Here is a 57,671-nt window from a genome sequence, read left to right on the forward strand (position 1 = left end):
AGTCTTTAAAAGCTACATTTAAGTCTTGTTTTTTCACACCTCAAAATATCCATTTTGAGTTAAACAGGAAAGGCTAGCCGAGATATCAGCTAGCCTTTTAAACTATCTACTTTTGAGACAGCCTCTTCTTTTTTTAGAGTTTTTCGGTTTCTCATATTCCTTGAATAATAGATAAGCTATTTATTAATACTGCAACTATGTTGCAATATTAAATGAAGAGGCTATATTTGCGTCATATTAAATTTGCCACACTGTTGCGTTTTAAAAGAAGACAAAAGCTTTGTGGTTTAAACAATGATCATTGGTCCTGAAAATCAGGATGTTTTTTAGTAAAAAAAATACTGGCTCATGGATAGGGATAACAATTTTGAAGTAATCATCATAGGGGGAAGCTACGCTGGACTTTCCGCTGCAATGGCTTTAGGCCGCTCTCTTCGTAAAGTATTAATAATAGATAGTGGCATGCCCTGCAATAGGCAAACGCCACATTCCCATAATTTTATTACCCAAGATGGGGTAAAGCCAAGTGAAATTGCAGCAAAGGCCAAGTCACAGGTTTTGAAATATAATACAGTGCAGTTTTTAGAAGATACAGCTGTTAAAGGTGAGAAGATCGGGGAGAGTTTTCTTGTCAACACGGCAAGTGGAAAACAGTTTATAGCAAATAAAATAATATTCGGTACTGGAATTAAGGATATCATGCCGGATATAAAAGGCTTTTCCGATTGTTGGGGGATTTCAGTGGTTCATTGTCCTTATTGTCATGGATATGAAATACGCCATAAAAAAACCGGTATTTTGGCCAATGGTGACAAGGCTGTGCATCTGGCTTCTTTGGTCCATAACCTTACTGAAGAACTTAGTATTATATGTTCAGGAAAGGCCGATTTTACTTCTGATCAGTTGCTGAAATTTGAAAAGCATCAAATAACGCTTATTGAAAAAGAAGTTGCTGAGGTAGTGCATGATAAGGGGCAGATAAAAAAAGTAGTTTTTAAGGATAGAAGTGAGGAGGATTTTGAAGCCCTATACGCTGCCCTACCATTTAGTCAACACTCAGATATTCCAGCTTCACTAGGTTGTGAACTTGGTGAAGATGGCTTTATCAAAGTTGATGGTATGCAAAGAACTAATATTGATGGAGTGTATGCGTGCGGAGACAATAGTTCTGGAATGCGTTCTGTGGCCAATTCCGTGGCTAAAGGCAATGTGGCCGGTGCTGTGGTGAATATGGAACTTATCCTAGAAAAGTTTTAGTAAAATACTCATGCCTGTTCGGGGTATTATATCCCGAACAGCTTTTTATTTTTTTTCAATGTTCGTAAGGTGAATAGTGGGCTACTTTTGTGTATAAAATAAATGAATACAAGTGTAAAATACTCATTTTTGAGTATTTACATGAATTGGTTAATAACCTACTTTTGAGGCATAATAGTTTTTGTTGACTTAGGATTTGGAGATGCATATCAGGGAAATTGAGAATTATTAGGGTAAAGCCTTAATTTTTTCACCATCCAGAAAAACAAGAGTGGAGATGCCTTTTCAATATGGGAAATGCCAATGAATTTGTATCCTTTTAATTCCTACATGAAAACTGATTATGAAATGATTAGTCCCATTGAATAATTAATGATTCTGATTATCCGCTATGATGCCAGTAACCATAAATCCTTTGCTCAAGTGGTCGGAAGACTGAAGTCTGAAGGCAGAAGCAGTTGATACTTTCATCAAAAGGATCGATTCGCTTTTAATATTTACTGGCGCAATTGCGGATATACATATTAATGATTTTTAAATATTTCAAACTATGAGCATTCAAAAAAAATATCTGTATTGTTTGGCTTGTTTGCAGCTACTATTATTAAGTACCCTTTGCAGTTATGGCCAAGATTCTACCCAAGTCCAAATAGAGTACGTGCAAAATTTCCCAACTGATTTTAGGGGTAGTTATATAAGATTAGGGCTCAATAATGTAATGGACAGTGAATTAGACCCCTTAATGTCTCCATATGAAAATGTAAACAATGGAAAAATAGGTGCATCAAAGGGCTTTACATTTGAATGGGGGCGTAATTTCTATTTTAATAAGAGAAGCAATGGTGCCTTAAAGTACGGCTTGGACTGGACAATCATTAACCTTTCCTATACTGAACTGGACTGGACTGATTATGCAGAATCCAAAGCCGGACAATCCGAAGATTCTAACGTCTTCCATGGCGCTAGTTTGACAACAAAAGTTGGCCCTGTACTAAGCTATAATCCTGTGGAAGAATTAATAGTGGATTTTAGGGCACAATTAGGATTGTCCTATCACGGTATGTTGATTGATTATTATGATGAAACTGCCGATGATTATTTTACATTATTTTCTGGAGAAGATTTTGAAGGAGCAATGTCAGATATGTCCTTGTATCCAAGTTTTGGGATCACTGTCAGAAGAAAAACTTTTGGTCTGGCGATAGATTATTTTAAGCAAAAAGTAAATATGCCTTATGAATCTGAAAATAATGGTGCAGGAATGGTAGAGGTCCCAATTTCTACCATACAGTACAAGCTGATGTTTTCTTTCAGGTAAATCTTTTAAAATTGGGTCTCCCAATTGGAGGTTTTATACTCAATTAAATGCAAATGTTTATTAAAAATACCCCATGTGGGGTGTTTTTTTGTGTTAGGGTATTTTGTATGTTTAAGGCTTATCAATTGTAATAATTGATTGAAATTCAATAGTCAATAAGTTTTGATGATCTGTTTTTAAATATTATTTACCTAGAGAAATCAGTATGAAAAATCTTATAATATTTTTGATATTAATTGGATTTATAGCCTGTGAAAGCAGGGATGAGCAAAATGTCCAGTTTCTTCCTGAAGCAGTAGAATTGAACGATAGAGCTGTACAATTATTAAGTTTGTCCAAGGAGGATAGTGCCCTGATTTTATTTGATCAGGCAATTAAAATAGATGAAAATTACTTTATACCACATTTTAATAAAATAGGGGTTTATTTAGGAGAGGAAGATTTCGACAAAGCACTTTATGAAAGCGAAATGGTAATAAAGAAAATTGAGGATTCACCTGAAAGTTGGTTTTTGGCAGGCCTATTAAATGAACATCAGGGAAATGAGGAAAAAGCATTGATATATTATAAAACGAGTGTGCAGATATTTACTGATAGAATTGAGGATGGAGGAATAAAGGCAGATATCAATGCTGATAAGTTGAACCGCGCCCTGTCCAAAAAGTTCTTAGGGGATCAATCCTATGTGGAAGATTTTAATGAGCTGGAAAAGGTGGACAACTACAAGGGATTGGTAGAGCAATTCAAAGTTAAATCAAGGGAGGAAATCTTAAAAGATTTTTTCAACTGATGAAGAAGCTGTTTTTTTGAGTTCCGTTTAATAGCCGGTTATCCATCAAAGTTAATCTGAAGTCCTTGATTACCTGTGCTTCAAAACTTGTACCTAAAAATAAAGGTTGTTTGGGATCAAGAATCCCAAACAACCTTTATTTTTTTAGTAATGACTATAAAAGGCTCACCTAATTATAAATCACTTCTTTTTGGTTTTACTCCATTTCATAAGTAGTGCCAATTCGTCCTCTGACAATTTGCCTTCAGGCTTGTTATCCAAGAATTTTTTAGGAGGCATATTACCTTCGGCAAGCACATCATAGATTTTTCCCTTTGTTTCTGACTGTTCGGCCTTACTTAATGTTTGCAAAGCGTCCCAATCCAACTTAGATTTTGCTTTTTCACTCCTAGCATTGGCATTATGGCATCCGTAGCATTTTTGATCTACTACTGCCATTACTTTTTTTGGAAGTTTTTTTCCAGCTATCTCCAATTCTGGATTACTGCTAAGCTCAGTTTTTGGGGTTCCCTGAAAGAATAATAGGCCAATGATTGCGGCCATTGGAAGTAAGAATAATTTTTTCATAAGATGGTTAATGGTTTTAAAAAAGGAATATTAAATAATATTAGGCTATGTAGCAATAATAGAATATTTTACTCAGATTTATATCAATGTCAAATAAAATAAATAATTGGAGTAGTTATTATACATATTGTAAAGCGTATCCATACTTTCCAATTTAAAATCTATGATAAACAAAACTTAAATCATACAAGTAAAAACGGGCAGTCCCAAAATAGTGGAACTGCCCGTTTTTACTTACAGTTTTAAAGAAACTGCTGTTTTACTTTAATGGCTCAATTCTAAAGGAATAAGCTAGTTTTTCATTTTCAGGGATCATATATTGCTCGAGAGGAAGCGGCCCACAACTGGCATTCCCCAAACCTTGTTGGATCCTGTCCAAACTTAAAAAAGTATATGGCTTGGCGGTATCCTTCAACTCAAATCCATGTGAAGTCTTCCAAAGCGCTTCATCTGAATGATGCAAAGCGGTAAATGCCAGAATATCCTTGGAAACGATCTTTATCCCCTGTTCTTGATCATTCTTTAGGACCAGCCACCTTACATTTTCACGATTGCCCATACTCTGACCCTTGGCATAATTTTCAGCCTCTTCCAATTCGCTTACTGTGGCAGTATATTGTCCCAAAAATGCGGCCTCTTTTCTGTCCGAGTAATTTTCGAAAGGTCCTTTGCCATAATAGCTGACATTTTCCAAATCCTGCTCCAAGGTCATCCGCAATCCTAGACGCCTAATGATAGGTTGATTTTCAGGTTTTACGAAATCAGTATTTACATCTATCGTACCATTACTATAAACCACATACTGAATGTGATAATTGAATTGCATCTTCTTATCGGGCCTCTCTATCAACACCTCTTTTTCCAAATCAATTTTTACAGATTTTGCGGCAGGTTGCAACTCATAATCAACAAATACTGCTTTTTCAGACGTTGGGTAATAGCTTTGTTCAGTATATTTATCATTGGAAACACTTCTGTACCAGTTGAATTTAGGCCCCTCTTCATCATGGATCATTTCTTTACCATTATACTTAAGAGAAGTTATCACACCGGTTTTCTTATTGATTATACTGCTAAATTGCTTTCCTAAAAGGACCAATTCCCCTCCTTTATCTTCCACATAGATTTTATCCAGTTTCTCCAAATCTACCGGGGCAACTTCCACCCTATCGGTCAAACTAATTTGTGCAGAAGCCATTTCATGTCCTTGCGCTGCCCAAGTCTGCTCTTCAGCCAGTTGAAAGTAAATGTTCAACAAGTACTCATGCTGTGTGCTGTAGTTTCCTTTAAAAGGAATTTGAAGCTCTGATTCCTCACCTGGCGACACATTCACAGGCTTTAAACTGCCTTCTTCCACAACTACTCCATCTTCCAATACTTCCCATTTGATTTTGAAGTGATTCAGGTTCAAAAAGTCATAAGTATTCTTGATCTTAACCCTACCAGCTTGTGCCTCCTCAGGTTGGATTTTAATGTATTGATACACTTTTTTCACCTCGTGAAGTTTTGCTGTGGGTTTTCTATCAGAAGTCACTATCCCATTCATGCAAAAGTCATGGTCATTTGGACGATCACCAAAATCACTTCCATAATAATAATGCGCTTCATTTTCACCCTCTTTAACCAAGCCCTGGTCTACCCAGTCCCAAATACATCCACCGATCATCCGCTCAGATTCATTTTCAATATAGTCCCAATACTCCCTGAGATTCCCTATGCTATTGCCCATGGCGTGGCCGTATTCACAAAGAAAATAAGGTTTATTACTTCCATCCTTATCAAAAGACTCCATAAAGTCCAATGAAGGATACATATGCGAATCGATATCCGCGCTCTCATTTTTTCCCTGATAGTGGATAGGCCTGCTGCGGTCCATCGCCTTGGCCACTTTGTACATTTCACTAAAATTAGCACCATTGCCACCTTCATTTCCCAATGACCAGAAAATCACTGATGGGTGGTTCCTATCTCTTTGGATAGCCCTAATTATCCGGTCATTGAAAGCAGGAATCCAACTTGGTGTATCACTGATCTCTCCATTGCCATGATTCTCCAGATCTGCTTCATCCATGGTATACATACCATAATAATCCATCATTGCGTACATTTTTGGACTATTGGGATAATGACTGGTCCTAAGGGTGTTAATGTTGTTTTGCTTCATCAAGACTAGATCTTCAATCATAGATTCCACAGGGATTGCCTTACCCAACAGCGGATGGGTATCATGACGATTAACACCTTTAAAGAACACCTGTTGGTTGTTAATGAAGACACGGCCTTCTTTCACTGCAATATCTCTAAAGCCATATTTATTGGACATGGCCAAAATTTCATCTTGCTCCTCATTTTGAACAGAAATCACTACGGTATATAGATTCGGGATTTCAGCAGACCATAATTGAGGGTCATCTATTTCCTTATTGAAGGTAATTTCTTGAGCTTCTTTTTTCTTGATTTTCTCTATGTTCCTCTGTATTTCAAGCACCTGTTTTCCTGCAGGATCAAATAAACTCACTTTCACTAAAGCATTTCTCAGCTTCTTTTTATCATAATTTTTCAATCGGACATTTACTGAAAAATCTACTTTAGAAAGCTTTTTATCCTTAAAAGATCCAAGGATGACGAAATCCCGTATAGCCAGTTTTGGCATGGCATATATATACACATCCCTGTGAATTCCACTCAAGCGAAACATATCCTGATCTTCGATAAAACTTCCATCTGTCCATCGAAAGACTTGAGCTGAAACCGTATTTTTTCCGGCCTTTAAATACTCGGTAATATTAAACTCAGCATCATTATTAGAGCCTTGTGTATACCCGACTTTCTTTCCGTTGATCCATAAAAACATCCCACTGTATACACCGTCAAAGTGGACAAAGACTTCTTTTCCATCCCAGTTCTCTGGCAGCTCAAATTCACGGCGATATGACCCTACAGGATTAGGCTCACTTTCATTGGTATAGCCTTTCTGTGGTTCGATAAATGGAGGGTTATTTTTGAAAGGATAGGTAATATTGGTATAGATCGGGGTACCATAGCCTTCCATCTCCCAATTTGATGGTACGTTAATTTCTTCCCAGCTGGAAACATCATAGTTCTGCTTATAAAAGTCCTGAGGCCGCTCTGATGGCGATTTTACCCAATTGAATTTCCATTTACCATTCAAAGATTGATAAAACGAAGAGTTAGGCGTTAACCAGGGCTTATCATAAGTCCCGTCCTTCTTCAGGGATTCTGAATCCGGATAGGGATAAAAAGTCACATGGCCTTCTTCCTTATTAATAGCAAAAATGGTTTCATTTTCCCATTCATTTTCACTTCTTAACTTTCGCTTACTGATTTCAACCTTAATTTTGGTCGGAACTAATTTCCAGATTTGCGCTGAGTTGGGCATTTGAAAAGCACCTATTTTGCCTTCTTTTGCTTCCTTATAATCCATGGCCATTTGGCTACTTTTCTGGGTAATGATATAGTCACCGGTTCCTGTCTGGCTAATCTTCCATTGTTGGTTGTTATTGGATTTTTCAGTATTCCACTGAATAAGCTGATTTCCTTTTCCAGATTGGACTCCACCATTGTCAATACTTTTTCCAGAATAGGAGTTTTTAATGTTAAACAAACCATTTTCCAATGGAACAATTTGCCAGAGTTGGTCTTTTGCTTCGTCTTTCACCTCTTCGAGCCAGATCAAAGCATCATTATCCATATTCTCTGCCGTTGATAATACCAAACCACTAGGTGCTTGGATTTTATAATACCGGTTTTCTGATAAATCTTGAGCAATGCTCAAAATGGGTATAAAAAGAACAAAGATTAAACTTAAAATTCGAGAATTCATAAATTGTTATTAAAGGGCTTTCTATTGTTATTAAAAGGATTTAGCAAGTTATTTTTTTTCTTTCAAACAATCAAAAAATCAGCATACTTCTCTTCTAAGCCTATCAAAAAAACCATTGCCAAACTGAAGCTATTTTTAAAAATAAATAAGTACAAATTCCCTCTTTCTATACTTACTTTGATCCAATCTAGAGATTAAAACATAATCTTTAGAGGATCTATAGACACTCTTTTCTTTTCAATTAAAATGGCACCATTAATTCTTCATTGAGTTAGCTTCTTCAATGAATCAACCTCAAATGACAACAAAAATCCTGTCCTTAAAAATTTTAGTTATATAATTCAAAAAAGATTTGAAGTCGTAGTGGAAGCTTTGAGAACTTTGTGGTCCAAATACTTACAGTATCCTCTGCAGAGCTTTTAGATTAAAAAAGGTTCTAATTCACCCCAACCCCACTTTTCTGCTCCAATACTAAAGCGGCTCCATAAGCTGAACCCAGTGGAAAATCGGAGAATTCTAATTCACAATCAGGCAAGTAGTACCTCAGCAGTTCCATAAATACTTCGTTATGGACAAAACCGCCATCGATAAAGACCTTATTGATCTTGGAACTTCCCTTAGCTAATTTCAAAGATTCCACTTGCAATAAAGTCAAGCCCCAAATCAAATGGTGGTAAGCTTCTTCATAAGAGTCAAATTCTTCTGGCTTCCAATCATTGCCTTCAAAAAGTAATTTCACCAAGGGTGTTTCTGCAATATGCTTTGGGCAAAAAGTATTTATGATTGCTCCATCTTTAATAGGCTGAAGAATAGACCTGTCCACCACGATATTTTTGTAATATTTGTCTGGCTTATTAAAATGCTTGTTGATTCTATCAATCTGGTAATTAAACTCATAGCCCATAAAAAAGCGGGACGCTTTCACCGGGTTACCATCAATACTCAAAAAATTCAAGCAGTCGTTATCCAATTCCTCCTTGGTCAATGGATCTTGGGTAAAAGGATTCAAAGATATGCTCCATGTCCCCGTGGAAACCAACAAAAAAGGCTCTTTGATCCTTACCAAATAGGAAGCCAAAGCAGAAGAGCTGTCATGGATCCCTACACCTACTTGCACCTCATGGCCGCAAAGCTCACTGGGGTAAGTCTGGCTCGTAGGCACAATTTCAGGCAAGACCCTGTCTATCCCTTCTTGCTTTACCCAATCATGATATTCCCTCTTCTGAAAGTTCCAAAGACGCGTATGGCAGCCTATGGATGTCGGCTCACTGACTGCTTTTCCAGTAAAGAGGTAACTCAGGTATTGTGGAAAATGCAGTGAATATTTGATCTTAGAAAACAAATCTGGTTGGGTCTTTTTCAGCCAATAAAGTTGTAATCCAGAATTCAGCATTCCCAAGGATGGTGAGGCAGTTTCCAGATTATTGGTTTCTTCAGGATAACGTTGGTAAAACCCTTCTATAATCTCTTGAGGTATTTCTTTCAGATAATTATAAAGGGGAGTCAGCGGTTGACCATCTTTACCAATATGTACAAAAGAGGCTCCATAAGTAGAAAAATTCAACCCTTTTAACTTATAATCTGGAGAGTTACAGATACCATTGATAGTGGATTTTATCCATTTTGTCAGTGCCTCCAAATCATCACATTCAAAACCATCTTCATCCTTGGTCAAGGGGATTTTATAGTACTCCTGCTTGATTTCGTTCATATTCTCATCAAACAAAAAGAACTTCTTATTGGTCTTTCCTATATCAAATATGGCTATTACCTGTAATGGCATCATGGGTAATGTTAATGGTACTTTCCTTACGGAAAATAAGATACAAAACCGGCAATCCAACTCATCCCTTTGGAGATATTTTTCAAACCTATTAAACCCATAAATAGAGAGATGAATAGATTACCGGTAATAATTTAAATAGTCAGTAGTTTCTGGAAAATGTTCTCCTTTCATAAAAAGAAATGGCTTTCCACAATAATGATCTTTTACAATCCTGTAGATACAGTTTTGGCTCCTCGCTGGCTAATCAACTCTCTTCTTATATTAAGTCGTCTATAAGCCCCAATGGGGTCCAGTGCTCCATCAGCTTGCAACCTTGCCTCAGCCAACAAAGGGCGAACATCAGTTCTGTATGCATTTTGTAAAATCTCTTGCGCCAAGGAAGGATCATTGTTTTCCCTCGCCTCTTCCAAAGCAGCCCTATCCACCAGCAATGCCTGTGCGTAAGCCAGCTTAATGGCCTCCAACGACTGCAATAAATCCTCCAATGGATCCTTCAAGTTATGGCTGGCATCTATCATCCAAGCTGGGTAAGGATTATTGGAAGTCGGATCTTCCATTCCATCCACCAGTTCATTGAAGATCAAAAACAGTTGATATGGTTTCAATGAGCCTACCGTCAAATCATCATCACCGTATTTGGAATCATTAAAGTGAAAGCCACCCAATTTACCAACCATCATCAAAGTAGCTACAATCTGTTCAATATTCGTATTGGGCAGGTGATGGCCTAGATCTACCAAACTATAAGCCCTGTCACCTAACTTATCCGCCAACATATGTGAGGAACCCCAGTCTTGGATTACTGTGGAGTAGAAATTAGGCTCGTATGGTTTGTATTCCACAAACATCTTCCAGTCAGCTGGCATGCCCGCATAAATTTCCTGCAAAGACTCCAATGTCCTTTGAAAAGCTTTTTTAAAGTTCAGCTGGCCTGGAAAAGATGAGCCGTCAGCCAGCCAAACTGTCAAAGATTTTGAACCTAATGCCTCTCCATATTTGATCACTTCCAAGTTATGGTCAATGGCCTGTTGGCGTACTGACTTGTCCACGTGACAGAGTGATCCAAATTTATACGACAGTTCTTGTTCCTGTTGGTCCTGGAAGGTGTTTGAATTTACGGCATCAAACAATAAGCCGTAACTATCTGCCAATTGCTTGATAGCTTCTACATCTTTTGGAATATCCCAAGGAATGTGCAGGGAAATGGCACCTGCCGACTGACTTAGTTGATGGATCAATCCTACATCCGCAATCTTGTCTTCCAAGGTACCTGGCTCTCCTCCGCCAGAAAAACGAGCAAACCTGGTCCCTCCAGTCCCTAAGGCCCAACTGGGAATTGCCACTTGGAATTCCTTTAATTTCCCGACCAAAGCATTGGCATCAATACTTTTTCGAGCTAATACCTTGCTCAAATGTTCAAAACTCTCCCGGTGTTCCGAGAGAGCCTGATCATTCAGCTGATTTATTTTTTGCTGATCTATTCGCATAATTATCTCACAAAAGCGGCTGCTACACCACCATCTACATTTAGAATATTACCGGTACTTTTGCTCAAATCTCCACCTAGAAAGGCAAAAACCCCATTGGCAATGTCATCAACACCAATGATCTCATTCAAGATAGTTCTTTTGGCGTAAAATGCCGGTAATTCCTCCACTTTGATTCCATAGGCTTTTGCTCTTCCTGCTGCCCATTCTCCTTCCCAAATCTTGCTCCCCTCAATAACTGCATCAGGATTCACCACGTTCACTCGGATTTTATCTTTGCCCAGCTCTGCAGCAAGAAGTCTGCTCATATGGACCTGCGCAGCTTTAGCTGTTCCATAGCCAATATTGTTTGGACCTGAAACGAGTGCATTCTTGCTGGCTATATTGATGATATCACCACCTAACTTTTGCTCTCTCATGATTTCTACTGCGGCTTTGGAAACGGCAAACTGACCTTTTACCAAGATATCCTGTAGCAAATCCCAATCTTTCTCTGTCGTTTGCTCAATCGGCTTGGAAATGGCAAGCCCTGCGCAGTTGACAATTATATCAACACCTCCAAATTTCAAAACTGCAGCTTTCATGGCAGCAGCGATCTCTTCGCTTTTGGTCACATCCATCACCACACCAGTGCCTACATCCTTGGAATAAGTAGCTACTGCTTCATCCAAGCGGTCCTGATTGATATCAGTAATGAACACACAGGCCCCCTCACTGGCCAATTTATCAGCAATGGCCTTTCCAATACCACCAGCACCACCAGTCACCAATGCCACTTTCCTAGACAATGGCTGCTCTTTGGGCATTCTTTGAAGCTTGGCCTCTTCCAATAACCAATATTCAATATCAAAAGCTTCCTGCAAAGGTAGGGATACATATTCAGAGACCGCCTCAGCACCACGCATCACATTGATGGCATTGATATAAAATTCACTGGCTACGCGAGCGGTCTGCTTGTTCTTGGCATAGGAGAACATCCCCACTCCTGGCCAAAGGATGATCACAGGATTGGTATCACGAATGGCCGGACTGTTATCCCGCTTATGGTCTTCATAATATTTCGTATAGTAAGCCCTGTATTCTTCAAAATCCTTTTCCAACTTGGACTTTATTTCCTCCGCATTGCTCAAGTCAACATCCGCTGGAAAATCCAATACCAAAGGTCTGATCTTGGTTCTCAAAAAGTGATCAGGACAGCTGGTTCCCAACGGAGCCAATTTATCAAGATCATGGCTGTTGGCAAACTGCAATACACGCTCATCATCTGTAAAATGGCCGACCATTCTATTATAGCCAGAAGCCAAACCTCTCAATACCGGAGCAATCTTAGCAGCTTGTTCTAGCCTTGCTTCAGGAGCCAATGATTTTATTTTCTGGCCTCCGAAAACAGGACGGTCTTTGCCATAGTTTTCTTCCAGATAGATGGAAGCCTTATCGATCACTTCCAAGCTGTTGATATAGCATTCATAAGCCGTATCTCCCCAAGTAAACAATCCATGTCCACCCAGCATAATTCCACGGATCCCAGGATTGTCATTCAATGCTTTTTCGAGCTGAAGGGCCAAATCAAAACCTGGACGTTGCCAAGGCACCCAAGCTATCTGTCCCTCAAAAAGTTCTTGGGTGATTTTTTCTCCATCCTTTGCCGCTGCAATGGCGATCGCTGCATCAGGATGAAGGTGATCGATATGTTTAAAAGGTAAAAATGCATGTAATGGGGTATCAATGGAAGGTGCCTTTGAGTCCAAATCATAAATACAGTGGTTAAATAAACCTACCATCTCATCTTCAAACTCCAATCCTCGGTATACATTTTTCAAGGCATGCAATTTTTCCAAATATAGCCCTGCAAGACCACTCTTCTTTAAGGTGCCTATATCTCCTCCTGAACCTTTCACCCACATCACTTCGGTATCCTTCTTGGTCAATGGATCTTGCTCAATGGTCTTACAGCTGGTATTGCCACCGCCATAATTGGTGATCCTCAGATCTGCTCCCAAGATGTTTGATCTATAGATCAATAGGGCTACCTCATCTCCTTCCAGTTCCTGGGCTTTCTTATCATCCCACAGGTAATTCACATGCTTAAATGTACGTTCCAATGTGCTCATTATCTTTAGATTTTTTAATATCTTCTTTTAAATTTATGGTAGCGAATTTATTTTTTTCATTCAGCAATACTGTCCTGTTGTGTACTGATGAAAACACACAGAAGGGAGCTAATCTTCACTATTTATATCAAATAAAAGTGACTCTCCACTGGCCTTTTCTGAAGCTGCCCATAGGATTTTTTGTTCTTCATCATAATACCAACCTTCCTCCCCTGAAGTCACTGAATCTGCAGAAACCATCGCTAAATCCCCCCCCTTCAAAATCACCGAATTTGGTTTTTGATCCATATGTACTTTTAGTATATAAAACCGCTTCCCAGACTCATATTCGCCTTTTGCTTCCCCAATAGAAATAGACGTTTTGGCATTTGAACTTTCCAAAGCTATATGGGTCAAGCAATAAGCTCCATCCATATACTTCTCAGAAATCCCATCATCCTCAAAAAATTGATATTGATTACTTATGCCAGGAAAAATCTCTAGGGTGATGTTTCCATAAGGCTGCTTATCATCATATGTAACATTGTCTTGCATTGGAATTATAGCTCCTGCTTTCACAAAAACGGGCAGCTTTTCCAATGGAGTAACAATATTATAATATTGCTTTCCTTGGTATTCTCTACCGTTCCAGTAATCATACCAAGTACCTTCAGGTAAGTAAACTGTCCTTGTTTGAGCTTCTTTGGTAAGTACTGGGCACACCATCATCTGGTCTCCAAAGTAGTATTGGTCGTCTACGGAATAAGTGTTAAAGTCATCTTGATGCTCCAAGACCAAAGCCCTCATGATAGGTTTTCCGGTTTGATATTGTTGAAAGGCAGTACCATAGATATATGGGATCAAACGGTACCTTAAGCGATCATATTTTGTAAATATTTCTTCCGCCTTTTCACCATAATTCCAGGGTTCCTTATATCCTGGATGATCCATACCGAATACATGGGCCACAGGACTGAACATCCCAAACTGTACCCATCTGGCAAACAACTCAGGGTCAGCTTTGTGCTCAAACCCACCCATATTATGCGACCAATAGCCAACACCAGACATCCCTATATTAATCCCTGCTTTGATCACAGGGCCATAGTACTGCCACTCACTTGGCCAGTCGCCAGCCCAGATGAATGGGTAACGCTGTATCCCTGCATAGCCTTCCCGGGTATGGTTCATCCCACGCATGCCATTGTACTCTTTGAACTTTTCATAAGGAGCTTTGGCGTAAGCTACTGGAAAAACATTGTGTAATCTCACCGCTCTTTCTCCTGTAGGTCCAGTTTTGTCACTTTCATTGGCCTTTCTGCCAAAAGCACTCCCTTCGTCTGTTTTGAGAAACATAGCCCCTAATTCAGCTATGCGCATCACCCCATTCTCCCACCACCAGTCTACCGACTCCTGATCAAAGACATTGACAAACTCCCCAGGGTTATTATCCTCTGGGTAGACATATCCCTTTTCCCTAGCCTGATCTAATAGATTCAGGTAATTACCATTATCAAAACGTGGCCTTACATGAAGTCCTACCATATTCACATCCATAGCATAAAGGCTGTCAAACATGCTTTGGGGATCTTTAAAGGTTTCTCTCCACTCAAAGGAAGTAGCTCCACTGCCGCCATTCTTGCCAAACATCCTCCAAGTAGAATCCAAATGCAGTACATCAAACGGAATTCCCTTTTCCCTGTACTTTCTGGCAAGTTCCAAAACATAATGTGTTGAGGTCATCTCCTCATACCCCCATGTCCCTCCACTGTAAGTACCCACATGCAGTCCATGAGCGAATCTCGGCAATAAAGGAGATCTACCTGTTAAGGCTGTATAATGGTATAGTAATTTGGAAAAATCAGGTCCATACATAAAAAAATAATCCAACTCTCCACCTTCAGCTTCAAAACTCAAAGCATTGGAATGGCTAGAGCCCATGTCCCAATTTGTTGCATAGGAATTATGAAAAAAGATACCATAGCCCCTAGTACTCATAAAAAATGGAACTGGGGCATAATTTGCCTCCAAAATATTGTAGGCACCTATGATATGTGGCCTGCCAAGACCTCTTCCGACATTTAACTGTATCTTTTTTCCTCTCTGGTCTAGAAAGTCCATTCGCTCCCCAAAGCCAAAGAAATGCTCATCAGCAGCCAAGGTTTTAACCGTACCCACTTTTTCGCTGGCTTTATATGAGCCACCAGAAACGCCTTCTACTTCTTCTCCAGACAACAGCTTGCCGCTTACATCATAAACAGAAAGCTGAAGATTGCTTTTATCCACCCTCACGATTAAACTACCAGTCTCAAAAACAAACTCTTCAGTTAGTTCCGAGGATTCTACAGGTATAGGTTCAAACTTTTGCTGCTTTAGCATATAGGAGTATTCCTTCTCAAATTCTCCAGACCAAGTGCTACGAATCCTGAAAACCTGTGGAGAGAGAAAGTATAGTTGTAAGCTCTGCTTAGGAGTCGAGATAAGATAAGTATTTTGATTTTCCCTCAGCTTGACCAAGGTTTCCTGCGCATTCAAAAGGCTGAATTGGGTCAAGAAAAGGAAAAAAGCTGCAAAGAAATGTTTAATATTCATGAAGCTATAAATTGATTATATTGGTTTTATTAAGGTAACTTTATCCTTTGGTTGCCTATGCTCAAAAAGCAACTCAAGAATGGAAATTTAATCCTTAATTCCCTTTCAGGTGTACTTTACTTTCCTGTATGCCCCGGCATAGACAAAACAGTATGGTGCAGGATGAAGATGCGAATGAAGAAACATAAATTGGGAATTTGAAATAAAAAACTATGCGAGTAGGACTCTTTATACCTTGCTACGTCGACCAGTTTTACCCTGGCGTAGCAAAGGCTACCCTTGAATTATTGGAAAAACATGGTGTGGAAGTGGATTACCCGCTTTCTCAGACTTGTTGTGGACAGCCCATGGCCAATTCAGGCTATGAACGATATGGCCATGAATCGGCAGAACTTTTCATGAAAAACTTTGGCGGATTTGACTATATCGTAGCTCCATCAGGCAGCTGCACCCTTCATGTCAAAGACCATGTGCTTCCAAAAGAGAACAATGCACCCAAGATCTACGAGCTCTGCGAATTCTTGACTGATGTACTGAAGGTGAAAGATATTACCTCTTCCTTTCCCCATAAGGTAGGATTTCATTCTTCCTGCCACGGATTGAGAGGGCTAAGGTTGGCTAAATGTTCCGAGAGGATGGACCCAGAATTCAACAAGCCTCTTTCCTTGCTGAACCAAGTAAAGGATATAGAAATGATAGAACTGGACCGCAAGGATGAATGCTGTGGGTTTGGTGGCACCTTTGCCATTGCTGAAGAGGCAGTTTCTATCACTATGGGCAACGACCGTTTAGCTGATCATATTAGAAATGGGGTAGAGGTATTGACTGGTGCTGACATGTCCTGTCTTATGCACCTGCAAGGCTTGATCAAGCGCCAAAATAGTCCGATCAAAGTCATGCACATCGCTGAAATCCTCAATGGGAACCCTGTCGAATAAGCCATTATGAAAACTCAAAGCCATGCCCAAGCGGCAGCAGAATTTATAAAAGATGATGCCAGAACTCACTGGCATGATGAAACACTTTGGCATGTACGCCAAAAAAGAGACCTTTCCGCACAAGGCATTCCTGAATGGGAAAAACTCAGAGATACGGCCTCTGCCACTAAGGACTATGTGTTGTCCCATTTGGATGAACTTTTGGAACAGTTTGAAGCCAATGCTCTGGCAAATGGAGTGGAGGTGCTCTGGGCCAAAGACGCCCAGGAACATAATGAACATGTATACCGAATCCTTCAGGAAAACAAGGTTTCCAATATTGTTAAAAGTAAATCAATACTTACTGAAGAATGTGGACTAAACCATTACTTGGAGGACAAGGGCTATGATGTGGTAGATACTGACCTTGGAGAGCGTATCATTCAATTTGCCAAGCAAGCACCTAGCCATATTGTACTTCCAGCCATTCACCTGAAAAAACAGGATATTGGAGAAATTTTCCATGAGCACATTGGCACGGAAAAAGGAGCTAGCGACCCCAAATACCTTACTGAAGCCGCAAGACAGCACCTTAGAAAGAAATTTGTAGAAGCCAATGCTGCCATTACCGGAGTAAACTTTGGCATTGCTGAAACTGGTGGGTTTGTGGTCTGTACCAATGAGGGAAATGCCGATATGGGTACCCATTTGGCAGACATCCATATTGCTTGTATGGGGATAGAAAAGCTGATTCCAAGAGCTACGGATCTAGGGGTGTTCCTCAGGCTTTTGGCCAGGAGTGCTACAGGACAAAGTATCACTAACTATTCCTCCCATTTCCATAAACCTGCTCCAGGCAAAAAACTGTACATTATATTAGTGGATAATGGCCGTACAGAACAGTTGGGTCGTGAAGATTTCAAAAATTCCCTTAAATGTATCCGTTGCGGAGCATGTATGAATACCTGCCCTATTTATAGAAGAAGTGGTGGCTATAGTTATAATTCGACTGTTCCTGGACCAATAGGATCAATACTCTCTCCTGGTAAGGACCTGAAAAAATACAGCACTTTACCTTTCGCCTCCACGCTCTGTGGGTCCTGCTCCGATGTTTGTCCTGTGAAAATCAATATTCACGAACAGCTTTACAAATGGCGTCAGGTAATCACCGAAAACACAGATGTGGATGCCAGTAAAAAACTGGCCATGAAAGTCGCTGGTTTTACCTTTGGCAAGCCGGTGCTTTATGACCTTGCTGGAAAAATGGCCCGAACGGCCCTGAAAATAACACCAGACAGTTTGGTTTATAGCAGTATCAATGTTTGGGGAAAACACCGTGATTTGCCGGAAGTTCCTAAGGAGAGTTTTAAAGAATGGTACCAGAAAAACAGAAAATCATGAGCAGTAAAGCATCCATATTAGCGGCCATCCAGAAAAACAAACCAAAAGCAGGTTCTTTGCCTGCATTACTCGTCTTTCCCGATGAGCAGAATTTAGTGGAGAAATATGAAAAAGGATTAACTGGCAATGGAGGGAAACTAATCCAAGCAGCCAACCTTGAAGAAGTCCAAGCTTATATTGAAGCCAACTTCTCCGGTGAGCAACTCAAAGCCTCACTGGTTGAAGGTGTTGATGGCAATGTCAACGTCAATAATATCTCTGATCCCCATGATCTAGAACATGTTGAATTGGCTGTGCTAAATGGTGAGTTGGGTGTGGCAGAAAATGGTGCCATCTGGATGCCAGAAAAAAATGTAGTGCATAGGGTCCTGCCGTTTATCGCCCAGCATCTGATCATTCTACTTAAAAAGGATAGTTTATTGACCAATATGCACCAGGCATATGAAAAGGTAAAAGTAAATGAACATGGTTATGGAGTATTCATTGCGGGTCCATCCAAAACAGCTGATATTGAACAATCCCTGGTCATTGGCGCCCATGGTCCAAGGAGTTTGACCGTTTTTTTGGTTGATTAAAGACTTTTAACCAAAGTAAACCAAAAACGGCCAATCCAAATATTGATGGATTGGCCGTTTTATTTAATATGGGAATAGAGAGCATTAAACGCTGAATCATGAGAACATTATTTCAGCTTAATACTCATGGTAAAATTTTGTCTTTGCTCTTTATTCCTTGCTCTTTGATCTAATATTCTAGCATCTGATTCTTGATACCAACTACTAGCATCTTGATACTTAACACTTCCTATTCTTCATTCAAATCCAATATCTTCTGGATATCATTGATTTCTCCAAATAACACTAAAATATCATTATCCTCAATTACCGTTTGAGCACTGACCACCCCCATTACCTTCTGTCTTTCTTGCATATTGCCAAAAATATTGGGTCGGTTTCTCATCTTGATAATGGTCAAGATATTCACATTGAACCGATTTCTTACAGCTGTTTCCCCAATAGTCTGCCCCACAAACTCCTTTGGAGCTGTCACTTCCACAATATTATATCCATCAGAAATATCAAAGCTGTCAATCACTCCCTTCATCTCCAGTTTCTTGGAAAGGCGTTCTGCGGTTTCCTCCTCTGGATGAATAATTTCATCCACGCCAATGGCCCTGATTACTGTTTCATGAGTATGGGTAATGGCCCGGCTAATGATTCTTTTTGCCTTTAATTCCTTAAATACCGCCGTAGCCATAATAGAAGCCCCCATATCTTCCCCTATCGCTATCAACACCACATCAGCATCCGAAATAGGCAGATTCTTGACAACATTCTTATCCGTGGCATTGAGGCAAATGGTATGGGTAACACTTTCCTTGGAACTGTCCACCTTGGCCATATCACTATCTATTCCAATCACCTCATGGCCCTTATCTGTGAGCCTAGCGGCCAAATAGGCACCAAAATTACCCAAACCTACTATGATAAACTTCATATGATTAATATTTAAAATTCTTCTTTATTAAGTTATAAACACCGATTCTTCGGGATATCGATAACTCAGGGTTTTCACCCCTCTACTTATTCCAATCAAAAAGGTGAGTATACCAATTCTACCAACAAACATGGTTAGAATCAACACCATCTTACTTCCAAAGCTAAGTCCCGAGGTAATTCCCAAACTCAAACCTACTGTTGAAAAGGCTGAGAATGCTTCAAACACTACACTGGTCAAGGGCAAATCACGGTCAAAAAATTTCAGCAGAAATACTGCTGCACCCATCACCATTATTGAAAGAAAGGTCACTGCAAAAGCTTTTCTCAGGGTCGCATTGGAAATCTCTCTCCTGAAAACTTCCACCCGGTCCTTTCCTTTGGCAATACTAAAGGTACTCAATATGGCAACAGCAAAAGTACTGGTCTTTAATCCCCCACCCGTGGAGCCAGGAGAAGCACCAATCCACATCAGTAGCAAATACACTAATACTGTTGGGCCAGCCATGGATGTCATATCTACTGTATTAAACCCAGCAGTCCTAGGTGTAACAGCACCAAAGAATGCCGTAACTACCTTTCCATATCCCTCTATTCCCTTTAAGCTATGCTCTTCTTCAAAAATCCAAAACGTGATAAACCCTACCAATAATAATATTCCCGTCGTGATCATAACCAATCGGGTGCCTACATTCACAACCCGGGGCACATGTCTATAGCTTTCTCCAAAAACCATTTTTTTATAAAGCCCCTTGACCAGATGCTTTATGTATTGGTAATAACTCAAGACTACTGGAAAACCTATTCCTCCTAGCACAATAGATAGCGCAATGATCAGTTGCATATTATAGTTTTCCCTAAATCCTTCTTGGTAAAGTCCATCACTCAAAATGCTAAAGCCCGCATTACAGAAACCGGAAACACTGTGAAATACTGAAAAGAAAACCATATCCAATCTCCCTTCAAAAAGGCTCCGGTCGAGACTAAGATAAATTAGAACAGCTCCCACACCCTCAACCAAAAAGGTAAAAGTAATTACTTTCAAAAGGGTATTAAATACCTGCCCAAAGCGGTCTTCATTGATAAAGTCCTTTAAGAACAATTGATTTTGAAAGCTAAAATGTCCTTTAAAAAAGAAGCCAAAGAAACTGGTAAAGGTCATCATTCCCAAACCTCCTATCTGGAACAATATCATGATGATAAATTGACCGAAAAGGGTAAAGTCCTTGGCAGTATCCAGAACTATCAAGCCTGTGACACATACAGCACTGGTAGCCGTGAAAAGAGCATCCACCAGATGAATGGGCTCATAAGTGGCTTTGGGCAGCATTAATAAGAATGTCCCTACCCCAATCAAAGTCAAAAAACTCAATATAAATATCATTTGAGGGTTTAACGTCAGCCCACCAATGCCCAAGCTTAATTTTGACAATTCTATGAGGAAGACTACCGACACCAGTAAATCCACTAAAAACCGATCTGTAGTAATGGATGTCATTGCGTCCATTCCTTGAACCCTAAAATGTGAAAAAATAAAAAACAGTGCTAAGCTGATCATAATAATCAATATTATCTCTGCTACCTGTTTCTTAAAATTAAACTTGACCCATTTGGAGAGAAAAAACTGGGCAATATACCCTATCCAAATCATGGTCAAAATCACCTTCAAGACATAATGGGAATCCGGCAATGATAAAAATGGCTGCTTGAACCCTTCTTCATATATTACAAGGAAAAAACTTATTATGCTTAATACCAATACAGCCTTTTCGAGAATCTTTTTTATCAGCTTATTATTTGGGATCATAACTTACCGTTCTAAGATATAAAGATATACCATATTAAATCACTTGGCTAATAAATTATAGCCTCCCCCCACAATACTTACAGTGGTAGGCGTCATCATCATGACCTGTGGCGTGACAAATATGACAGGCTCGCTGCTCTGCGGCCAACTTATTTTTTGCATTAACTGCAGTAATTTCAGAGGAAACTATCCCTGTAGGCACAGCAATAATAGCATATCCAAGAAGCATAATCAACGAAGCCATAAACTGACCAAGTGGGGTCAATGGTGAAATATCCCCATAGCCTACAGTTGTTAAGGTAACTATGGCCCAGTACATTGACATGGGAATACTTGTAAATCCACTTTCTGGTCCCTCTATGAAAAACATTATTGTTCCCATGACCAAAACTATGGTCACCACTGACCCCAGAAATATCTGGATTTTCATCCTACTATTGTATAAGGCATCCGATAGCACCTGGGCTTCTCGCATATAGCGTCCCAACTTCAACACCCTTAACACCCTTAAAAAGCGTAGTGCCCTGACCACTGCCAAAAAGTGGCTATTCGCCACTACCAAACTGATATAAGTCGGCATTATCGCCAGTAAATCCACAATCCCATAGAAACTGAAAACATAGCCTGCAGTTCTTCTACTTAGCCAAACCCTCAATATATATTCAACGGTAAAAAGCAGTGTAAATGCCCATTCCAAAAAATAAAACACAGTGCCAAATCCATCATGCAGTGACTTAACTGAATCCAAAACAGCCACAGTTACACTACCAAGAATGGCAATCAACAATACCACATCAAATCGCTTTGATGCGATATCATCCGATTCGAATACAATATGCGCCAGCCTTTTTCTGGTCAACCTCATAAATCAATGATTAATAAACCTTAGAAAACGCTAATTTTCACTATTTTTCGCTATTATCCATACTGCATGAACTATCCCAGGAATAAACCCCAACAAAGTCAGTAGAATATTGATCCAAAATGACTTGCCCAAGCCAACAGTCAAAAACACCCCAATTGGAGGAAGGATAATTGCAAATAAAATTCTGATGATACTTTTCATAACACTTTTACTATTTCATAGTACTTTTCGGATTAAGCCTACTTTTCTTTTTTGTTCAGGCCATATTTTTCCCTTATAAACTCGTAACTATTGTGTTTAAGATGATCCTCATCCGGTTCCCCTATCAAAAAGCTGAAAGCTTGAGTAGCTTCGGTCATATCAAACACTATCTTGATCACTGCTACCATAGGAATGGCCAGGATCAAACCTGCCAAGCCAAATAGCATACCTCCCAAAATCAGGGAAAGGATTGCCACCAAAGGATTCAAGCTTACACTCCCTCCCACAATGTTCGGAGTTATGAAATTGCCTTCCAAAAACTGTACTACCTGGAACCAGCCTATCACCCCTAAAGCATACCAATAGCTGTCCATAGTTGCCAAGGCAAAAACTGCAGGAATAATGGACCCAATAGCTACGCCAATATAGGGCAATAAGATTAGAAAAGCGGCCAGAGTGCCAAAAAACCAAGCATGCTCAATGCCCATTATTAAGAGTCCTGCTGTATTTAAAACCGCAACAATCCCCATCACTATCAGCAATCCCAATAGATAGCTTTGGATCACATGGTAAACCCTTTCCATGGTTTCAATTACTTTTTCTGCAGGAGCGCCCTTAATGGCTTGAATAAGAAAATCCCTAAAGAAATCCCTATAATACAATAAGAAAAAAGAATACAAGGGAATTAAAATGCCATTGGCAAGTGTACCGCCCGCTGAACTAAATAAAGAAGTGATGTATTTCCCTATATTGGCAATGGAGTTTTCTGCCTCATCTTTCAACCTATTAGCCAATTCACCAAGCTGAAGGCCAAAAGTAGCTTCAAACCAAACCTGAATCTTGTTATAGATATTTCCAAAATTTGAAGCTATCTCACTGCCATCTTTTCCGATAATAATCACCTGATGGACTATAAAATAAATCATTCCTGAAAGTACCAAAGAGGCCAAAATCACAGAAATCAATGAAGCAGCTGCCCGAGGAACTTTCCACCTTTCAAACAAATTACACAATGGGTATAACATGATGGAAATTATCAAGGCAAACATCAAGGGTATCAAAACCCCTTTTAGGAAATAAGCCAATGCAACTGTCAGAAACAAAACAATCAACTTGGCTGCAAGTGTAATACTACTGGGATATTTTCTCTCCATAAAAATAATGGCTAATTAAAACAAATCAATCATTTAAGGTGAATCAAAAACCTCTGGACTTCATCCACATTACCTTTCAAATTCAAAAAGAACAGATTCACCTTGATATTAAATACATATACAAATATTACTTATTATTAATCAATATTCTCCCCAGGATGATTAAATATTAATCCCATTTTTTTTGCTCTCTCCTCCCATTTGTTTCTTGCCAACACCTGCATGTCCTTCTCCTCATCGCTTTCATCTTGAATTTCAAGCCCCAAAAGCGTCTCTAATATGTCCTCCAAAGTAACTATCCCAGACATACCTCCATACTTATCCACTACCAATGCGATGTGCTCTCTTTTATTCAACATCATTTCCAAAACACGGGGAATAGGATAATGTTCATACACCAGTGCTATTTCCCTGCTTAGCTCTTTTAATTTCATGGAAAATTGATCCTCAGCCATAGCAGCGAGTACATCATGCTTTAGAATATAACCTGTAATATTATCAATGGTATTATTATAAATTGGAAAACGGGAAAATCGTTTTGCATCTGGCATGGCATAAAAATCCTTGACCGTTTTATCTTCCTCCATCGCCACTGTTACTGTCCTTGGCGTCATCACACTGCTCACCAAAATCGATCTAAAGCGGATTAGGTTTTGAATAATTTTGGATTCCCCCTCGTGAAAGACTCCTTCTTTGGTGGCTATACTGGCCATGGCCGACAGTTCCTCTCTGCTCATGGTTTGCTGCTCTTCAGACTTAAAAGCCCTGGTAAGCAGTTCCGAGGCCCTCACCAGTGGATATAGTCCAAAGATCATCAGTTTCAAAATCCCTCCAATAAATGGCGCCAGCTGTTTCCAGTAATTTGCTCCAATGGATTTTGGGATAATTTCCGAAAAAATCAAAATAGCAAGGGTCAGTCCTGCCGAAATCCAGCCGAAATACTGCTGGCCAAAAACTTCCACCGCCTGGGCTCCAACTCCCGCTGCACCAACGGTATGCGCTATAGTATTGAAGGAAAGTATGGCAGCCAAAGGTTGATTGATGTTTTCCTTGAGCTGTTTCAGTTGTTTGGCATATTTTTTTCCTCTTTGCTCCTGAGTGGCAATATAAGATGGAGTGATACTTAAGAGTGCGGCTTCAAGGGCTGAACATAAAAATGAAATACCAATGGCCAAAAAGAGATAAAGAATCAATAAAGTCATAGAAGCTGCTTGAATTTAATCTTCATTTAAATTAATGAAAATTAACAGCACCATCAATTTGATGATAAAAATTCATGCCATGACCTGAGGTCATGGCATGAATACGGTTTCCTTAAATACAATAAGCTACCTATCTTACTTCATATGCTGGCACTTTAGGTGCTACTGGAGGATTTTTACCAAGCATTTTCAAAACTTCCTCAATGGCCTTTTCCAATTGTGGATCCACACCATTTGACAAAGAGGTAGGATCTTCTTTGACTTCTATGTCCGGATCCACTCCATGGCCTTCCTCAAACCATTTTCCATTGGAATTAAACATCCTAAAGGTAGGTACGGTAACCCCTCCTCCATCAATTAATGAAGGCGCACCCGTTATTCCGATCAGACCTCCCCAGGTCCTGGTACCAATTAATGGCCCCAATCCTGCCTTTCTGAAATAGTCAGGAAATGCATCTCCTCCAGATCCACTCCAACCATTTATCAACATAACCTTAGGTCCAAAATTGGCCACTTGTGGCCAAGACCATGTGACTCCATCTCTTACTGCCCAAAAAGCCAAAGGCTTCCTGTTCAACAACTCAATAAAGCGATCTGGAATCTGTCCACCATTATTGAAACGCTCATCCACGATCAAGCCTTCTTTATCATGCTGTGCATAAAACATTCTGGCCAATTCCTGTTGTCCATCCAACCCCGTACTTGGCACATAAATATAGCCGATCTTTCCGTCTGTGGCTTCATCCACTCTTTTTCTATTCGCTTCTATCCAAGCTAGATTCCTTAAACGGGTTTCATCATTCAATGTCTTTACAATCACTTTTCTGGCCCCATCCATACTTGGTTTATCATTTACTGTCAACTCCACAGTCTCATCAGCCAGGTCCTCAAATGCTGCCCAAGGATCTTTTTCCATGTCAATTAGAACAGCATTTACTGCAAGGATAAAGTCCCCTTCCTTGATATCAACTCCACCTTCATCCAAAGGCGAACGAACCTCATTATCCCAAGGGGCACCACGTATGATTTTCTTCACATAATAAGCATCATCCCTGACTCCCCAGTCGATGCCCAAATACCCCACAGATTTTCTTGAAACACTCTCGATATCTCCTCCTCCTTTATACGTATGCGAAGCACTGATCTCTGCAATCAATTCCCCAATTATATAATTCACATCATCTCTGGTTATGGCATGATCTATCAATTTTGCGTATTGTTCACGCATTGCCTCCCAGTCCACACCATGCATATTGGGATCATAAAAAAAATCCCTCTCCAACCTCCACGCTTCCTGAAACAGCTGCCGCCACTCCTCTTTAGGCACCAGGGTCATCTCCATCTTTTCCACTGGCATTTTATCCTCCAATTTTTTCCCTTCACCAATTTCAATCATGCCAAAAGAACCATTCGAAACTACCAGGGCTTTTTCTCCATTGGCTACCAAACGATAAACACCAACATTTTCAATTATGGTTTTTTCTTCCCTTTTTTCCAGATCATAGTAAACCAAAGCAGCTTTTTTGGATTCATCCCCATTGGAAGGGTGCTTGATATAGAGTACTTTTCCTTTTGCTGCAGCCAATTGATTAAAATTTCCGGCTGCAGGAGGAAGAATAACCAATCGCTGTTCCAAGCCCTCCCAATCTATGTCCACGGAAATCTTATCCTCCTCACTTTCCTCATCCTTGCTCTTTTCTTTCTTTTCATCCTTCTTTTCCGTTGGTTCCTCCTTCTTTATACTTGTGGTGTCATTCTTTGGGGCAAGTGGAGAGCGGGTAGCTTTGCCCAAAGGAATCGCTGCAATTTCAGTGGCATTTGCATAAACCCATGCCCCTTCAAATTCACTGTAAATAGGGTCAAAATCCCTGCTGGTAAAAAAATAAAGGTACTTCCCTTCAGGATCAAATACAGGATTTCTGTCATCATAAAAACCTGAAGTGATTTGATGTAACTTCATCTCCTCCGTATCAAAAAGGGCAATGGCATTATGGGAATTATTCAGGTTTTTCTCGAATGCCAAATACCGACTATCAGGGGACCAAGATACCGTATAGTTATCCAGTGAATATTGGTACAGGAATTTCTGCTTATCTACATGAGTAGTTTCTCCACTTTCCCGGTCATAGAAATAAATATCCATGGCCTTATCTACAAAGGCTATCTTTTTACTGTCCGGGGACCAAAAAAGCTGGTACCTGAAACCTTCCCCATAAGATGTAAGTGCTTTTTCTTCCTTCGCAGCTTCCATATCTCTTACCACTAATTCATATTCGCCGGACCGGTCACTCCAATAGGCCAAATATTTCCCGTCTGGAGACCAAGCAGGATATCGCTCAGCCACTCCTGAAGTCTGTGTAAGATTGATAACGGGCCCATCTTTGGCGGGGACAGAAAAAAGCTCACCTCTAGCTTCAAAAATCGCTCGATTTCCATCATACGATGGCCAGGCATTCTCGATGAAGGATTTTACTTGAACTTTTCTAGGCATCAACGTCGCTACATCGGTGCTCACTTGTATAGGCACTTCTTGATATTCTCCTGTTGACAAATCCAACAAATAGATCTTCCCACCTGCAGTAAACACAATTTCCTCCGGACCAATGCTAGGAAACATGACATCGAAATCTGTAAAGTAAGTCACTTGCTCAATGGTTTTACTGGTCAGATCAAAGCTGAAAATATTATTACGCTGTGAATCCCCACGATCCGAAAGGAAATAAATTTTTTCCTTTGTCCACATAGGAAATTCATCATTGTAGATACTGTTACTGATATTTTCTGAAGCATGACTTTCTATATTAAAAATGAATATATCAGTAGCCATTCCTCCCTTATAGCGCTTCCAAGTTCTGAATGCCCGGCTCTTAGGAGTGAAGGCCATTTGCTGCCCATCAGGTGAAACCATACCAAACTCCCCATAGGGAATGGGCATTTTTTCAGGCAGCCCTCCCTTAATAGCTACTTTGTAAAATTGGCTGAATCGCTGCTTTTCACTCTCCCGGGAAGAGGTAAATATCAAATGGTTGCCATCAGGATACCAATCTGTCACCCGATCACTCATCCCATGGTAGGTAAGTCGCTCAGGAACGCCACCTTTTGAAGGCATGACATAAACATCCACATTTCCATTATATATTCCACTAAAGGCCACCTTACTGCCATCTGGAGAAAATTTAGGAAATGCTTCCGCTCCTTGGGAAGTCGTGAGCCTATAGGCCATTCCACCTGTTTTAGGAACAACCCATATATCACCTCCATAACTGAAGGTGATCTGGCTTTGGGACACATCAGGATATTGGGCGATTTTTGCGTCTATTTGGGCATAGCTAAGCCAAGGAATAAATAACACTAGCCCAAGTAGCTTGATTAAGCTCTTTAACATAATGATTGGTTTTTAGTGAAAAATAAAAATATACTAACACCCCGGAAAATATTACACTGTACTTTTCATCAAAAAACTCAGGGCTTATCAAATATAAAAAAAACTAAAGAATGACAATAAAAAAGCGTGGATATCGCTATCCACGCTTTTATAAGGTTAATAAGGCTAGTTAGTATAGAATTACTTAGAATGAATAGGCCAGTTTCACACTGATTTTAGTGCCAGGCTGCAACCTACTGAATATTTGATCTTGCGCTTGGTAAGATTTAAATACTTCTTTTCTCTCCTGGTTTAGCAAATTGCTTACTTTAATACCAGTTTGGAATCTTTCATCAGCGCCAAAAGTCTTGTTGACGTTCAGGTTCAAGCTGTGGAAGGGTACAGTGTAAGTATCCGTTCTGTTTCCAAATCCAATATAAGTCAATGTTGGTCCTTGGACATTATAGAAGACACCTGCCTCAAGTCCTTTTTCCCAGCTTTCATAGGCTATACCCGTATTGATGATATATGGTGCCTGACCAGCCATATCCCTAGTGGAAGAAACCACTTCTCCCTCTCTTGCTGAAAGTTGTCTGGATCTTAATTCAGATTCCGACATCTGGATAGAGGACTTGGCCAAAGTCACATTGGCATTGAAGAAGAAATTCTCCGCCGCTGGAGTGATGATATCCAAAGATTTTCTCAACTCCAATTCCAAACCTGCTACTGAACCATCACCAACGTTTCTTGGCTGGAAGGCTCCTGGATCAGAAAGGAACTGAACCATCTCAATAGGATCTGCAAACATTTTGTAGAAAGCACTGGCAGAGAAAATCTCTCCACGCTTAGGGAACACTTCCCATCTTGCATCAAAGTTATTCACTCTGGTAGCCTGCAAGTCACCATCCCAAAGGACATCCTGGCCACCATTGGTTGTTTCTGGGAACAAACCTCCGATAAAGGTTCTACCGGTAATCGGGTCAAGGATTTCAGCAAAAGAAAGCTCCTTAAAAGATGGTCTAGCAATCGTTCTTGAATAAGAGAACCTTAGGTTTTGGTTGTCCACAAGGCTATAGATCAAGTTAAGTGTTGGGAACAAATCCAAGTCGTCCAATACCTTTTCGTTGTTAAACACGATGGTATTGTTCTGGTTTGAACCGGTGTAATACTGATCATATTTTTCCATTCTCAATCCAACAATTGCCTTCAATTTCTCAGCAGGATTAATTTCTGCATTTACATATGCACCAATATTATTGACGCTGGCATTGTACTCATTAGGATTGTTCGGGATAAATAATGGACTATATCTTACACCATTGATATTATCAGCTGAGAACAAATTCTCCTCATTGAAAATCTCGTTTGGATCACCGCTGAAGTTGGTATTACCTACAGGGAACTGGAAACTCTGGATCAAGAAATCCCTTTGCTTATAAGCATAGCTGGTACCAAAGCCCAACTTGGCCATTTGATCATTGAAGGTAAAGTTTTTAGTGATATCCACTTTACCTACTGCATTGTCCTCTTCCAAAGATCTCCAGATTCTTTCTGGTAATCCTACCTCAGTAGAAATAGAGTTATTGGTTGATCTGAATCTTGCAAAACGTACATCAGGATCATTGATCACAGATCTTGTGGGAGATAATTTCCAGTTTACTGACCAATCATTAGTTGGACCCAATTTGTGCTCACCACTCAAAAGGATATTGGTCAAAGATCTTTCACTGTATTCTATATTGTACTGATCAGCATTGAAGGTGGTTCCTACATTATTGCTCTCGAAATCAAACTCACCAACCTTGGATTCACCATTTTGAAGTCTTAACAAGTTCAGCTTAAACTTAGAAAGTCCAGTCTTATAAGCCACACCTGCTAATCCTCCCAATAGGACATTATTTACACCAAAATCACCTTTTTGCTTTTCAAGGCCTACCAATTCATTCTGATTACCATCGCTGGACTTACCATAAAGGTTGTATTCAGTACCTTGGAAGAAAGAAGTTTCATTGGTATAGGTCAATGCAAGGTTATATCCCAATTTATTGGCTCCTAAAGCTACTTGGTTACCAAAGGAAACACCTACACTCATGTCCATCAAGCTGGTCTTGCGATCTCCACCCATAGTTGGATTAAAATCCCTTAGGATAGATTGGTATTCCTGGCCTTTGGTTCCATTAGGGTTACCTACTACTTCTGCATATTGAGGGATATCAGTTCTACCCCCAGTTGGGATATCTCTGTAACCGTTGTCAAATCCCAAGAAATCTGTAGAAGATCCCTTAACACCCAAATAGTTACTATTGAAGTGCATGGATGGATTATAACCACCGCTTACGCTTACTTTAAATGTCTTTTCTTCTGGAAAATCCTTGGTTTCAATATCCACAACTCCTCCGGTAAAATCTGCAGGAAGGTTACTGGTAAAGGACTTAGAAACGATGATATTGTCCACTACATTAGTTGGGAAAATATCCATCTGAATAGAGTTTCTATCGGGATCAAGACCTGGGATGTCCACACCATTTAGTACGGTTTTGGTATAACGGTCACCTAGACCTCGGATATAAACGTATTTGCCACCTTCAATGGAAACACCGGTAACTCTTTTGATAGCTGAAGCAGCATCGCTGTCTCCGATTTTCTTAAAGGTAGATGCAGAAATACCGTCAATCAAATTGGCAGCATTTCTTTTAACGGTCATCAGAGCAGCTTCTGTGGTTCTGATAGCCTGAGCAGTCACTACAACAGACTCTAGTTCTTCAGTGGTCTCACCCATTTTTAGGTCAGATAAAAGTGTCACCTCACCAGGTTTCACTTCCACTGCATTGATTTCTAATTTATTGAATGAAATAAATGAAGCAACAATTGTATAAGTTCCTGGAGCCAATTTGATTTCAAAGGTTCCGTCCAGATCCGTAACAGCACCGGTTTGTGTTTCTTTTACTAAAACAGAAACCCCAATTAAAGGTTCTCCTAAACCTTCATCTATAATATTTCCTCTTAGGGTACCTTCTTGAGCAAAGGTAAGGGTGGGAAGAGCAGCAAATACCACTAGGGCAATGGCCACAATAAGCTTGTTCATTTTTATATTTTTAAGTTACAGCTAACGATTTTAAAGTTGAAAAAGTAAAGGGTAGAAGGAGTCCTTGAAGACTCCTTCTGAAATATTTAGAAAGTGTTATTATTTCAAGTCATCAAGTGCTCCAGACACTGCAGTCCAAGACCATCCAGCAAAGACAGACTTATCAGCACCTACGGTATTTTCACCTTCAGCTACTGCAGTTACATAAGCATCAGAACCGTCCAAGAAAAGATCAGCAATCGTAATTCCTTCAGGAAGGGTTACTTGTAGGTTTGATACAGCTGAAGCTACAATTGGCATTTGGTCAAATACTTGATTAGTAATTCCAGTGAAGTAAATACTAGACATATCTACATTGGTATTGTCATCATTGTCAACCAACTTAGCAGAACCTCCTGCGATTACAGTTCCATTAGTAAGCGTGTAGTTACCATCTTTATAAGAACCTTCAGGACCATCCAATTCAAAGCAGTTATCTCCAGAATCTTCAGTTTGAGCAATGATAAAGTTATCCAAAGTACCATTCCAGGCTTGGTCAGCATCTACCGCATCATCCATCACACCCCAGAAAACTACATTCTTCACAGAAACTGTTCCTCCGAACCATTCGATACCGTCATCTTGATTAGATACGATTTCGATATTTTCTATAGTAGTTCCTGAACCAACAGCGCCCAAGGTAAGACCGTTGATTTCATTACCTTCCCCGATATTGGCTCCACCATGACGGATAGAGATATACTTCAAAACACCAGAATTATCTTCATCTTCAGAACCACCGTAAAGACCGTTAGAATCGGATGGTGGAATACCTTCAATCTGTGCTTCAGTAACATCGCCTGGAAGAGAAGCATGAGCTTTACCAAGAACGATCACACCGCCCCAAAGACCATCCAAGTTTGGATCAAGGTTAGGACTGGCTACTTCCCCTGGCATAATTTCATCAGCAATAGAAGTGAATATGATTGGTTGATCAGCAGTACCTTCTGCCATTAATTTAGCGCCTCTGGCAATGATCAAAGCAGTTGCATTCGATCCTGAACCAGCTTGACCTTTGATGATTACACCTGGCTCGATTGTCAAGGTAACATCAGCTTCAACAGCAATTCTACCAGCTAGTGTATACACTTCTCCAGTTTTCCATGTCATGTCTTGTGTGATATTAGCACTAATAACATTTTCATCTTCTGGATTAGGATCTACTATAGGATCATCATCGTTGTTACAAGAGGTAAATGCAATCATTGACCCCAATAGTACAGCAAATAGTAAGTTGAACTTTTTCATAAGTATGAAATTGATTTGTGTTTTTTGCTTGTTTTGTTCCACAAATCTGGATCAATTTTCTGGGGCTAAAGAATTTTTCCAATTATGTATTTTTTAAAAAAGTCGACCGGGATTAATATTGAATTAACAAAAAGCATAAAAAAAAGCCTTTGATCTCTCAAAGGCTTTGTATAAGCTTTAAATAGGCTTATTTCAATGTTACGGATTTATTAATTGGTATCTTATCCAATATAATCTGAATGAGGTCTCTGGTGTTTACATTGTCCGCTTCTGCCTCATAATTAAGGATAATACGGTGATTTAGCACATCTTCAGCCACCTCTTTGATGTCTTCAGGAAGCACATAATCCCTTCCATCCATAAAGGCTACAGCCCTTGCTGCAAGGTTCAAATTGATACTGGCCCTTGGAGAAACCCCAAACTGAATATATTTGGCTTCATCATGTAATCCATACTGCTCTGGGAACCTAGTTGCAAATACCAATTCAATAATATAGTGCTCCAACGGCTCTGATACCTGAACCTGATTGATCTTATTTCTGATCTCGAAAATATCGTCTTTTGAAAGCATGGCCTGAACATCAGCTTTATAAGCCATATTGGCCATTCTTCGCATCACCTCCAATTCATCTGATTTACCTGGATAGTCAATATGGACTTTCATCATAAATCTATCCACCTGCGCTTCAGGAAGTGGATAGGTTCCTTCTTGGTCTACTGGGTTTTGGGTAGCCAGTACCAAGAAAGGCCTGTCAAGCTGGAATGTATTCTCTCCAATAGTAACCTGTTTTTCCTGCATGGCCTCCAACAAAGCGGACTGGACCTTAGCAGGAGAACGGTTCACCTCATCCGCTAATATCAAATTGGAAAAGATCGGCCCCTTCTTTACTTCAAAATCACCATTTTGCTGGTTATAGATCATCGTACCGATCAAATCCGAAGGTAACAAATCCGGGGTAAACTGTATCCTATTAAAATCCAAATGCAATACTTTGGCCAGGGTATTCACTGTAAGGGTCTTTGCCAATCCGGGCACCCCTTCCAACAAGATATGTCCATTGGTAAAAAGCCCGATCAACAGCCTGTTGACCATTCGCTCCTGACCTACCACCACTTTCTTCACTTCATTGATGACTTGCTCAATCTTTTCCTGATGCATTATTGTGATCTTTTATGTTTTCTTTCCTGTTTCGTTCTCAGGGCAATTGCTGCCTGCTAAAATAAGAAGCCTAAATTAGAATAAATTGCCATTTAACACAATTTAACATTGACTGAAAATACCCTTAAATTGCCACTATCTCTTTTTCCTAAAGCCACCCTTTCCACTTTTATGAAAAGGCTTATTGGACTTTGCTACCAATTTACCTTGGTTCACCCTCAAAAGCCTGTAAATTTCAGTTTGTTCAAACTCCCTAACTTCTCCCACTTCAAAGCCCTTTATATCCAAATTTTCCATGGACCACCTCACCAGTCTAAGGGTGGGATGCCCTACTGCTGCCGTCATCTTTCTTACCTGCCTGTTCTTACCTTCAATCAAGGTCAATGCCAACCACGAATCTGGTACGCTCTTACGATAACGAATGGGCGGATCCCTTTCGGGTAATTCGGGGGCATTAATTTTCAATTCAGCCTTTGCTGGCTTGGTATGGTATACCTTCCCCTCCACTTTAATATCCACACCTTTTTCCAGTTGTTGGATATTCTCCTCTTCTGGGACACCTTCCACCTGTGCCACATAGCATCGTTTATGACCAAACTGGGGATTGAGCAAATAATGATTTAGGGCTTTATCATCAGTAATCAATAGCAATCCCTCGCTGTCCTTATCCAATCTTCCCACAGGATAAACTTCCTTAGGAAAATCAGCAACAGACTTTAGGGTATCCTCTTCACCACTAAACTGACTCAAAATGCCAAATGGCTTATATATCACAAAATATCGGGGCATAAATACGCTTCTTTGGGGATGCACAAAGTTGATCAATAATGTAGGCAAAAGCAAAAACTGGAACCTCACAAATCAACGATCATTTTATATAATTAATTATTAAAAAAGGCCTGGTTTTTGGATATTTATATTCAAGACGCAAAAGTGCCAACGAATACTTTCCTATCTATTTTCCAAATTATCAGACCAACTCTCTCTATTGATGAAAATTAATTTCTATTTGACCTTATCACTTTTGCTGGCTGCAATTGCCTGTAATTCTAAAAAATCAAACCTTTTCTATGAAAGTGAATTGCTGAGCATCAAACAGCTTAGCCCCAACAGCTTTTTACATATTTCTTATCTGGAAACTTCCGATTTTGGAAAAGTTGCTTGCAATGGTTTGATTGTAATCGATCAAGGAGAAGCTTTGGTCGTAGATACTCCAGTTGATGAAGCTGCTTCCAAGGAATTGATCGAATGGATAAAAACCAATCTCAAATGTAAGCCTATAGGGCTTGTTGCCACTCATTATCATATAGACTGCATCGGTGGTTTGGGGGAATTCCACCGACAAAACATCCCTTCCTATGCCAGTTTTAGAACAATTGAACTCTCACAATCCAAAAATAAAGTTTTGCCACAAAATGGCTTTGAGCAAATCCTAAAACTAAAAGTAGGTGAAAAAGAATTGATCAATGAATTTATTGGGGAAGGTCATAGTAAGGACAATATCATCAGTTATTTTCCTTATGAAAATGTTTTGTTTGGTGGTTGCTTGATCAAGGAATTAGGCGCGGGAAAAGGGAATCTCGAAGACGCCAATATCAAAGCTTGGCCCCAAACTGTAGTGGAATTAAAACAAAAATTTAAGCATGCTGAAACAATTATCCCAGGACACGGTCAACCAGGAAGTCAGGAATTATTAGACTATACAATTGAATTGTTTACAGAATAAAATCAATCCCAACAGCACCATGAATAGATTAAAACTTCTTCGATGGACATCTAACCTTACCGTTTTCATTTGGATGTTATTGGGGCTAATCACCATTGGGAGCATCCTAAACGGTACTGCAGGCATTTTCATCAATATCATTGTAGGTCTTATTTTTTCAGCTACTGGGATTTACTTCCTATTGAGAAAGAATAGCTTCGAGAAAATGGCCACTAGCGCTTTCCTTCCTAAAACTGAAAATAATCAACACCAAAATCCCTTTTCGAGATTCTTGGCATTAGAGATTGTGTTGGTTATAATGACCGTGATTTTGGGAACGCTAATGTTATCAGCAGTCGTTTCTAGAGCATTTTTTGAAAAGCTTCCCATTTTTGGATAATCCATTTTTCTTATATTTAATAAGTATACTACTCGTTCATAAATAATTTTTAAGGTCTTCAATTACTGTTTAGCCGGTGCTAAATCACATTTAGGAGTACTCTTTGATTTAGACAACTAATAATTGTAGATCTTATTTCCATCGCACCGAGATCATTTCCCACTAAAAACATTTAGATTAAGAACAGAAAAAATTAATAGGTTGAGAATAAAAGCAAATACAAACTCCAAACTTGCAACAAATGAAACTACAGAAAAAAATCTTCTTCATTTTATTGACAGCTTTATTCATTGTACTGGCTTATATCCTTTTTAATACCTTTACTTTTAAGTCCACACAGGTTACCATTAGTCCTGTTGAAAAAATGGGAATCAATCCCTCATCAATTGAAAACTTTTCAAAGGCTATTCAAATAAAAACCATTTCCCCTGAGAATGAATTAGATTTTGACTCGCTGCAGTTTCGGCAATTTGCTGAGTTTTTAGCATCAAGCTATCCCCTGACCGATTCCCTTCTGGAAAAAAAAATCTTCAACAAATACAGCTTCCTTTACAAATGGCAGGGAAGAGACCCAGAATTAAAACCTATTATCCTTATGGGCCACTTGGATGTGGTTCCAGTAATTCCTGAAAACATACCTGACTGGAAAGAAGCCCCCTTTGGAGGGAAAATTGTGAATGATACGATTTGGGGACGTGGTACCATTGATGACAAAGTAGGTGTAATAGGCATCTTGGAAGCTACTGAATATTTATTAAAATCAGACTTTCAGCCTCAGCGAAGTATTTATTTGGCCTTTGGGCATGATGAGGAAATAGGAGGCCAAAAGGGTGCCATGGCCATTGCTGATTACTTGAAAGAAGAAAATGTCGAAGCAGAGTTTGTCCTTGATGAGGGAGGGAGTATTGTTCAGAATATGGTCCCAGGAATTAAAGGTGATGTAGCATTGATCGGTATTGCTGAAAAAGGTTTTGTCTCATTGGAGTTATCTGTAAAAGTGGAAGGCGGGCATTCATCCATGCCAGAAAAAGAAACGGCCATTGATATTCTCTCCAACGCAATCGTAAAATTAAAAAAAGACCCATTTCCTGCATCTATCTCCTTACCCATTGAAGGCTTTATTAAAAATTTAGGGCCAGAAATGCCTTTTTTCAATAAGATGGTCTTTGCCAACAAGCCCATATTCGAGTCTATCATAATTCGAATCTATGAAGAGTCCGCCTCCGGCAATGCCCTTGTAAGGACCACCATGTCTCCGACAATCTTCAACAGTGGCGTTAAAGAAAATATTATCCCTCAATCAGCAAGGACCACGATTAATTTTAGAATTCTGCCCGGTGAAACCATTGAGACGGTAATTGCTAGAGTGAGGAAAGTGACCGATGATGAACGAATTGCAATCAAAAGCAGCGAATTTATTTCAGAACCTTCTAAAATTTCCAGCACTGATTCATTTGGTTATAAGGAAATCCAAAAAACGATCTCCCAAATTTTCCCATCCACATTAGTAAGCCCTTATTTAGTGGTAGGAGGTACCGACTCAAGGCATTTCAATGAAATATCAGAAAATATTTACAGGTTCTCTGCCATTAAGTTAAATAAGGGAAATATTAAGTCTTTTCACGGACTGAATGAGAGAATCCCTGTGAGTGATTTCGAAAACTCCATCCGTTTCTACCACCAGTTAATCATCAACACCAGCATTCAATAAATGGATGGTAAAAAGTCTGTTCTTTGTTAAGCAACTTAATTGGACTTTCAAAGGCCAAATCTATATGTTGCCATTAACATTAATTGCTGTTTGGTTTTCAAAAAGCTATACTCGGTTTTAAACTGCCATTTTTCATTATGCTGATAGTTAACACCTAGTAGCATACTGTATTCGTGTTCCAGCCTCTTATCAAATTTGTAATATACATTATCATCTGCTACTCCCCTTACCAGTTCATAAGCTGTCTGTTGAGCCAAGCGCTGGGCAAGGGTCAAATCATCCCAATACTCACCATTTCCATTAGGAACTTCATTATTGGTATACTTCTCCCAATGATCATCCAATCGCTGTTTATCCTCTTCACTTATACCCAACGCTTCGTCAAACCCTATATTTCCAGAAGTTCGACTATCCAAATTTTGAAATTGAGCGCCTCCCCATACAGCAAAATACCTGTCCTCCTTTTGAGTTAAAATTCTTCTGATCAACCTTATTCCACTCACCTTGACCAAAACGGGCCTATCCAAGTTTTTATTTGTTGTCCAAGACCAAGAATAATCCATACTTAGGACAACTGGCCCCAAGGGAGCCAAGCCCAGTAAACTCAAGCCATAATATTGGCCCACAATATCAGTGGTGCTCTTAAAATAATCACTCCCAACAACACTAAAACTAATGGTCTGCTCTCCCCAAACCCTGCCATAATAGCCTCCAACTGCAAAAAAAGGCAATAACCAAGCATCACCCCGAAAATTCAAGGTATTGATCCTGCCTTCGGATGGCCCAAAGTCAAGAATCCCTGTCAAATCCCTATAGGTCAAATCGGATTCAGGAGCATTGGGATCGGCTATGGTCATTTCAAAATTCTCCAATACAAGACCCTGCCTATTAAATATAGTACCAACATTCAGTCCAAAAGGCAATGGCAGTTTATAGCCTCTCTCATAAGCCTTATCTCCTAAAAAGGGCAATATATAGGGGTATTTCTTCTCGAGTTCTACGCTGTCCTTCTCTTGGGCTATGACTTGTGTAGGCTTAAGGGCCATACTAAACAATATTAAAATTAAGAAAACAGAAAAAAACCTAGCAAAATAAGAAGCAGCCATATCCATCTTAAATCAATTTTAACTAAGCATAAAATAATACAATTATCGTTAACAAACTACCGTAAAGTATAAATAAGACTTTACACACCCAATTATGGACAGGATTTTTTTACAGATACTTTTTTTGAACTGACCGTTAAATCCCCCGCTTATCAGGGATATATTTTGTTTAAAATCACTGCAGAAAGCTGACTGTTGTTATGGTTTTAAATTTTAAAAGACAGTAAATTAAAGAAACCATAAATTGCTTTCAAATAATCAACTTAAAAGTAGATGTACTTCTATTGACCCCATAATCAATAGAGCAAACAGGATCTAGGTACAATCCCAAGAACATGGTTTATAACTTTTTATTATATCATTAGAAATATGAGATGGGTTTTTATGATCATATTAGCGCTCCATGGGACCATCCATTTGCTTGGGTTTATGAAGGCATTTGGGCTGGCCAATCCATCAGGACTGAGCCAAAAAATCTCCAAACCTTTTGGTATAATTTGGCTCGTGGCTTTTGTACTTTTCTCAAGCACGTTGTTCTTATTTTTAAACAAAAAAGAATCCTGGTGGCTAATGGGTATAATCTCGATTATCCTATCACAGTTTTTGATTTTTATCTTCTGGAAAGACGCCCAATATGGTTCCATCCTCAACTTGATAATTCTTATCCTTTGTCTTCTATCCTATTTAGAGTTCAATTTTCGACAAATGGTAAAAAAGGAAGTCAGTCAAATGAGCTCGGTTTTCAACACTTCTGAAGAGGAAATAATAACAGAGCAAATGATCCAAGACTTACCTGAACCTGTTCAAAAGTGGCTAAGCAAGTCTGGCATCATTGGTCAGCCCATGCCAAAAGACGTGTATTTAGAACAGGAAGCACAGTTACTATTAAAACCTGGTCAAAAAAACTGGATACCTGCGAAAGCGCAACAATATTATACCATCAATCCCCCAACATTCATTTGGTCAGTAAACATGAAAATAAATAAAATAATCCCCCTTAGAGGCAGGGACAAATTTGAAAAAGGCAAGGGAGAAATGAGCATAAAACTATTTTCATTTCTTCCATTAGTACAGGAAAAAGGAGGGGAAAAGTTAAATCAAGCGAGTATGCAAAGATTTTTAGCGGAATTAGTTTGGTTCCCATCTGCCGCAATACAGCCCTATATTTCCTGGGAGGCAATTGACCAAAATACCGCTAAAGCCAACATGAGTTTTAATAACACAAAGGGAAGTGGAATTTTCCATTTTGACGAAGAGGGAAACTTTAAAAAATTCACCTGTCTGCGCTTTAAGGAAAATGATGATGGAGCTCCAACTGAATGGACGGTAATTGCTACCCAAACGGGAATAATTAACGGAATAAAAATCCCCACAGCCTGTGAGGTTAACTGGAGTCTACCAAATGGCGATTGGAACTGGTATAAAATAAAGATCAATAATTTGGCATACAATCAATTACCAAGCCCCTAAAGCAAGCCCAGATAAAGTGTTTCATTTTGGCATCCTATATTTGGGCTTGCTTTTAGGCTTCACTTATTCCACCACCTTCAAATAGCATCAAAGCTCCTTTTGTAAATCACTTTATGACCTCTTAAAAAATTATAAAACACCCTTTATTTTAAATACCGCAGCAAAATTATTTGGCCTTTCTGATGGAACAGAAAGAACAAGCTTTTCTGCCATTTGATTAAAACCAATCTGATCATTGCTTCCAATCATTTCGACAGAAGTAATCTTACCTACTTTTTGCTTAGAATTCCTACCCAATGATGAAAGCTCGATATCTCCTGCCTTGGGGTTTAGCACAATTACATACAAAACATCCCCTTTGGTCACAAATCTCACTTCATCATGACCATATTCAGGGCTCTCAATAGTTCTTTCATTAAAATGCCCAGACTTCTGCTGTTCTTTCAAGGCCTGAATATCCGTTTCGGTTACTCCAGAGTCATCTGATCTAAGGTATGAATCCAAATTATCTCCATAGATCACCCAAGGCTTTGTCGCATAGATAGCTTCACTGTTAAGGTTAACCCAAGCTCCAATATCATCAAGCATCACCTTTTGTTCTGCAGGAATTGTCCCATCCCCTTTGAGCTCAACGTTCAACAATAGATTCCCATTTTTACTCATATAATCTGCCAAAAGCTCAATAATGGTTCGGGCATTCTGCTTGTATGCTAAATTTTCAGGATCCTCCTTGTAGAACCAGGTACGCAATGTAGTAATTCCTTGCCATGGATAAGGCAATATTTCATCGGCTCCTCCACGCTCAATATCCTTCACCAAAAGAGGCTCTTCACTGATTTTTCCAGCAATCACTGCATCAACCTCCCCATTTTTTTCCAATTTGTGATTGAAAAATGCTTCGCAGACCTGCTTTCCATATTCATCGTAGGGAAAGCCATAACCATCAAACCAAAGCATATCAATATCATATTTGGTCACTAGTTCTGTATGCCTCAAAGCCCAATTTCTTTTCACCTCTTCGATATATTCAGGTGTTCTTTTTTCAGGTGGCAATCCATACAAATCTGCAGGATTTAATCCTTCCCACCATTTTCCTTCTCCATCTTCAACGGTCATATAACCATCATAAGGAACATCTTTATAGACTCCTGAAGTATCCGCTCCAAAAGCAGGAAGCCACCATGAAAGAAACCTGTCATCATGGGAGCTAACACCATAGGGCATATCATATTTGGCACAGGAAAGTTCAAACTCTTTAATAATGTCCCTTTTTGGCCCCATATTTACTGAATTCCATGGATGGTAAGTGGAATTAAAGTTATCAAAATGGTCATGGTGGTTCGCCAAAGCGACAAAATATTTTGCACCAAGTTGTTTAAAATATTTTACTAAGGCATCAGTATCCAAATTCTCTGCCTTCCATTCATTTAATACATCCTTATAACCAATTATTGAAGGATGACCATATGTTTTGTTATGGTATGCATAGGCGTTTTTCCCCCATTTTTGACGCCCAACATCCTGTTGGTACATATGACGAGCATACCAGCCGCCGCCCTGCATGGGTTCTGTCTGAGCTCCCCAATGGACCCAAATACCAAAGCGGGCTTCAGTGTACCAAGCTGGAAACTGATATTCCTCTCTCATGTCCTCCCAAGAAACCTTCGCCTCTTGAGAAAAAGCTGGCCCACCAATAAAAGCTGCTAAGAGTAAAATCAATATTAATTTTATCCTTTTCATTTCCGGTAATTTATTAATTATAATTTCTTGCTAAAATTGAAGAATATTTCTTTTAACCATTAAAGATTCTTAAGATGCTCAGGAGTACACCTAATTAGCAAGGGACTCCCTTGAGTTAGGCATTCCCCAAAATCTTCTTGGTATCAATCTGACAAAACTAATTGAATTAGGCCGTTTGGACAAATTCAATAACTGCAAACACACCAAAATGCGGAACCAGTATAACTAAAGGCCCAGAATATTCAGAAGAAGTTCAAAATTATTATCTTTTCTTATCAGGAATGCTTCTCAATCCTAAGTGATTTGGGTGGGTCGTACTTTCCCGTCATTCGTGAAACAAGTATAATGGTCACCAAGCCTGCCAACATAGCCACCGTACGGTATGGAAACAACACCATTCCATCCTTAATCATCGGATAGTCGATTATTATTGGAATCCCCAGTGTTGGGTCACCACCTCCCATTCGAAGAATAAATGCTACGATAAAACCTGTCAATGATCCTATTGCATTGGCCTTTTTATAGTACAAAGCGGTCAGTAATTGAGGGAAGAGGAGGGTATACACCAGGTCACTACACAAGAACCAAAGAGCATAAACACTTTGTATTTTCAAGGCTAACAAGGTTGCTGTTATCCCAATAATCCAAATACTGCGTTTGATCACTTTCATGAGATCCTTATTACTAATTTTCGGATTTACCAAGGGCCTGAAAATATTCCAGCTGGCCATAGATGAAGCCGAAAGTATCGATGAATCAACCGAAGACATCACTGCTGCGGCAATGGCTCCTAAGCCCACAGTAGCCAACATTCCTGGAGTAAGATAGCGAACTACATATGGTAAAATCAAAGAAGCATCCTCTGGAGGTCCCTGGGCACCCAAAGCCTCCCAAGATGGAACAGCCACTCCGATGATGCCGATTATAATAGCAGGAATAGCCGACAACATACAGACAAAGCCGGCAATTACTGATAGCCTAACAGCTGTTTTGGTGTTTTTTGATGAAAGAACACGCTGAAAGTACACCTGCCAAGGAATCCCTCCAAAAACCAACAGCAGCATATTGTCCCACCAGTTAAGGTAGTAGTCACCCAGATTTTCTTTTGAAGGAATAAAAGTGGCCAGGTTCCCCATCTTCTCGCGATAAACTCCCCAAGCATAGTCCCATCCACCTACTTCCTTCAGTCCAAAAGGAACAATAATCACCAGGCCTACAAGCAAAAAGACCAATTGTACCACGTCCGTCAACGCAACAGCCCATAAGCCCCCGATTGCAGTATATGCTATTGCAATAAAGGCGGAAAGAATAATAGCCGTCTGTATGTCAAGCCCCAAAATAGTGGCAAAAGTAGCTCCCAATGCAGTCAAAATAGCTGCGGTCCAAAAGACCTCTCCCAATAATGCTGGTAAGAAAAGTACTGCCGACATCCGTGTTCCAAAACGCTGAGCCAAAGGATCTATCATGGTTTGAAATTCAAAATGTCGCATTCTGCGCGCAAAGAACAATCCCCCAATGATAAGACTAAGGCTATATCCCCAAGGAGCCTGCACCCAAATCAAACCAAAGGAAGCATCATAAGTACTTTCTGCTGCCCCATTGATATATCCACCACCTACCCAAGTAGCACTCATCGTAAAGATCGCTACCCACAGCGGAATCTTACGGCCTGCCAACATTACATCAGTAACTGAATTCTCCTTTTTTAAATTAGCCGCATAAGTGCCCATAAAAAAAATGAGCCCATAAAACAGCACCATGGAAATATATCCTGGCCAATAAATATTGCTATCCTGGTAATAATGTAGAAATAGCCCCGCCAAACTTAGCGAAACAATCAAAATCAGTGTTGGAAGCAGATTTTTTATCAATTGAGCAATCATTACTTGCTGATTTCTTTGCATAAGACAATAATTTGCGAACCACCTACCTTGTGGTGACGAAACATTAAAATTGGGACAGTCCTTTTTAATGGAGTTGGCTTCTGGGGAATTCCGTTATAGAGGGGAATAGCTGAACAATGTCAACTATTGAACTTTAAAAACAATCATACCAGATCCTTATTTGGGATCCGGTATGACAAGCTTATCAAACATCTTCAGGGTCAAGCGGGCTATTTCCCAAAATCATATCTGCTGCTTTTTCTGCAATCATCAATGTAGGGGCATATATATTCCCATTGGTGATAAATGGCATCACTGAGGCGTCAACAACCCTCAGGTTCTCTACCCCATGAACTCTTAATTCGCTGTCCACTACAGCCATTTCATCATAGCCCATTTTACAAGTACAACTTGGGTGATAGGCACTTTCGCCCTCACGAGCTACCCAGTCAAGAATCTCTTCATCTGTTTGCACATCCTTGCCCGGAGACAATTCTTCGCCCCTGATATCCTCCATAGCTTTGGTTTCAATGAGTTCCCGGGTTTTGTGAATTGCCGCCACCCAATTCCTTCTTTCATCCTCAGTAGAAAGATAGTTAAAAAAGATACTTGGATGCTCATAAGGGTCAGCAGATTTTATTTTCACGTGACCTCGAACATCGGAATTCATCGGCCCCACATGTAACTGGAACCCATGCCCTTTCACTGGAGTACTTCCGTCATAACGGATCGCCAGGGGTAAGAAATGATATTGTAGGTTCGGATATTCTTTATCATCATGGCTCTTGATAAATCCTCCGGCCTCAAAATGATTAGTAGCACCTGCTCCTTTCCGGCGGAAAAGCCAGTTAAAACCAATCAATGGCGCACGCCAAGGACTAAGCGAAGGATATTCACTGATCGGCTTTTTACATTTCCACTGAATGTAAACCTCCAAATGGTCTTGCAAATTCTCCCCGACACCTGGCAAATGATGAACAGGTTCTATGCCTAGCTGCCTTAATTCATCAGCATTACCTATTCCTGAAAGCTGTAGCAATGTGGGCGAATTAATAGCTCCGCCGCAACTGATAATCTCATTACCGAATACTTGCTGCACCTCACCTTTATGCTTGAACTCAACACCTATGGCCTTTTTTCCTTTGAACAAAATACGATGGGCCATAGCTTGTGTAAGTACGGTCAAATTCTGCCTATCCTTTATAGGCTTAAGATATGCTCGAGAGGTGCTCATTCTGCGAGAACGATAGATGGATTGATCAAACTTACCAAAACCTTCTTGATGCGCACCATTTACGTCATCGGTGAGTGGATATCCAGCCTCCTTAACTGATTCAAAAAAAGCTTTAAATAAAGGATTTTTATTCTCAGGTGTAGTTAGCTTCAGAGGCCCTTTGTTACCATGGTATTTATCAGGACCGATCAACCGGTGCTCCAATCTTTTAAAATAGGGCAAACAGTGGGCGTAATCCCAATCTTCCAAGCCTTTTTCCTTGGACCACTTTTCAAAATCCAACTTGTTTCCTCGGATCCAAATCATCCCATTGATGCTACTGGATCCTCCTAGCAATTTCCCGCGAGGCTGGGCAATTCGTCTATTCTTCATATGGGGTTCCTCATCTGAAGAGTAAGCCCAGTTATAAAAAGTCCCAGTCAACAAATAGCTCAATGCCGCTGGCATGTGAATTCTAAAATCTAATTTATAATCTGGGCGTCCAGCTTCAAGCACTAAAACCTGATTGTTTGGATCAGCACTCAGACGGTTGGCCAATACCAGGCCAGCACTTCCTCCCCCCACAATAACGTAATCATACTGCATTTCTCTTCTTTCTTTATCGGTAAGGTGAATCAATTTTGTCCATTTCTACATACACTGTCTTAAGTTGAGTATAAGCTTCTATAGTTGCCAATCCGTTTTCTTTTCCAAACCCAGACTGTTTGTAAGGTCCAAATGGAATTTCCACTGGAGTGATATTGTAATTATTTATCCAACACATCCCTGCTTCCAAATGATCAACCATGCGGTGGGCTCTTTGTAGGTCCCTGGTGAAAATTCCTGCTGCCAAACCATAAATGGTATCATTCGCTTTTCGAATCACCTCCTCCTCTGTTTTAAACGGCAATACGGTCATTACTGGACCGAAAATCTCCTCTTTCGCAATTATGGCCTCCTCATTTTCAGTATAGAAAATAGTCGGCTCAATAAAATACCCCTGGTTCAACTGAACATTATGATGATTTTGGAACCTATTTCCTCCATACATCAGGTTTGCTTCTTTTTTGCCTTGATCAATATATCCCAGCACCTTTTCCATATGTTCCTGACTGATCAATGCTCCTATATGAGTTCTCATGTCCATAGGATCCCCGGTGATCAATTTCTTGGTCTTTTCAATCAATTTTTCCAAAAACACTTCCTTAACGGATTCCTCCACATATACTCGAGTGCCATTGGAACAAATTTCCCCTTGGGTATAAAAATTGGCAATCATTGCACCCTGTACTGCTTCATCAAGATCAGCATCTTCGCAAATGATCAATGGTGATTTTCCCCCAAGTTCCAAAGTCACATGCTTTAATGTTTCCGCTGCTGCAGCCATTACTTTTTTACCTGTACCTACTTCACCTGTAAGGGATACTTTTTTAATAGCCGGATGCGCAGTGAGCATCTTTCCTACCTCTGCATCTCCCTGCACTATATTGAAAACCCCATCTGGAAGTCCTGCTTCCTTATATACCTCCGCCAAAAAAACCGCCGAAAGGGGTGTAAGTTCAGCAGGCTTAAAAATCATGGCATTTCCACAAGCTAAAGCCGGCCCTGATTTCCAACAGGCAATCTGAATAGGGTAATTCCATGCACCAATTCCTGCAACTACTCCCAGTGGTTCACGACGCGTATATGCAAAGGATCCACCCAGATCATGGTAATCCCCTTTGATTGTTGGTGCCAATCCAGCATAGTATTCAATAGCATCAGCCCCCGAAATTATATCTACTGAAATAGCTTCTGAAAGGGGTTTGCCCGTATCCATCACCTCTATCTTCGCCAATTCTTCATTGCGTTCACGAAGTATATCTGCCGCTTTCTTCAAAACACGGCCCCTCTCCGTCCCTGTCATTTTTGACCATACCTCGAAACCTCTTTGCGCAGAGATTACGGCCTTTTCTACATCAGCAGCAGAGGCTTGTCCAACTTCTGAAATTAACTGAGCATTAGAAGGATTAATATTGGCTAAATACTTTTCGGACGTAGAGTGCTGACGCTCTCCATTATAAAAGAGCTGCCTTGAATCTATATTCATTTTTTACTTGGAATAGTTAACAACTATTGTTTTAAGATATCATAACATATTTGGCCAAATCTTTATCAGCCAAAAACATGTTACAAACTTTAGGAGTCAGATTGAACTCTAATATATTGATTGAACATTCAATATATTAAATCAAATTTACAAAAATCATCCTTTTTAAAAAATTTCATCAATCCTGATCTTACCGGAAATAAAATTTGCCCAATGCTTATTCGACATATTCAGGCTTTTTCCAACAAATAACTTCCAATATTTTTCTTAAATCTAAAGTACTCTCCTCCATTTCTGAGACACCCCATCAATCAAGCACCAAATAATACTGATATACAGATAGTTAAACCACAAAACAACCTATATAAAACCATTATATTCCAAGTCTCAACTTAGATAAAAGGTCTATTTTCAGTTTACACATTTTCACAACACCAATCTTTACAACAGTAAATAATAAATGATTTCTAGATTGAACTCAAAACCTAGACATTTTAGGAAGCTCCACTCTTGGGAACTTGGCTTTCGTCACTTTCAAGTGAATCATTATCTTCCTCAATCCACTCCATAATCAAAGTATAGCCCAATGAAACAATTATTGCTCCTGTAAAAAGCCCCACAAAGCCCTTAACAGCAAATCCCCCGATCACTCCAAGAAATATTACTATCATGGGCACCGTAGCCCCTTTGCCCAAAAGCATGGGTTTTAACACATTATCCGAAAGTCCCGCCGCAAACAAATACAGTGACCAAAGTGCGGCCACCAATGGGCTAAGTGACGAGAACAACCATATTACCGCTGGTATAACCACCAAAAGGGAGGGCAGCTGTAGGATAGATAAAATAAGTACTACAAGAGTCCAAACACCCGCATAGGGAATTCCTGCCAATACTAATCCAATACCTATAAGAATGGTTTGCAATATAGCCACTCCAAGTACACCTTTAACCACATTCGTTACCGTTTTGGCTATGATATTCGCAAATTTATCGCCCCTGCTTCCAACCAGTTTTCTAAAAAACATCTTGCCATATTTCTCACTTTGGGGATTGGCAAGCAAAAATCCGGCGATAATGGTAGCTACAAAAATCTGAAAAATCCCAGCACCAAAACTTTTGAGACCTTCAAAAATGACCTTGCCATATTCATGGATTTCCTCATTATATTTTGAAATAAATGCTTCTAAGTCCTGGGAAGCCTGGGTCCATAACTGATACAGGTCAGCCCCAATCAAAGGCCAATCGGCTATATCCTCTCTTGGAGGGGGAATAGTAAGACTTCCGCTTTTAAGTTCCTCACTTAGTTCCTTGACTCCATGAACAGTCGCATCAAAGAAAAAATAGGAAGGTATAATTATTATTAGAACCCCAATCAAAACTATAAAAAAGGCTGTTCGACTGGGTTTGTTTCCAATTTTACCGTTTAAACTTTTGAATGCCGGAAATAAGGCTAATGCTAATATGATTCCCCACAAAATTACATCGAAAAATGGAGATAATATTTGCAGTAGCCAAGCTAGAAGCAATAGCAGGAAAATAATCCTAATCGTAATTTCAACTGCCAGACTAATGCTCTCATTCAGGTTTTCCTTTTCCATATTTACCCTTTTTTATTTGGTACAGATTTATAACTACTGGGAATTGGTAAAATAATATGGTAAGCTTAGTTTACTATTTTGCGTTCTTGCTATTCTAATTCTTAAAACATTCCACAGCAAGAACCATAGGCACAAAGAAATTTTCACTCAGTTGATCTGGTATATAATTTACAGATATTTTACACTATTAACCAATGAGTTAGTATCCAATCTCTTAGAAATTTAAACAATCTATGCTTATGACTAAAAATTCGGGAACTATTCCCTCAATCACTAACTATTAATGACCAGTATAAACTGAACACTAACTATTAAAACAATAAGGATAAAAAGTGAATAAGTATCTTAATTACAACTAAAGGTACCCTAGCAAATGAAGGTTTAAAGAAACCTAATTTTATATTTTAAAAGTAAAAAGGGGGTAAGCCTCTATAGAGCATCAAAACCAATATCTTCCTAATAGTGAAACAGCTAAAAGGACATGTAAAAAAGATGGGGCCCATACATTCCCAAAAGACTTGTCCATGGGCCCCCATATCAGTATCGACTAACACGAAACGGGTAAAGACTCTGTTAATTCCTCCTTAATTCTGATACTGAAGCATATGATCAATCAATTCGACTGGGCTTCTAAAAGACTGAGCTACCTCTTCCTGCAACTCCACCTTTAGGGCATCTTCTACGTCATAGATAAGACCATCCAAAAACACCCTGTCAAAGCCCATATCCTCCATAAAGTAGGATTGCTTTTGCTTAGAGATGGGAGCAATACCATATTTTCCCATTACCTGAATGATGGTTTTAAGCTTGGAATAATTATTGGTTTTCATAGCTTTTTATTTTTTAGGACGAGACAAAAACCAATTTTGTCTCAATAGTTTGTAAATCAATTCAATAAGAAGACACGTTGATACATTAATACCCTTAGTAGAAAAGGGCTGCACGGAAAATTAACCTGACTTTACTATCAACAAATAACTTTCACAGATCAACAACCGCGCATGCCCATTCACACACAATTAATAAACATACTCAGCCACTTCTGACTCAGATTCATCAAGTTCAGTCTCTTCAATCTGAATTTCCTTCTTCTTGTCTTTGCCAAACTTCGCCAAGATCCTATCGAAAATATAATAGATCACAGGTACTACTACCATGGTAAGGAACATGGAAGAGATCAGTCCCCCAATCAGTGCCCAAGCCAAACCATTTTTCCATTCAGCACCTGCTCCGGAGGCCAATGCGATCGGCAACATCCCAAATACCATTGCCAGTGTAGTCATCAGAATAGGGCGAAAACGAATCTCAACAGCTTTGTACAAAGCAGCCTTCACTTCCATGCCTGCATCTTTTAGCTGATTGGTAAAGTCCACCAACATAATGGCGTTTTTAGCTACCAATCCCATCAGCATGATCAGACCTAGAATACTGAAAATACTTAATGAAGAACCTGTCAATGCCAAGGCCAATAAAGCTCCGATGATGGCAAGTGGCAGGGAGAACATTACTACAAATGGATATACATAATTGTCATAAAGGGCTACCATGATCAAATAAATCAGCAGTATGGATGCCAACAAGGCGATTCCCAAACTACCAAATCCATCCTCTTGCCTTTTAAGATCACCATCAAAAGAAACAGCAACTTCTTTTGGCAATTCCATCTTACTAACTAATTCCTTGACCTCTGTCCCCACTGTACCGACCGGTCTGCCTGAAACTTGGGATTGTATGGTTACGGAGCTTATCCTGTCCTGTCTTTGTAACTTACTTGGTCCCTCTGAAGGAATCGCTTTGGCAAATTGTTTTAATAGGATTGACTGACCTCTTTGATTGACAAATGCCAGGTTTTCTATGTCCGAAACAGATTTCCTGTCAAATTCATCCATACGAATATTGATGTCATATTCATAGTCGCCATCTCTAAATTTAGTATCTGTATTTCCATTAAAAGCTACCTGCATAGTGCCTCCGACCATGGCCATGTCCAAGCCCAGATCAGCCATTTTAGCCCTATCTACCTCAACACGAATTTCTGGATTGCCGTCTTCCAAGGAAGTTTCTATCTTTCTGGTACCTGGTATCTTCTCCATCTCCGCCATTACCTTATCAGAAAATTCCTTCAATACTCCCAAGTCAGGTCCAGAAACTACTACCTGAATGGGCGCATCATTGGCCGTACCAGTTATACTGATAGGAACAGCTGTAAATTCCGCCCCAACAACATTCTCTTCCAGTGCAATTTCCATTTCTTTGGCAAATTCAGGAGCAGTCACGGCTCTTTGCTCTGGTCCTACCATTTTTACAGTAATCTCAGCAGCATATGGGGTAGTCTGGCTTCCTGACATTCCTGAAGTTTGGCCAACAGTGGTAAATACATCTGTAACCTGAGGATATTCCATCATGAAATTCTCCACTTCCCTAGTCGTAAAATTGGTCTCCTCCAAGGTGGCTGATTTTGGCAATTCCAATCGCATGATGAATTCCCCTTTATCTCCCTCACTAACAAACTCACTTCCGATAAACCCATTGCTTACCAATAGAAAAGAAGAAATAAATAGTACAAAAGTAACTGCTAGTGTGATGATTTTGTGGTTAAACGCCCATTTCAAGATTCCGGTCAACCAAGCAATTATCCCATCTAACATTTTTTCAAATCCATTCACTATCCTTCCGAAAATGCTTTTCGGGTTGATATGTTCCAGCTTTGTGAACCTAGAGGTCAATAGAGGAATCAGGGTAAATGCCACCAATAAACTCATTAATGTTGCTACTGCCACAGTAATACTGAATTGGGTCAAAATTCCAGAAATCAGCCCTCCAGTCAAGGACAGCGGCACAAACACCACAACAATTACCAAAGTAATGGAAGTTACCGTACCACCAATTTCCCGAATACCATCATAGGAAGCCTGAATAGCTGTTTTACCTTTTTCCATATGACGGTAAATATTCTCAATAACCACAATGGCATCATCCACTAAAATCCCCACCACCAATGACAAGGCCAGCAGACTCATCAAGTTCAAGGTAAATCCAGCCATGTACATCACCGTAAAGGTGGCTATGATAGAAGCAGGAACCGCAATCATTACAATAACCGCATTTCTGAAACTGTGCAGGAACAATAACATGATCACCGCTACCAAGACCACAGCAATTACCAAATCATGAATAACTGCATTGGCAGCTTCCAAGGTAAATTCTGAGGAATCCTGGGAAATCTCAAATTTCAAGCCCTGTGACTGATAGGTTGTTTCCAATTGTGCCAAAGCTTGATTAACCTTCTCAGCTACATCCACAGCATTTGCATCTGATTGCTTCTGTATGCTTAAACCAATCGCTGTATTTCCATTCAATCTGCTGAGCACTTCATCATCCTTTTGCGAATCCACTACCTCGGCGATATCTTGGATTTTCACTGGCGAACCATCTTTATAACTGACGATAAGCTCACCTATTTCATTCACTGACTTAAACTTCCCTGCTAATCGAATCAGAATTTGTTCATCATCACTTTTTAATTTACCAGTTGGAAAATCAAGGTTGGCCTGCGCAATGGCTTGATTGACCTGCAAGGGGGAAATCCCATAGGCTTCCATTTTATTCAAGTCCAAATTGACTTTAATCTCTCTTTCGGTACCTCCCAAAAGGTTAACCTGTGCCACTCCATCTATCTGAGCCAATGTAGGCTGGATTCGCTGATCCATTAGATCGTAAAACTCGGTAGAGGATAGGGAGGAATTAGCTCCCATTTGCATAATCGGCATATCATCCAAACTGAATTTTCCCAATGAAGGAGGATCTGCATCTTCAGGTAGGTCCCCCAGTACCGCATCTATTTTTCTTTGGGCATCCTGCAGGATAATATCAACGTCCACATCATCATCTAATTCAATGGTAATGATGGAAAAACTTTCCAAAGAAGTAGACTTCATCACATCAATTCCCTCTAGGGATGCCAGTGCATCTTCTAATTTTCTGGTTACGGAATTTTCCACTTCGGATGGAGCCGCTCCTGGATAAAGCGTAGAAACCGTTACCACATTCGAAGAGAACTTTGGCAAAAGTTCATAGGACATTTGACTGTAGGAAAAAAGCCCCAACAAAGTCAAAATTGTAAACAGTACCACCACAATAGTGGACCGTTGTATGGATACTTTCGTTATTTGCATTTCCTTGATTTTTATGCTTATAATTCTGTCACAGGAATTCCGTCACGTAAATTGATCAATCCGGAAGTCACTAACTTTTCTCCTTCCTTCAATCCCTCGAGCACGACCAACTTGTTTTCCCCTACTTGTGCCAACTTCACTTTTTTCAACTTTGCCTTGCCATTTTCCACCACAAAAACTTCAGGGTCCTTCACCCCGCCAACCAATGATTTTCTATCTATCAACATGGCCTCTTCAGCAGGATATTGGAAGGAGGCATAAGCAAACATTCCAGGTTTGATCTGTTCAGATCCTTCTTCCAGTTCAATCTCAACCTCATATCGCAAGGATGCATCGCCTTTATTACTGGTAAAAGAAACCTTTCCTCCGAATTTCTTTTCTGGCAAAACTCCTACTTTCACATCAACCATATCTCCAGTGCTAATGCGGGCTATCTCCAATTCAGATACATTCACAATTAATTTCAAAGGGCTAAGGTTTACAATATCGACTACATTCATCCCTGGGCTCATCAGGGTCCCTATCTCGATATAATCCTCATTGATATATCCAGAGATAGGGGCTTTGATCACGGTATTGGCCAATCGCTTCTTTTTCATAATGACATCGGATTCAGCCATTTTTGTCGCATTACGGATTTCCTCCAACTGCTTTTCTGTAATGGCTTCGGTCCCTGCTAAATTCTCATATCTGGCCAAATCCTTTTTATTCTGTTGAAGTTTAATCTCAGCAATAGCCAACTCCTGTTGGATTAGCTCATCATCCAATTTGGCAATGATGTCCCCACTTTTTACATAAGCACCCTTCTTCTTATAAATCTTGACTACCTTACCATTTGCCTCGGATTTTAACGTAAGCTCCTGACTAGGCTCAAAAGTACCGTTGGAAGAAAAAGAAATTTCATGTGGTTCCACTTTGGTCTTTGAGGTCTTTACGGGAATAGACTCACTGGTTTTCATGGCTTCTTCAGCCTTAACTTCCATTTCTTGCTTGTTTTTGAAAAGCGTAAAGCCAATCGAGGCAGCAATGATGACTAATACTAATGGTGTGATAAGTTTTTTCATGACTTTAGATGATATGATTGGAGGATATCCCCTCTATTGTTCTTAGATTGATTATTTAATGACCTTTTCGATTTGTCCTTTAGACTTATACAAATCTGCCTCTGCAGTCTTAACATTGATGATCTGCTGATAGTAAGCCGACCTAGCTTCCCTCAACGAGGTTTCTGCATCCAGCAAATCAGTTAATGGAGAAAGCCCTTCTCTGTACAACTGTGCTGTTTCATCAAATACAGTTTCAGAAAGCTCCATATTGGACTCTTGGGCTTTCAAACTTTTGATGCTATTTCCCAACTTCTTGACAGCATTGAGGTACTCAGCCTGTGCAGATTGCTCAGCCATAAATTGATCATGTTTGACTTTTTCTGACTCCACCTTAGCTTGAGCAATTTTGTTCTTCTTCTGAAAACCATCGAAAATCGGCACGTTCAGCTGAAGACCAATCAATGCTCCTCTGTACCAAACATGGCTATCAGAAATAAAATCGAATTGCTTGGAGAAGGCGTTATAATTCACATCAGCGAAAGCAGATAGGGTAGGATAATAGCCCGATTGGATATTTTTGATATTCAAGGAATGCAGCTCCAATTGTTTATCCAACACTTGCAAATCATATCGATCACTTAAGTCACTATCTGATTGCAACGCCTGCAATGGCAATTCCTTGTCGGTAAAATTATAAGGCGCCAATTCCAATGGCAGGTCCACTGGCATCCCCATCATCAATTTCAGGTAATTGGTCCTTTGCTCTGTGATGATTTCCAAATTGTCCATCTCTGTTTCCAAGGTGGTCAAATTGACCTTTACTCGATTGTAATCCACCTTTCTCGCCAAATCATTATCATACTGGGCCTTAATGATTTCCTCAAGTTTTTTCAATTTATCATGATTGGCCTGAAGGTTACCCATTTGTAACTGAGTGGCTATCACATTATAATAGTTCAAGGAAATATCATAGATAATGTCTTCCTCAGTCATTCTGGTGAGCAGCCTATAAAATTCCTCTGAGGTTCTGGCTGCTTTCAAACCAACCAAATAAGATTGACTGAAAACCAGCTGATTCAATTTAAATCCCGCCTTCATACTTTGTGGCACCCCAAATGATATCACATCTACTCCATTCGGATCTGATTCAGGATTCAAAACTCCTCCAGGAATGGCCTGTGGATATACATCCAAGAAATTATTGTATTGACCGTAGGCATCTACTTGCGGAAGCCCTGTCCCTGTAATTTCCTTGCGTTGATAGTCCGCAGCCTCTTCGTCCAGCTGGGCCTTTTTGATTTCGGTATTATGTTTTAGGCCCAAGTCTATGCACTCCTTAAGCGTAAAAACTCCTCCCTCCTCAAATTTGTCCTGAGCCAATAAGCTACCTGTCACAAAAAAGGCAGCTATTAAACCAATCAAATAGTGTTTTTTCATTTTATTAAAATATAGTTATTTTCTTATTTATTACTTTGTTCTGTATTTTAAGAACTAATGAATCAAAAAATATATCAGCCGTGTAGCCGATCATATTTTTCGATTAGTTTTGGCATTTCCTCCTTCATAAACTCAATAAAGCTTTGAAAATCCGAAATACAATGATTGAATTCAGAATTAGAATTCGACCTAATTTCCATAACCTCCTTCAACAAAGCACTGATCCTGAAAATCCCATTCAAATCCTCTTGCATGTCCTTTCTCCAGTTCCTCACTTTTAGGCGGAAATATCTTTTCCGCTCACCGGGCTTGGTAGTGTATTCTACCCTATCAAGACTCTGCAATAGTGTAAGTGCATTGCTGACAGCACTTTTACTTACAGATAAATACTCCTGAATCTCATCAAATGTGGCCTCAGCCTGATCTAAAACCAACAGCAAGCCCATAATTCTCCCTAATATGGGCTGATGTCCCTTTTTCTCAAAAAAGACCCCAATTCGTTCAATTATTTCTTGTTCTTTGTCGCTTAACTTCATGCTATCTATGACATTTAAAAGGAGTAAACGATGCAAATATACAAAAGGTTTTGTTAGTTCATAAAAAAGAGAACCAAAAATATTTACCTGATAATTACAAACATAAAACCTTCATGAATAGAGGAAATTCACCCACAGGCATGAAAGTTATAAAAGAAGCGAGCATCACTTGTTTAAAAGAGAAATTTGATGGAACTTATATTCTTAGAAATTGAATACCGAATAAAAGGCTTGTATTACTTTAAAATATTAGCGTCCAAATAAAAAAAGGTCGTCTTTTTTTATTTGGACATATACCCCGTACATAAAACTGATATCAGACGCTAAGTACCCACAGCTGTTGCCATAGAGCACGTAGAAAAAATTTTTCTCTCAAGAAATACTTTAGTCAAATCTGATATCCTGGAATAATTATGGGGTATAAATACGAGACTTTCAGAAAAAAGGCCCAATAATGGACCTCTATTAAAATTCAAGATGTTTCTATGGTTTAGCTGCCACATCCTATGCAATCAAAATGGCTATCCATAGGCTTAGTTCCATTTAACTGCATTTCAAGATTGTGAATTTTATCGCGAATTTCCATGTCACTAAACATGTCACCAGTCAATGATGCTTTTAACTTTTCAATTTCGTTAGTAAGAGCTGTTTTTTGTTCTGCGTTCATAGGATGAAAGTTTTAGTAGATAGAAAGCAAAATTGAATATAAATAAGTTCGGCCAAATAATCTATCTTTTTCAAATTTTATATAAGAAGCTGATTTCAAGCTTGAAAATTTAACATAAATCATGATTTAAAAGCAAAACTCCAAGCTAGAACGGTTTGGGAAGTCTCTTTAATCAACTAACTTAAGTTCCAAGGTTTGCTTCATAACTAACCTGTTGTGTTCCCAGCATTGAGTCAATTGCATAAGGCACAGCACTAAACGGTACGATTTTGGCACAAATCACTATCAAATAAACTTTTAGAGATATGAAAAAAGCAGATTTTCAAAAATTAGTCAATTTTAGAAGGGAACTCCATCAATATCCTGAATTATCTGGAAAGGAAAAGTCCACCGCCAGAAGAGTAAAAGATTTTTTTAGCTCTTTAAAGCCAGATGAGTGCATCGAACAGCTTGGAGGAAATGGCTTGGCATTTATTTTTAAGGGAAGGCAAGAGGGCCCTAGCACTTTGATACGTTGCGAATTGGATGCCTTGCCTATACAGGAAAATCACGACATCAAGCATAAAAGTAAAATCGACAATTGCTCGCACAGCTGTGGACATGATGGACATATGGCCATCGTTGCAGGATTGGGAATGTCAATATCTGCTCAAAGGCCAGAAAAAGGACAAGTTAGCCTGCTGTTCCAACCTGCCGAAGAGACAGGAGAAGGGGCTGAAAAAGTCCTCCAAGATCCAAAATATCAAAAAATAAAATCGGATTACTCATTTGCCCTCCACAACCTTCCTGGAGAACCAGAAAATGAAATTGTACTCAAAAAGGGAGTCTTCACAGCTGCCTCAAAAGGAATGGTCATTAAATTAGAGGGGAGAACCTCCCATGCCGCTCATCCAGAAGATGGCAACAGCCCAGCGGAAGCCATGTCAAAAATCATAGTAGGACTACCCCTTATTTCCAAAAATATAAAACCCTTTAGTCTGGTTACGGTCATCCATGCTGAACTGGGCGAAATAGCATTTGGTACCAGTCCTGGAAAGGCTAGCGTTAGAGCCACTCTTCGGACTATTGATGACGACAATATGGATCTACTGGTGGACTATGCTGAGAAACTTTGCCATTTAATAACGCAGGAGTACAAGCTTGGTTTATCCATTTCTTACACAGAAGAATTTGCCTGTACTGTAAATGACAATTCAGCGTGGAATTTCGTCAATGAAGCAGCCAAA

40 protein-coding genes (1 of these 40 running past the window's edge) are annotated in these 57,671 nt (G+C 39.6%); 11 read left to right on the top strand and 29 right to left on the bottom strand.

The window, feature by feature from the left end:
- Positions 1-348 precede the first annotated feature (348 nt).
- From KMW37_RS13725 to KMW37_RS13735, 3 genes are all read left to right on the top strand, one after another.
- The gene (locus KMW37_RS13725) at positions 349-1,257 is read left to right on the top strand and encodes an NAD(P)/FAD-dependent oxidoreductase (RefSeq protein ID WP_215225215.1); all 909 of its coding nucleotides are present in this window, start codon (positions 349-351) and stop codon (positions 1,255-1,257) included.
- 550 nt (positions 1,258-1,807) lie between these two features.
- Entirely contained in the window at positions 1,808-2,575 is a 768-nt protein-coding gene (locus tag KMW37_RS13730; RefSeq protein ID WP_215225216.1) for a hypothetical protein, read from the top strand.
- A gap of 205 nt (positions 2,576-2,780) precedes the next feature.
- The gene (locus tag KMW37_RS13735; RefSeq protein WP_215225217.1) at positions 2,781-3,365 is read left to right on the top strand and encodes a tetratricopeptide repeat protein; all 585 of its coding nucleotides are present in this window, start codon (positions 2,781-2,783) and stop codon (positions 3,363-3,365) included.
- A gap of 180 nt (positions 3,366-3,545) precedes the next feature.
- On the opposite strand, the gene KMW37_RS13740 is transcribed toward KMW37_RS13735, so the two are convergent.
- The 6 genes from KMW37_RS13740 to KMW37_RS13765 all read right to left on the bottom strand — a co-directional run bounded on the left by KMW37_RS13740 (position 3,546) and on the right by KMW37_RS13765 (position 15,731).
- Entirely contained in the window at positions 3,546-3,932 is a 387-nt protein-coding gene (locus KMW37_RS13740) for a heme-binding domain-containing protein (RefSeq protein WP_215225218.1), read from the bottom strand.
- 259 nt (positions 3,933-4,191) lie between these two features.
- The gene (locus KMW37_RS13745) at positions 4,192-7,776 is read right to left on the bottom strand and encodes a glycoside hydrolase family 2 TIM barrel-domain containing protein (RefSeq protein WP_215225219.1); all 3,585 of its coding nucleotides are present in this window, start codon (positions 7,774-7,776) and stop codon (positions 4,192-4,194) included.
- A 436-nt stretch (positions 7,777-8,212) separates the two neighbouring features.
- Positions 8,213-9,562 (bottom strand): FGGY-family carbohydrate kinase, encoded by a 1,350-nt coding sequence (locus KMW37_RS13750; protein ID WP_215225220.1) that lies wholly within the window; start codon positions 9,560-9,562, stop codon positions 8,213-8,215.
- A gap of 203 nt (positions 9,563-9,765) precedes the next feature.
- The gene (locus tag KMW37_RS13755) at positions 9,766-11,049 is read right to left on the bottom strand and encodes a TIM barrel protein (protein ID WP_215225221.1); all 1,284 of its coding nucleotides are present in this window, start codon (positions 11,047-11,049) and stop codon (positions 9,766-9,768) included.
- Between the two features lie 2 nt (positions 11,050-11,051).
- On the bottom strand, positions 11,052-13,160 hold the full coding sequence (locus KMW37_RS13760; RefSeq protein ID WP_215225222.1) for a bifunctional aldolase/short-chain dehydrogenase: 2,109 nt from the start codon (positions 13,158-13,160) through the stop codon (positions 11,052-11,054).
- Between the two features lie 108 nt (positions 13,161-13,268).
- Entirely contained in the window at positions 13,269-15,731 is a 2,463-nt protein-coding gene (locus tag KMW37_RS13765) for a glycoside hydrolase family 31 protein (protein WP_215225223.1), read from the bottom strand.
- Positions 15,732-15,943: 212 nt separating this feature from the next.
- Here KMW37_RS13765 and KMW37_RS13770 point away from each other — a divergent pair, with 212 nt between their 5' ends.
- From KMW37_RS13770 to KMW37_RS13780, 3 genes are read left to right on the top strand one after another with little or no spacing between them, the layout of a single operon-like run.
- Entirely contained in the window at positions 15,944-16,669 is a 726-nt protein-coding gene (locus KMW37_RS13770; protein ID WP_215225224.1) for a (Fe-S)-binding protein, read from the top strand.
- A gap of 6 nt (positions 16,670-16,675) precedes the next feature.
- Positions 16,676-18,049 carry a lactate utilization protein B gene (locus KMW37_RS13775; protein WP_215225225.1) on the top strand — a complete coding sequence of 458 codons (1,374 nt, stop codon included), beginning with the start codon at positions 16,676-16,678 and terminating at the stop codon, positions 18,047-18,049.
- The gene (locus KMW37_RS13780; protein WP_215225226.1) at positions 18,046-18,624 is read left to right on the top strand and encodes a LutC/YkgG family protein; all 579 of its coding nucleotides are present in this window, start codon (positions 18,046-18,048) and stop codon (positions 18,622-18,624) included. The genes KMW37_RS13775 and KMW37_RS13780 overlap by 4 nt, the downstream gene beginning before the upstream one ends.
- Before the next feature lie 229 nt (positions 18,625-18,853).
- Here KMW37_RS13780 and KMW37_RS13785 read toward each other — a convergent pair whose 3' ends face one another.
- From KMW37_RS13785 to KMW37_RS13835, 11 genes are all read right to left on the bottom strand, one after another.
- Entirely contained in the window at positions 18,854-19,546 is a 693-nt protein-coding gene (locus KMW37_RS13785; RefSeq protein WP_215225227.1) for a potassium channel family protein, read from the bottom strand.
- Positions 19,547-19,573: 27 nt separating this feature from the next.
- Positions 19,574-21,352, bottom strand: a complete 1,779-nt coding sequence (locus tag KMW37_RS13790) for a TrkH family potassium uptake protein (protein ID WP_215225228.1) — start codon at positions 21,350-21,352, stop codon at positions 19,574-19,576.
- A gap of 55 nt (positions 21,353-21,407) precedes the next feature.
- Positions 21,408-22,217, bottom strand: coding sequence for an ion transporter (locus KMW37_RS13795; protein WP_215225229.1), 810 nt, complete (start codon positions 22,215-22,217; stop codon positions 21,408-21,410).
- Between the two features lie 30 nt (positions 22,218-22,247).
- Positions 22,248-22,418, bottom strand: a complete 171-nt coding sequence (locus KMW37_RS13800) for a YqaE/Pmp3 family membrane protein (protein WP_215225230.1) — start codon at positions 22,416-22,418, stop codon at positions 22,248-22,250.
- Between the two features lie 38 nt (positions 22,419-22,456).
- Positions 22,457-23,572 carry an AI-2E family transporter gene (locus tag KMW37_RS13805; protein ID WP_215225231.1) on the bottom strand — a complete coding sequence of 372 codons (1,116 nt, stop codon included), beginning with the start codon at positions 23,570-23,572 and terminating at the stop codon, positions 22,457-22,459.
- Positions 23,573-23,709: 137 nt separating this feature from the next.
- Entirely contained in the window at positions 23,710-24,774 is a 1,065-nt protein-coding gene (locus KMW37_RS13810; protein ID WP_215225232.1) for a hemolysin family protein, read from the bottom strand.
- 130 nt (positions 24,775-24,904) lie between these two features.
- Entirely contained in the window at positions 24,905-28,159 is a 3,255-nt protein-coding gene (locus KMW37_RS13815) for a S41 family peptidase (RefSeq protein ID WP_215225233.1), read from the bottom strand.
- A gap of 184 nt (positions 28,160-28,343) precedes the next feature.
- On the bottom strand, positions 28,344-31,223 hold the full coding sequence (locus tag KMW37_RS13820; protein ID WP_215225234.1) for a TonB-dependent receptor: 2,880 nt from the start codon (positions 31,221-31,223) through the stop codon (positions 28,344-28,346).
- A gap of 99 nt (positions 31,224-31,322) precedes the next feature.
- Positions 31,323-32,510 carry a hypothetical protein gene (locus KMW37_RS13825; protein WP_215225235.1) on the bottom strand — a complete coding sequence of 396 codons (1,188 nt, stop codon included), beginning with the start codon at positions 32,508-32,510 and terminating at the stop codon, positions 31,323-31,325.
- A 187-nt stretch (positions 32,511-32,697) separates the two neighbouring features.
- Positions 32,698-33,669 carry an AAA family ATPase gene (locus KMW37_RS13830; RefSeq protein ID WP_215225236.1) on the bottom strand — a complete coding sequence of 324 codons (972 nt, stop codon included), beginning with the start codon at positions 33,667-33,669 and terminating at the stop codon, positions 32,698-32,700.
- A gap of 135 nt (positions 33,670-33,804) precedes the next feature.
- Entirely contained in the window at positions 33,805-34,458 is a 654-nt protein-coding gene (locus tag KMW37_RS13835; RefSeq protein ID WP_215225237.1) for a pseudouridine synthase, read from the bottom strand.
- Between the two features lie 202 nt (positions 34,459-34,660).
- Here KMW37_RS13835 and bla point away from each other — a divergent pair, with 202 nt between their 5' ends.
- From bla to KMW37_RS13850, 3 genes are all read left to right on the top strand, one after another.
- Entirely contained in the window at positions 34,661-35,395 is a 735-nt protein-coding gene (bla, locus tag KMW37_RS13840) for a subclass B1 metallo-beta-lactamase (RefSeq protein WP_215225238.1), read from the top strand.
- A 19-nt stretch (positions 35,396-35,414) separates the two neighbouring features.
- Positions 35,415-35,774, top strand: a complete 360-nt coding sequence (locus KMW37_RS13845; protein WP_215225239.1) for a hypothetical protein — start codon at positions 35,415-35,417, stop codon at positions 35,772-35,774.
- Positions 35,775-36,015: 241 nt separating this feature from the next.
- Positions 36,016-37,485, top strand: a complete 1,470-nt coding sequence (locus KMW37_RS13850; protein ID WP_215225240.1) for a M20 family peptidase — start codon at positions 36,016-36,018, stop codon at positions 37,483-37,485.
- Between the two features lie 47 nt (positions 37,486-37,532).
- On the opposite strand, the gene KMW37_RS13855 is transcribed toward KMW37_RS13850, so the two are convergent.
- Positions 37,533-38,531 (bottom strand): hypothetical protein, encoded by a 999-nt coding sequence (locus tag KMW37_RS13855; RefSeq protein ID WP_215225241.1) that lies wholly within the window; start codon positions 38,529-38,531, stop codon positions 37,533-37,535.
- Positions 38,532-38,975: 444 nt separating this feature from the next.
- Here KMW37_RS13855 and KMW37_RS13860 point away from each other — a divergent pair, with 444 nt between their 5' ends.
- Positions 38,976-40,061: a DUF6544 family protein gene (locus tag KMW37_RS13860; RefSeq protein ID WP_246581494.1), complete on the top strand. Its 1,086-nt coding sequence runs from the start codon at positions 38,976-38,978 to the stop codon at positions 40,059-40,061.
- A 129-nt stretch (positions 40,062-40,190) separates the two neighbouring features.
- Here the strand turns inward: KMW37_RS13860 and KMW37_RS13865 are convergent, their stop codons facing one another.
- The 11 genes from KMW37_RS13865 to KMW37_RS13915 form a co-directional block, all read right to left on the bottom strand.
- Positions 40,191-41,801 (bottom strand): alpha-L-fucosidase, encoded by a 1,611-nt coding sequence (locus KMW37_RS13865; RefSeq protein WP_215225243.1) that lies wholly within the window; start codon positions 41,799-41,801, stop codon positions 40,191-40,193.
- Positions 41,802-42,076: 275 nt separating this feature from the next.
- Positions 42,077-43,705: a sodium:solute symporter family protein gene (locus KMW37_RS13870; RefSeq protein WP_246581495.1), complete on the bottom strand. Its 1,629-nt coding sequence runs from the start codon at positions 43,703-43,705 to the stop codon at positions 42,077-42,079.
- Positions 43,706-43,889: 184 nt separating this feature from the next.
- A complete protein-coding gene (betA, locus tag KMW37_RS13875) occupies positions 43,890-45,536 on the bottom strand; it encodes a choline dehydrogenase (protein ID WP_246581496.1) in 1,647 nt (548 codons plus the stop codon).
- On the bottom strand, positions 45,517-46,986 hold the full coding sequence (gene betB, locus KMW37_RS13880; protein ID WP_215225244.1) for a betaine-aldehyde dehydrogenase: 1,470 nt from the start codon (positions 46,984-46,986) through the stop codon (positions 45,517-45,519). Before betB ends, betA begins: the two co-directional genes overlap by 20 nt.
- 494 nt (positions 46,987-47,480) lie before the next feature.
- Complete coding sequence (locus KMW37_RS13885; protein ID WP_215225245.1) at positions 47,481-48,584, bottom strand: AI-2E family transporter; 1,104 nt, start codon at positions 48,582-48,584, stop codon at positions 47,481-47,483.
- Between the two features lie 584 nt (positions 48,585-49,168).
- The gene (locus KMW37_RS13890) at positions 49,169-49,414 is read right to left on the bottom strand and encodes a hypothetical protein (RefSeq protein WP_215225246.1); all 246 of its coding nucleotides are present in this window, start codon (positions 49,412-49,414) and stop codon (positions 49,169-49,171) included.
- Positions 49,415-49,603: 189 nt separating this feature from the next.
- Complete coding sequence (locus tag KMW37_RS13895) at positions 49,604-52,759, bottom strand: efflux RND transporter permease subunit (RefSeq protein WP_215225247.1); 3,156 nt, start codon at positions 52,757-52,759, stop codon at positions 49,604-49,606.
- Between the two features lie 17 nt (positions 52,760-52,776).
- Positions 52,777-53,823 (bottom strand): efflux RND transporter periplasmic adaptor subunit, encoded by a 1,047-nt coding sequence (locus KMW37_RS13900; RefSeq protein WP_215225248.1) that lies wholly within the window; start codon positions 53,821-53,823, stop codon positions 52,777-52,779.
- A gap of 51 nt (positions 53,824-53,874) precedes the next feature.
- On the bottom strand, positions 53,875-55,242 hold the full coding sequence (locus KMW37_RS13905) for a TolC family protein (RefSeq protein ID WP_215225249.1): 1,368 nt from the start codon (positions 55,240-55,242) through the stop codon (positions 53,875-53,877).
- Positions 55,243-55,316: 74 nt separating this feature from the next.
- Entirely contained in the window at positions 55,317-55,778 is a 462-nt protein-coding gene (locus tag KMW37_RS13910; protein ID WP_215225250.1) for a GbsR/MarR family transcriptional regulator, read from the bottom strand.
- A gap of 490 nt (positions 55,779-56,268) precedes the next feature.
- Complete coding sequence (locus KMW37_RS13915; protein WP_215225251.1) at positions 56,269-56,445, bottom strand: hypothetical protein; 177 nt, start codon at positions 56,443-56,445, stop codon at positions 56,269-56,271.
- Positions 56,446-56,750: 305 nt separating this feature from the next.
- On the opposite strand from KMW37_RS13915, the gene KMW37_RS13920 reads away from it, so the two are divergent.
- On the top strand, positions 56,751-57,671 hold the 5' portion of the coding sequence (locus KMW37_RS13920) for an amidohydrolase (protein ID WP_215225252.1). It continues 213 nt past the right edge of the window; only the first 921 of its 1,134 coding nucleotides appear in the window; its start codon is at positions 56,751-56,753; the stop codon falls past the right edge of the window.

Source organism: Echinicola shivajiensis (assembly GCF_018642165.1).
Classification (GTDB): domain Bacteria; phylum Bacteroidota; class Bacteroidia; order Cytophagales; family Cyclobacteriaceae; genus Echinicola; species Echinicola shivajiensis.

What these genes read in the sequence shown, in the direction of transcription:
- KMW37_RS13910 (WP_215225250.1), bottom strand. Translation starts at nt 55,778, where the DNA reads ATGAAGTTAAGCGACAAAGAACAAGAAATAATTGAACGAATTGGGGTC.
- KMW37_RS13790 (WP_215225228.1), bottom strand. Translation starts at nt 21,352, where the DNA reads ATGATCCCAAATAATAAGCTGATAAAAAAGATTCTCGAAAAGGCTGTA.
- KMW37_RS13745 (WP_215225219.1), bottom strand. Translation starts at nt 7,776, where the DNA reads ATGAATTCTCGAATTTTAAGTTTAATCTTTGTTCTTTTTATACCCATT.
- KMW37_RS13860 (WP_246581494.1), top strand. Translation starts at nt 38,976, where the DNA reads ATGATCATATTAGCGCTCCATGGGACCATCCATTTGCTTGGGTTTATG.
- KMW37_RS13885 (WP_215225245.1), bottom strand. Translation starts at nt 48,584, where the DNA reads ATGGAAAAGGAAAACCTGAATGAGAGCATTAGTCTGGCAGTTGAAATT.
- bla (WP_215225238.1), top strand. Translation starts at nt 34,661, where the DNA reads ATGAAAATTAATTTCTATTTGACCTTATCACTTTTGCTGGCTGCAATT.
- KMW37_RS13730 (WP_215225216.1), top strand. Translation starts at nt 1,808, where the DNA reads ATGAGCATTCAAAAAAAATATCTGTATTGTTTGGCTTGTTTGCAGCTA.
- KMW37_RS13735 (WP_215225217.1), top strand. Translation starts at nt 2,781, where the DNA reads ATGAAAAATCTTATAATATTTTTGATATTAATTGGATTTATAGCCTGT.
- KMW37_RS13830 (WP_215225236.1), bottom strand. Translation starts at nt 33,669, where the DNA reads ATGCATCAGGAAAAGATTGAGCAAGTCATCAATGAAGTGAAGAAAGTG.
- KMW37_RS13915 (WP_215225251.1), bottom strand. Translation starts at nt 56,445, where the DNA reads ATGAACGCAGAACAAAAAACAGCTCTTACTAACGAAATTGAAAAGTTA.
- KMW37_RS13835 (WP_215225237.1), bottom strand. Translation starts at nt 34,458, where the DNA reads ATGCCCCGATATTTTGTGATATATAAGCCATTTGGCATTTTGAGTCAG.
- KMW37_RS13770 (WP_215225224.1), top strand. Translation starts at nt 15,944, where the DNA reads ATGCGAGTAGGACTCTTTATACCTTGCTACGTCGACCAGTTTTACCCT.
- KMW37_RS13825 (WP_215225235.1), bottom strand. Translation starts at nt 32,510, where the DNA reads ATGAAAAAGTTCAACTTACTATTTGCTGTACTATTGGGGTCAATGATT.
- KMW37_RS13850 (WP_215225240.1), top strand. Translation starts at nt 36,016, where the DNA reads ATGAAACTACAGAAAAAAATCTTCTTCATTTTATTGACAGCTTTATTC.
- KMW37_RS13755 (WP_215225221.1), bottom strand. Translation starts at nt 11,049, where the DNA reads ATGCGAATAGATCAGCAAAAAATAAATCAGCTGAATGATCAGGCTCTC.
- KMW37_RS13890 (WP_215225246.1), bottom strand. Translation starts at nt 49,414, where the DNA reads ATGAAAACCAATAATTATTCCAAGCTTAAAACCATCATTCAGGTAATG.
- KMW37_RS13765 (WP_215225223.1), bottom strand. Translation starts at nt 15,731, where the DNA reads ATGAATATTAAACATTTCTTTGCAGCTTTTTTCCTTTTCTTGACCCAA.
- KMW37_RS13905 (WP_215225249.1), bottom strand. Translation starts at nt 55,242, where the DNA reads ATGAAAAAACACTATTTGATTGGTTTAATAGCTGCCTTTTTTGTGACA.
- KMW37_RS13870 (WP_246581495.1), bottom strand. Translation starts at nt 43,705, where the DNA reads ATGCAAAGAAATCAGCAAGTAATGATTGCTCAATTGATAAAAAATCTG.
- KMW37_RS13775 (WP_215225225.1), top strand. Translation starts at nt 16,676, where the DNA reads ATGAAAACTCAAAGCCATGCCCAAGCGGCAGCAGAATTTATAAAAGAT.
- KMW37_RS13750 (WP_215225220.1), bottom strand. Translation starts at nt 9,562, where the DNA reads ATGATGCCATTACAGGTAATAGCCATATTTGATATAGGAAAGACCAAT.
- KMW37_RS13795 (WP_215225229.1), bottom strand. Translation starts at nt 22,217, where the DNA reads ATGAGGTTGACCAGAAAAAGGCTGGCGCATATTGTATTCGAATCGGAT.
- KMW37_RS13780 (WP_215225226.1), top strand. Translation starts at nt 18,046, where the DNA reads ATGAGCAGTAAAGCATCCATATTAGCGGCCATCCAGAAAAACAAACCA.
- KMW37_RS13725 (WP_215225215.1), top strand. Translation starts at nt 349, where the DNA reads ATGGATAGGGATAACAATTTTGAAGTAATCATCATAGGGGGAAGCTAC.
- KMW37_RS13900 (WP_215225248.1), bottom strand. Translation starts at nt 53,823, where the DNA reads ATGAAAAAACTTATCACACCATTAGTATTAGTCATCATTGCTGCCTCG.
- KMW37_RS13800 (WP_215225230.1), bottom strand. Translation starts at nt 22,418, where the DNA reads ATGAAAAGTATCATCAGAATTTTATTTGCAATTATCCTTCCTCCAATT.
- KMW37_RS13805 (WP_215225231.1), bottom strand. Translation starts at nt 23,572, where the DNA reads ATGGAGAGAAAATATCCCAGTAGTATTACACTTGCAGCCAAGTTGATT.
- KMW37_RS13865 (WP_215225243.1), bottom strand. Translation starts at nt 41,801, where the DNA reads ATGAAAAGGATAAAATTAATATTGATTTTACTCTTAGCAGCTTTTATT.
- betB (WP_215225244.1), bottom strand. Translation starts at nt 46,986, where the DNA reads ATGAATATAGATTCAAGGCAGCTCTTTTATAATGGAGAGCGTCAGCAC.
- KMW37_RS13810 (WP_215225232.1), bottom strand. Translation starts at nt 24,774, where the DNA reads ATGACTTTATTGATTCTTTATCTCTTTTTGGCCATTGGTATTTCATTT.
- KMW37_RS13815 (WP_215225233.1), bottom strand. Translation starts at nt 28,159, where the DNA reads ATGTTAAAGAGCTTAATCAAGCTACTTGGGCTAGTGTTATTTATTCCT.
- KMW37_RS13740 (WP_215225218.1), bottom strand. Translation starts at nt 3,932, where the DNA reads ATGAAAAAATTATTCTTACTTCCAATGGCCGCAATCATTGGCCTATTA.
- KMW37_RS13895 (WP_215225247.1), bottom strand. Translation starts at nt 52,759, where the DNA reads ATGCAAATAACGAAAGTATCCATACAACGGTCCACTATTGTGGTGGTA.
- KMW37_RS13820 (WP_215225234.1), bottom strand. Translation starts at nt 31,223, where the DNA reads ATGAACAAGCTTATTGTGGCCATTGCCCTAGTGGTATTTGCTGCTCTT.
- KMW37_RS13855 (WP_215225241.1), bottom strand. Translation starts at nt 38,531, where the DNA reads ATGGCCCTTAAGCCTACACAAGTCATAGCCCAAGAGAAGGACAGCGTA.
- KMW37_RS13845 (WP_215225239.1), top strand. Translation starts at nt 35,415, where the DNA reads ATGAATAGATTAAAACTTCTTCGATGGACATCTAACCTTACCGTTTTC.
- KMW37_RS13785 (WP_215225227.1), bottom strand. Translation starts at nt 19,546, where the DNA reads ATGAAGTTTATCATAGTAGGTTTGGGTAATTTTGGTGCCTATTTGGCC.
- KMW37_RS13760 (WP_215225222.1), bottom strand. Translation starts at nt 13,160, where the DNA reads ATGAGCACATTGGAACGTACATTTAAGCATGTGAATTACCTGTGGGAT.